This is a genomic window from Kribbella sp. NPDC020701, from assembly GCF_055562215.1.
This window is the reverse complement of sequence record NZ_JBVHFT010000011.1, coordinates 164957-219788: the sequence shown is the minus strand read 5'-3', so window position 1 is coordinate 219788 and position 54832 is coordinate 164957. Positions and strand designations below refer to the sequence as shown.

Annotated in this window: 59 protein-coding genes and 1 tRNA gene (1 of these 60 only partly in view); 33 read left to right on the top strand and 27 right to left on the bottom strand. The window is 67.7% G+C overall.

The genetic code is table 11. The features are described 5' to 3' along the window. Positions 1–550 precede the first annotated feature (550 nt). On the bottom strand, positions 551–1303 hold the full coding sequence (locus tag ACZ3HV_RS26540; RefSeq protein WP_465687729.1) for a hypothetical protein: 753 nt from the start codon (positions 1301–1303) through the stop codon (positions 551–553). 43 nt (positions 1304–1346) lie between these two features. Next, a complete protein-coding gene (locus ACZ3HV_RS26535; protein ID WP_465687727.1) occupies positions 1347–2930 on the bottom strand; it encodes a peptidase M16 family protein in 1584 nt (527 codons plus the stop codon). 287 nt (positions 2931–3217) lie between these two features. Here ACZ3HV_RS26535 and ACZ3HV_RS26530 point away from each other — a divergent pair, with 287 nt between their 5' ends. The 8 genes from ACZ3HV_RS26530 (at position 3218) to ACZ3HV_RS26495 (ending at position 14251) form a co-directional block, all read left to right on the top strand. Further along, positions 3218–3523, top strand: coding sequence for a hypothetical protein (locus tag ACZ3HV_RS26530; RefSeq protein ID WP_465687725.1), 306 nt, complete (start codon positions 3218–3220; stop codon positions 3521–3523). Positions 3524–3917: 394 nt separating this feature from the next. Further along, positions 3918–4598 carry a hypothetical protein gene (locus ACZ3HV_RS26525; RefSeq protein ID WP_465687723.1) on the top strand — a complete coding sequence of 227 codons (681 nt, stop codon included), beginning with the start codon at positions 3918–3920 and terminating at the stop codon, positions 4596–4598. A 657-nt stretch (positions 4599–5255) separates the two neighbouring features. Beyond that, positions 5256–6527 (top strand): IS110 family RNA-guided transposase, encoded by a 1272-nt coding sequence (locus tag ACZ3HV_RS26520; RefSeq protein WP_465687721.1) that lies wholly within the window; start codon positions 5256–5258, stop codon positions 6525–6527. 1354 nt (positions 6528–7881) lie between these two features. After that, positions 7882–9813: a glycosyltransferase gene (locus ACZ3HV_RS26515; RefSeq protein ID WP_465687719.1), complete on the top strand. Its 1932-nt coding sequence runs from the start codon at positions 7882–7884 to the stop codon at positions 9811–9813. Then, positions 9810–11444 (top strand): ArnT family glycosyltransferase, encoded by a 1635-nt coding sequence (locus tag ACZ3HV_RS26510; RefSeq protein WP_465687717.1) that lies wholly within the window; start codon positions 9810–9812, stop codon positions 11442–11444. Before ACZ3HV_RS26515 ends, ACZ3HV_RS26510 begins: the two co-directional genes overlap by 4 nt. Beyond that, positions 11441–12394 (top strand): glycoside hydrolase family 6 protein, encoded by a 954-nt coding sequence (locus ACZ3HV_RS26505; protein WP_465687715.1) that lies wholly within the window; start codon positions 11441–11443, stop codon positions 12392–12394. The genes ACZ3HV_RS26510 and ACZ3HV_RS26505 overlap by 4 nt, the downstream gene beginning before the upstream one ends. Before the next feature lie 282 nt (positions 12395–12676). Next, positions 12677–13042, top strand: coding sequence for a PRC-barrel domain-containing protein (locus ACZ3HV_RS26500; protein WP_465687713.1), 366 nt, complete (start codon positions 12677–12679; stop codon positions 13040–13042). Between the two features lie 993 nt (positions 13043–14035). Then, a complete protein-coding gene (locus ACZ3HV_RS26495) occupies positions 14036–14251 on the top strand; it encodes a hypothetical protein (protein ID WP_465687711.1) in 216 nt (71 codons plus the stop codon). A 1052-nt stretch (positions 14252–15303) separates the two neighbouring features. On the opposite strand, the gene ACZ3HV_RS26490 is transcribed toward ACZ3HV_RS26495, so the two are convergent. Both ACZ3HV_RS26490 and ACZ3HV_RS26485 read right to left on the bottom strand, forming a co-directional pair. Continuing rightward, positions 15304–15969 (bottom strand): fasciclin domain-containing protein, encoded by a 666-nt coding sequence (locus ACZ3HV_RS26490; protein ID WP_465687709.1) that lies wholly within the window; start codon positions 15967–15969, stop codon positions 15304–15306. Between the two features lie 56 nt (positions 15970–16025). Next, positions 16026–18095: an MMPL family transporter gene (locus ACZ3HV_RS26485; protein WP_465687707.1), complete on the bottom strand. Its 2070-nt coding sequence runs from the start codon at positions 18093–18095 to the stop codon at positions 16026–16028. Between the two features lie 71 nt (positions 18096–18166). Here ACZ3HV_RS26485 and ACZ3HV_RS26480 point away from each other — a divergent pair, with 71 nt between their 5' ends. Further along, positions 18167–18655: a MarR family winged helix-turn-helix transcriptional regulator gene (locus ACZ3HV_RS26480; protein ID WP_465687705.1), complete on the top strand. Its 489-nt coding sequence runs from the start codon at positions 18167–18169 to the stop codon at positions 18653–18655. A gap of 16 nt (positions 18656–18671) precedes the next feature. Here the strand turns inward: ACZ3HV_RS26480 and ACZ3HV_RS26475 are convergent, their stop codons facing one another. The 4 genes from ACZ3HV_RS26475 to ACZ3HV_RS26460 form a co-directional block, all read right to left on the bottom strand. Continuing rightward, the gene (locus ACZ3HV_RS26475; RefSeq protein ID WP_465687857.1) at positions 18672–19412 is read right to left on the bottom strand and encodes an anti-sigma factor; all 741 of its coding nucleotides are present in this window, start codon (positions 19410–19412) and stop codon (positions 18672–18674) included. Then, positions 19399–19977, bottom strand: coding sequence for an RNA polymerase sigma factor (locus tag ACZ3HV_RS26470; RefSeq protein WP_465687703.1), 579 nt, complete (start codon positions 19975–19977; stop codon positions 19399–19401). The genes ACZ3HV_RS26475 and ACZ3HV_RS26470 overlap by 14 nt, the downstream gene beginning before the upstream one ends. Before the next feature lie 171 nt (positions 19978–20148). Next, the gene (locus tag ACZ3HV_RS26465; protein ID WP_465687701.1) at positions 20149–20823 is read right to left on the bottom strand and encodes a class F sortase; all 675 of its coding nucleotides are present in this window, start codon (positions 20821–20823) and stop codon (positions 20149–20151) included. Further along, positions 20820–21659: a DUF4397 domain-containing protein gene (locus ACZ3HV_RS26460; protein ID WP_465687700.1), complete on the bottom strand. Its 840-nt coding sequence runs from the start codon at positions 21657–21659 to the stop codon at positions 20820–20822. Before ACZ3HV_RS26460 ends, ACZ3HV_RS26465 begins: the two co-directional genes overlap by 4 nt. A 98-nt stretch (positions 21660–21757) precedes the next feature. Here ACZ3HV_RS26460 and ACZ3HV_RS26455 point away from each other — a divergent pair, with 98 nt between their 5' ends. From ACZ3HV_RS26455 to ACZ3HV_RS26430, 6 genes are all read left to right on the top strand, one after another. Next, a complete protein-coding gene (locus ACZ3HV_RS26455; RefSeq protein WP_465687698.1) occupies positions 21758–22480 on the top strand; it encodes an ImmA/IrrE family metallo-endopeptidase in 723 nt (240 codons plus the stop codon). Positions 22481–22617: 137 nt separating this feature from the next. Beyond that, complete coding sequence (locus ACZ3HV_RS26450; protein ID WP_465687696.1) at positions 22618–23076, top strand: helix-turn-helix domain-containing protein; 459 nt, start codon at positions 22618–22620, stop codon at positions 23074–23076. Between the two features lies 1 nt (position 23077). Next, the gene (locus tag ACZ3HV_RS26445; protein WP_465687694.1) at positions 23078–23269 is read left to right on the top strand and encodes a hypothetical protein; all 192 of its coding nucleotides are present in this window, start codon (positions 23078–23080) and stop codon (positions 23267–23269) included. Beyond that, positions 23269–23628, top strand: a complete 360-nt coding sequence (locus ACZ3HV_RS26440) for a VapC50 family PIN domain-containing toxin (protein ID WP_465687692.1) — start codon at positions 23269–23271, stop codon at positions 23626–23628. The genes ACZ3HV_RS26445 and ACZ3HV_RS26440 overlap by 1 nt, the downstream gene beginning before the upstream one ends. Positions 23629–24193: 565 nt before the next feature. Beyond that, positions 24194–24571 (top strand): hypothetical protein, encoded by a 378-nt coding sequence (locus ACZ3HV_RS26435; protein ID WP_465687690.1) that lies wholly within the window; start codon positions 24194–24196, stop codon positions 24569–24571. Beyond that, positions 24534–25358 (top strand): hypothetical protein, encoded by an 825-nt coding sequence (locus tag ACZ3HV_RS26430; protein WP_465687688.1) that lies wholly within the window; start codon positions 24534–24536, stop codon positions 25356–25358. The genes ACZ3HV_RS26435 and ACZ3HV_RS26430 overlap by 38 nt, the downstream gene beginning before the upstream one ends. Before the next feature lie 270 nt (positions 25359–25628). Here the strand turns inward: ACZ3HV_RS26430 and ACZ3HV_RS26425 are convergent, their stop codons facing one another. Continuing rightward, on the bottom strand, positions 25629–26981 hold the full coding sequence (locus ACZ3HV_RS26425; RefSeq protein ID WP_465687686.1) for a tyrosine-type recombinase/integrase: 1353 nt from the start codon (positions 26979–26981) through the stop codon (positions 25629–25631). 88 nt (positions 26982–27069) lie between these two features. Next, a tRNA-Lys gene (locus ACZ3HV_RS26420) sits at positions 27070–27142 on the bottom strand. Between the two features lie 134 nt (positions 27143–27276). On the opposite strand from ACZ3HV_RS26420, the gene ACZ3HV_RS26415 reads away from it, so the two are divergent. From ACZ3HV_RS26415 to ACZ3HV_RS26405, 3 genes are all read left to right on the top strand, one after another. Beyond that, complete coding sequence (locus ACZ3HV_RS26415) at positions 27277–27939, top strand: hypothetical protein (protein ID WP_465687684.1); 663 nt, start codon at positions 27277–27279, stop codon at positions 27937–27939. Between the two features lie 128 nt (positions 27940–28067). Further along, entirely contained in the window at positions 28068–29054 is a 987-nt protein-coding gene (locus ACZ3HV_RS26410; protein WP_465687682.1) for an ArsR/SmtB family transcription factor, read from the top strand. A 198-nt stretch (positions 29055–29252) separates the two neighbouring features. Continuing rightward, the gene (locus ACZ3HV_RS26405; RefSeq protein WP_465687680.1) at positions 29253–29894 is read left to right on the top strand and encodes a G5 domain-containing protein; all 642 of its coding nucleotides are present in this window, start codon (positions 29253–29255) and stop codon (positions 29892–29894) included. Here ACZ3HV_RS26405 and ACZ3HV_RS26400 read toward each other — a convergent pair. After that, positions 29889–30407, bottom strand: a complete 519-nt coding sequence (locus ACZ3HV_RS26400) for a YceI family protein (RefSeq protein ID WP_465687678.1) — start codon at positions 30405–30407, stop codon at positions 29889–29891. The two genes, ACZ3HV_RS26405 and ACZ3HV_RS26400, sit on opposite strands and share 6 nt — an antisense overlap. A gap of 84 nt (positions 30408–30491) precedes the next feature. Next, entirely contained in the window at positions 30492–31076 is a 585-nt protein-coding gene (locus ACZ3HV_RS26395) for a TIGR03086 family metal-binding protein (RefSeq protein ID WP_465687676.1), read from the bottom strand. A gap of 51 nt (positions 31077–31127) precedes the next feature. On the opposite strand from ACZ3HV_RS26395, the gene ACZ3HV_RS26390 reads away from it, so the two are divergent. From ACZ3HV_RS26390 to ACZ3HV_RS26375, 4 genes are all read left to right on the top strand, one after another. Then, positions 31128–31547 carry a MarR family winged helix-turn-helix transcriptional regulator gene (locus ACZ3HV_RS26390; protein WP_465687674.1) on the top strand — a complete coding sequence of 140 codons (420 nt, stop codon included), beginning with the start codon at positions 31128–31130 and terminating at the stop codon, positions 31545–31547. Positions 31548–31623: 76 nt separating this feature from the next. Next, a complete protein-coding gene (locus tag ACZ3HV_RS26385; RefSeq protein WP_465687672.1) occupies positions 31624–32514 on the top strand; it encodes a hypothetical protein in 891 nt (296 codons plus the stop codon). A 55-nt stretch (positions 32515–32569) separates the two neighbouring features. Then, positions 32570–33079 carry a sigma-70 family RNA polymerase sigma factor gene (locus ACZ3HV_RS26380; protein ID WP_393153744.1) on the top strand — a complete coding sequence of 170 codons (510 nt, stop codon included), beginning with the start codon at positions 32570–32572 and terminating at the stop codon, positions 33077–33079. Beyond that, on the top strand, positions 33076–33738 hold the full coding sequence (locus ACZ3HV_RS26375) for an anti-sigma factor family protein (RefSeq protein WP_465687669.1): 663 nt from the start codon (positions 33076–33078) through the stop codon (positions 33736–33738). The genes ACZ3HV_RS26380 and ACZ3HV_RS26375 overlap by 4 nt, the downstream gene beginning before the upstream one ends. A 372-nt stretch (positions 33739–34110) precedes the next feature. Here ACZ3HV_RS26375 and ACZ3HV_RS26370 read toward each other — a convergent pair whose 3' ends face one another. Both ACZ3HV_RS26370 and ACZ3HV_RS26365 read right to left on the bottom strand, forming a co-directional pair. Continuing rightward, positions 34111–34350 carry a hypothetical protein gene (locus ACZ3HV_RS26370; RefSeq protein WP_360366541.1) on the bottom strand — a complete coding sequence of 80 codons (240 nt, stop codon included), beginning with the start codon at positions 34348–34350 and terminating at the stop codon, positions 34111–34113. Between the two features lie 98 nt (positions 34351–34448). Continuing rightward, positions 34449–35150: an ArsR/SmtB family transcription factor gene (locus ACZ3HV_RS26365; protein WP_360366539.1), complete on the bottom strand. Its 702-nt coding sequence runs from the start codon at positions 35148–35150 to the stop codon at positions 34449–34451. A 66-nt stretch (positions 35151–35216) separates the two neighbouring features. Here ACZ3HV_RS26365 and ACZ3HV_RS26360 point away from each other — a divergent pair, with 66 nt between their 5' ends. Continuing rightward, positions 35217–35849: a flavin reductase family protein gene (locus ACZ3HV_RS26360; protein WP_465687666.1), complete on the top strand. Its 633-nt coding sequence runs from the start codon at positions 35217–35219 to the stop codon at positions 35847–35849. On the opposite strand, the gene ACZ3HV_RS26355 is transcribed toward ACZ3HV_RS26360, so the two are convergent. The 5 genes from ACZ3HV_RS26355 to ACZ3HV_RS26335 are packed head-to-tail and all read right to left on the bottom strand — an operon-like array spanning position 35812 to position 39201. Further along, positions 35812–36597, bottom strand: coding sequence for an arylamine N-acetyltransferase family protein (locus ACZ3HV_RS26355; RefSeq protein ID WP_465687664.1), 786 nt, complete (start codon positions 36595–36597; stop codon positions 35812–35814). The genes ACZ3HV_RS26360 and ACZ3HV_RS26355 overlap by 38 nt on opposite strands. Positions 36598–36615: 18 nt before the next feature. After that, positions 36616–37017 (bottom strand): VOC family protein, encoded by a 402-nt coding sequence (locus ACZ3HV_RS26350; protein ID WP_465687662.1) that lies wholly within the window; start codon positions 37015–37017, stop codon positions 36616–36618. Between the two features lie 16 nt (positions 37018–37033). Beyond that, positions 37034–37393, bottom strand: coding sequence for a YybH family protein (locus tag ACZ3HV_RS26345; protein ID WP_465687660.1), 360 nt, complete (start codon positions 37391–37393; stop codon positions 37034–37036). 9 nt (positions 37394–37402) lie between these two features. After that, positions 37403–38494: a YbfB/YjiJ family MFS transporter gene (locus ACZ3HV_RS26340; protein ID WP_465687659.1), complete on the bottom strand. Its 1092-nt coding sequence runs from the start codon at positions 38492–38494 to the stop codon at positions 37403–37405. Then, complete coding sequence (locus ACZ3HV_RS26335) at positions 38494–39201, bottom strand: SDR family NAD(P)-dependent oxidoreductase (protein WP_465687657.1); 708 nt, start codon at positions 39199–39201, stop codon at positions 38494–38496. The genes ACZ3HV_RS26340 and ACZ3HV_RS26335 overlap by 1 nt, the downstream gene beginning before the upstream one ends. 108 nt (positions 39202–39309) lie before the next feature. Between ACZ3HV_RS26335 and ACZ3HV_RS26330 the strand changes: the two genes are divergently transcribed. Continuing rightward, the gene (locus ACZ3HV_RS26330; protein ID WP_465687655.1) at positions 39310–40236 is read left to right on the top strand and encodes a LysR family transcriptional regulator; all 927 of its coding nucleotides are present in this window, start codon (positions 39310–39312) and stop codon (positions 40234–40236) included. Here ACZ3HV_RS26330 and ACZ3HV_RS26325 read toward each other — a convergent pair. Beyond that, positions 40224–41009 carry a GntR family transcriptional regulator gene (locus ACZ3HV_RS26325; RefSeq protein WP_465687653.1) on the bottom strand — a complete coding sequence of 262 codons (786 nt, stop codon included), beginning with the start codon at positions 41007–41009 and terminating at the stop codon, positions 40224–40226. The genes ACZ3HV_RS26330 and ACZ3HV_RS26325 overlap by 13 nt on opposite strands. Before the next feature lie 201 nt (positions 41010–41210). Between ACZ3HV_RS26325 and ACZ3HV_RS26320 the strand changes: the two genes are divergently transcribed. After that, positions 41211–42194, top strand: coding sequence for a YeiH family protein (locus ACZ3HV_RS26320; RefSeq protein ID WP_465687651.1), 984 nt, complete (start codon positions 41211–41213; stop codon positions 42192–42194). On the opposite strand, the gene ACZ3HV_RS26315 is transcribed toward ACZ3HV_RS26320, so the two are convergent. Continuing rightward, positions 42179–43984: a glycoside hydrolase family 2 protein gene (locus ACZ3HV_RS26315; RefSeq protein WP_465687649.1), complete on the bottom strand. Its 1806-nt coding sequence runs from the start codon at positions 43982–43984 to the stop codon at positions 42179–42181. The genes ACZ3HV_RS26320 and ACZ3HV_RS26315 overlap by 16 nt on opposite strands. A gap of 453 nt (positions 43985–44437) precedes the next feature. Here ACZ3HV_RS26315 and ACZ3HV_RS26310 point away from each other — a divergent pair, with 453 nt between their 5' ends. From ACZ3HV_RS26310 to ACZ3HV_RS26300, 3 genes are all read left to right on the top strand, one after another. Beyond that, entirely contained in the window at positions 44438–45124 is a 687-nt protein-coding gene (locus tag ACZ3HV_RS26310) for an alpha/beta fold hydrolase (protein ID WP_465687647.1), read from the top strand. A gap of 82 nt (positions 45125–45206) precedes the next feature. Then, positions 45207–45563, top strand: coding sequence for a hypothetical protein (locus ACZ3HV_RS26305; RefSeq protein ID WP_465687645.1), 357 nt, complete (start codon positions 45207–45209; stop codon positions 45561–45563). Continuing rightward, on the top strand, positions 45524–45895 hold the full coding sequence (locus ACZ3HV_RS26300; protein ID WP_465687643.1) for a methyltransferase domain-containing protein: 372 nt from the start codon (positions 45524–45526) through the stop codon (positions 45893–45895). The genes ACZ3HV_RS26305 and ACZ3HV_RS26300 overlap by 40 nt, the downstream gene beginning before the upstream one ends. Here ACZ3HV_RS26300 and ACZ3HV_RS26295 read toward each other — a convergent pair. Then, a complete protein-coding gene (locus ACZ3HV_RS26295) occupies positions 45892–46758 on the bottom strand; it encodes an amidohydrolase family protein (protein WP_465687641.1) in 867 nt (288 codons plus the stop codon). The two genes, ACZ3HV_RS26300 and ACZ3HV_RS26295, sit on opposite strands and share 4 nt — an antisense overlap. Positions 46759–46842: 84 nt before the next feature. Here ACZ3HV_RS26295 and ACZ3HV_RS26290 point away from each other — a divergent pair, with 84 nt between their 5' ends. From ACZ3HV_RS26290 to ACZ3HV_RS26280, 3 genes are read left to right on the top strand one after another with little or no spacing between them, the layout of a single operon-like run. After that, positions 46843–47388, top strand: a complete 546-nt coding sequence (locus tag ACZ3HV_RS26290; RefSeq protein WP_465687639.1) for a CGNR zinc finger domain-containing protein — start codon at positions 46843–46845, stop codon at positions 47386–47388. Next, entirely contained in the window at positions 47385–48077 is a 693-nt protein-coding gene (locus tag ACZ3HV_RS26285) for an AzlC family ABC transporter permease (protein WP_465687637.1), read from the top strand. The genes ACZ3HV_RS26290 and ACZ3HV_RS26285 overlap by 4 nt, the downstream gene beginning before the upstream one ends. Continuing rightward, a complete protein-coding gene (locus ACZ3HV_RS26280) occupies positions 48074–48370 on the top strand; it encodes an AzlD domain-containing protein (RefSeq protein WP_465687635.1) in 297 nt (98 codons plus the stop codon). The genes ACZ3HV_RS26285 and ACZ3HV_RS26280 overlap by 4 nt, the downstream gene beginning before the upstream one ends. Here ACZ3HV_RS26280 and ACZ3HV_RS26275 read toward each other — a convergent pair. Genes ACZ3HV_RS26275 through ACZ3HV_RS26265 form a run of 3 tightly spaced genes read right to left on the bottom strand, consistent with a single transcriptional unit; the run spans position 48367 to position 51398 of the window. Next, positions 48367–49605, bottom strand: a complete 1239-nt coding sequence (locus tag ACZ3HV_RS26275; protein WP_465687633.1) for an ATP-grasp domain-containing protein — start codon at positions 49603–49605, stop codon at positions 48367–48369. The two genes, ACZ3HV_RS26280 and ACZ3HV_RS26275, sit on opposite strands and share 4 nt — an antisense overlap. Before the next feature lie 10 nt (positions 49606–49615). Further along, positions 49616–50362, bottom strand: coding sequence for an esterase family protein (locus ACZ3HV_RS26270; protein ID WP_360366505.1), 747 nt, complete (start codon positions 50360–50362; stop codon positions 49616–49618). Further along, the gene (locus ACZ3HV_RS26265; protein ID WP_465687631.1) at positions 50322–51398 is read right to left on the bottom strand and encodes an alpha/beta hydrolase; all 1077 of its coding nucleotides are present in this window, start codon (positions 51396–51398) and stop codon (positions 50322–50324) included. Before ACZ3HV_RS26265 ends, ACZ3HV_RS26270 begins: the two co-directional genes overlap by 41 nt. 64 nt (positions 51399–51462) lie before the next feature. On the opposite strand from ACZ3HV_RS26265, the gene ACZ3HV_RS26260 reads away from it, so the two are divergent. Then, positions 51463–51807 (top strand): MmcQ/YjbR family DNA-binding protein, encoded by a 345-nt coding sequence (locus ACZ3HV_RS26260; RefSeq protein WP_465687629.1) that lies wholly within the window; start codon positions 51463–51465, stop codon positions 51805–51807. 204 nt (positions 51808–52011) lie between these two features. Here ACZ3HV_RS26260 and ACZ3HV_RS26255 read toward each other — a convergent pair whose 3' ends face one another. Continuing rightward, positions 52012–52752, bottom strand: coding sequence for a response regulator (locus tag ACZ3HV_RS26255; RefSeq protein WP_465687855.1), 741 nt, complete (start codon positions 52750–52752; stop codon positions 52012–52014). Beyond that, positions 52749–54110 carry a sensor histidine kinase gene (locus ACZ3HV_RS26250; RefSeq protein WP_465687627.1) on the bottom strand — a complete coding sequence of 454 codons (1362 nt, stop codon included), beginning with the start codon at positions 54108–54110 and terminating at the stop codon, positions 52749–52751. Before ACZ3HV_RS26250 ends, ACZ3HV_RS26255 begins: the two co-directional genes overlap by 4 nt. A 233-nt stretch (positions 54111–54343) precedes the next feature. Between ACZ3HV_RS26250 and ACZ3HV_RS26245 the strand changes: the two genes are divergently transcribed. Next, positions 54344–54832 carry the 5' portion of a M15 family metallopeptidase gene (locus tag ACZ3HV_RS26245; protein WP_465687625.1) on the top strand. Its footprint extends 168 nt past the window's final position, so only the first 489 of its 657 coding nucleotides appear in the window; the start codon lies at positions 54344–54346; its stop codon lies beyond the right edge, outside the window.

Here is a 54832-nt window from a genome sequence, read left to right as displayed (position 1 = left end):
CCAGCTGCTCTGCGCGGTCCGCCTGCTCGATGAGTTCGACGGCGAGTGCCCTGGCCACCGTGACCGGGAGGCGGAGCCAAAGCGACACGTCAGCAGCGTCCGGGGTTGGCCGGCCCTCGATCTCAAGAGCTACTAGAGGTACGGCGGGGCCAACATTGCTGCCCAGCCCTGCGTGGCGGACTCCAGCCTGGACGTCAAACCCGGTCACGTGCAGATCAGGCACGCTTTCGTTGGCCATTGGCAGAGACTAGCGCTACGTCCGGTGCGGCCTGGCCTGGGTGAGCTCGAGCGAATTCTCCACGCTCTCGGGATTGGTGATGCCAGCGATCTGCTCAGACCTGCTGGCGGGCCTTGCGCCGTCACTTGGCGTTACCTCTTCGGTCATCACATCGGCCTCGAAGGGGAAACGTTACAGTCACCAACCGTGGTGCTGACTGTGCCATGCGCTCGAGTCAGGTGACGCGTCTGCCCGAACCTGCGAGGTCCCGATGTACGAAGTGGACACTGCCGAGGCAATGGGGACGCATATTCTCGCGCGGGTCGTCGGCGACTAGCTCGCGCTCAGGAGTCGCCTCCGGTGACGCCAGGCGAGAGTAAGGCATGCAGCGCTGGTTTGCCCGAGGGGTTCACGGGTGGTCAGCTGCTTCATCGTCGCTTCGTCGAACGACAGTCCGCGGATCGACTTGTTGTTGCCCAGCGAGAACACCACCTCGCCTTCGGGGTTCGTGGCAACCAGGTCGCGGAACAGATCGTCGAAAACCGTGTCGTCAATGACCGTGGCTGTGGCTATGAAGGAGTTGAGGCTGAGGGCGTCGAGGATTACGCCGAGCACGTAAGGTTTCACTGTGCCGGCTTCGCGCGCTGCGGTCATGTCGCGGTAGAACGGCCAGATCTCGTAGTCGACGGGGACGCCGCTGCTGCCGTCGTGTTCTGGCTGTCCGAGCAGTTCCTCGGCGTACTCGCGGACCATGTTGCGCCAGATATCGAGGTCGGTCTCGATGCTCTGGGGCGAGATGCTGGCAGGCTGGAATTCGCCCGCCGGCAGCAGGCTGTAGTGCCGACCGTTCGTGACCTGTGTCGGGTCGCGCCTGAGCAGGAAGAATGTTCCGGTGCCGTCGGCCGTATTTCGGCGGATCGTGAGTGTGCTGATGCCCGGGTTGACGATCCGGGTCGACAAATCGAACGGATCTGAGACCATGCCTCTGGACGGCAGGTGCGCCCAGTCGAGGTGGCCGGCCATCTCGGCTGCAGCGGCTTCGTGTCCGAGCGGCTCGGAGACGTCAAGCTGTACGCCGTCAAACACAGACGAAGCTGAAGCTCATCACCTCAAGGGAGACCGGGGGACCTCACTTCTTGACTGCATTGCGGAACGCCACGATGCTGCCGACGACGATCACCGCGACCGCGCCGCGAGGCGCGATGTCCGACATCGAGATGCCGCTCACTACCCCCAGCACGACCACGATGATCAGGATCACCGCGACCCAAAGCTCCGGCTTCTTGAGCAGGTACTCCGCCTTGCGCTGCCACGTCACAGAGCTCCGCGGGATCTCGTCGGGCTCGCGGGCCGGCATCGTGACACACAGCTCCGGCGGGACCGCCGCGTCGACCACCGCCACCGCCTGATGGCCGTTCCTCCAGTGCGCCGGTTCGATCTGCACCTGGTAGCCGTCCCGCCGGATGAGTTGCCGTCCGCCGTCCGGATAGGCGACGACGGCCGCGAGTTCGTCGTACGACGCCGAGGTCTCACCGGATGGGGTTTCGATCTGGGCAGCCTTGCGGCCGACGGTCAGCTCCGCCTTGGTAACCGGCCAGCCCGCCGGCTTGAAGCGCTGCCCGGTTGTCACGGAGTTGGTCCGCGGCGGACCGGCGAGCCACGTCAGCTGCGGATCGGTGGTGGCGTCAGGATCGACTGAAAGGAGCAGGCTGCTCCACATCGCTCGCGCCGCCTGCGCGACGTCATGGACCGTAGTGGCGTCGGCCTCGGCGGCCAGCTGGTCACGGTCCTTCACCGGGCGTCCGAACAAGACGTCGCGGGCGGCCAGATACGGCATCCAGTTCTCGGCTGGCTCCGTCTTGATCCGGCGAATCTCCTGGTCCAGGTCGTCGCGCAGGTCGGCCGGGTCGGGACCTCGGTCCCGCAGCCGACGGAGTACCGCCAAGCTCTGCGCGACCACCGTTGGCCGCGCCTCGGGCAGGATGTCGATCCCCGCGGTGAGCATCGCGTTCGCCGCGTCCACCAGCTCGTACGACGACCAGCCGCTGTACCCAACCCCGGCGCCGTGCCGGAATCCGCGTTCCAGCCCGCGCCGCAGGGCCCGCATCAGCGACGGGCCGGCATACGACCGCGACATCACACCCGAGAGTGCGACCGAGCCTGTTGGCCCGGCGAATCCGGCCGGCAAGGGCTGATCGCACGGCATCGCAGGCTTGACAGGCCACCGCGAGCCGTCAGCAAGCGGGAGCCGCAAGCCAGCCGGCGGCGGGCCGGTCAGCGCGAGTACGGCGTTCCCGCGGGCGAACGCCTGCGCGGCGAGCGACTGCAGGTGATCCGGATCGGCGGTGTGCAGCCCGTACTCGTCGTAAGCGGGCAGACCCGGACCTTGCGCGCCGTACCGCCACAACAGGTGCAGGGCGATCGGCCCGGCGTGCCGCGTGGCGCTCTCAGCACGAAGGACCCGGCGCTCGTGCTCGAGGTCAGTGAAGTTCGGAGTGCTCAACCAGCGACAAGTCTGCTGCAGAAACTCCGCGACGTCATCGGGCTCGCCTTCGACGTCGAAGGTGGTGTGCAGCATGCTGACGGATCCGTTGACAGGTGCACGGATCGAATCCCGGTCATGCAGGGCAAGGTGCTCGAGCAGGTGCAGCCAGCCGTTAGTAGGCAACGACGCGTCCGCCATGCCGACCCGGAACCACAGACTTGCCCGCATGCGGCGCTCACCAGGCACCCAGTAGACGGGAACCCCGTCCACCTCCGTCGCCCGCAACTCCCCTACCATTTCCCAACCCCCCACGCGCCAGAAGACGTGCCGGACCATCTTGCCGGACCGGCGCCGCTCTGGCTCCCCATTTCCGCTCGTTTTGCCACTTTTGACATCCGTGGCGGACCGCTGTCAGCTGCCGAGAGCGGAGAGGGCGTCGTTGGTGAGGCAGTTGATGGTCCATTCGTCTTGGGGTTTGGCCCCTAGAGACTTGTAGAAGTCGATGGCGGGGCGGTGTGGAAAGTGCGACGGCGGAGACCTGCCTGTCCACCACCGGTTCTGCCCGCTGCGCAACCCTGACGTCCTCGACCAGGTCGTCGTGGTGGTGTGGCCGCCGTTCGGGCAGCCAGCCGATCCGCGAGCGGCGAGGCGAGACGATGCCCCGGGTACGGCGGACTGACCCCGATGCGGTCCGGCTGCCGCCGGATCTGGTCGGGCCGGTCGACGTCGAGCTGACCCATGCGGTCGAGGAGATCCCCGGCCCGAACGCGCTGCCCGGCGGCAGCCGGTACGAACCGAAGTTTGACGGATTTCTTCACTGAACATGTCAACCGGTCGGCCTCGCTGTCTTGCTAGCCGCGGAACAGCGGCAATGCCTCAGCCGCTTTCAGCCTGCTTCAGTGCATGCGACGGATCCCGACGGTGAGGTTTGGGTTGCCCCGTTCGACTTGCCTGATGCGGCGACGCAGACGGGCCAGGTCCAGTAATCCCATATGCGGTCACTTAAGGGCACGGTCGTGTCGGTGACCGCACTTCGGGAGTCGGGTCCCGGCATCAAGCCGGCCACTTCGAGCGGATCGCCCGGGCGGCGGTCGCCCGGTTGTCCTGACCGAATGTCACGGAGTGATCGCTTCGCAAATTCCCGGCAACCACGTGGGGCAGAACGCTGTCTCACGGTGCAGAGAGCGAAGCAAACACAATGGGGGAATCGAGACGATGAAGAATCTGCGCAAGGGCTGGAAGGCGGCAGCGGCGGGACTCACCACCATCGGACTGGCGGCAGTTGCTTACGGCAATCTTCCGGCCGCGAACGCCGAGCAGACTTCAGGGCAGGTGGCCACGGCGGCGAGCGGAACGGTTCTCAGCCGGGCGAAGCACATGGTCACCGTTGCCGAGGTCAGGAAGGCCGACCCAAAGGTGCCGTGGTCAGTGCAGATCGACAGGGGCCTGCTGCAGCGCACGTACTGCGGCGTCTACTCGACCGAGGGCAAGAATGTGGCGTCCCGGCTGGCCCGCGCGTACACCGGCGACAACATAGCGAGCTACGGCCGCCAGCACGTGACGGCGTACCGGACCCCTGCCGCGGCCAAGGCAGCGTACTACTCGATCGTGAGGACCGTACTGAGCTGCACTGCGAGCAAGCCGGCGCCGACGCATGCCCGGAAGATCACCGAGAACCGGGTGGTCAAGGGCGCTGCCGGCCCGACCCGGGTGATCCGCTGGTACGACTACCCGCTGCCGAATGACCCGGGCAGCGAGGCCGGTGGATTCCCGTACGCGATCACGCTCCGGGGCACCACCGTCTCGGTCCTGGCCTTCAGCGGCTACGGTCCGGGCATGTCGGCGCCAAGTTTCGACAGGCTGGCCCGTACGGCAGCGGCGAAGCTGCCGCGCTGAATTGGCGCAAGTGACTGTCGCCGCGTCCGCGGCGAGCCGGGCGGAGGCGACGGTCCCGGCGAGTTTCTCGGAGGAACCGCTACCTCGACCGTTGTCAGAGACTGGTCACAGGGCGCGGGCGGCCTTGGTCAGCGCGGTGACGGTGGCGACGATCAGCGGGTGGCCCGACCGGCCGGCCGGGCGGCGGCATACACCGGGCAGGGTCAGCCGCGGCACGAGCGAGACGCCACCGCCGGCTATCAACGCGTTCGCCGCATAGCCGATCCTGCGCTGAAGCCCGACGCAGCCGGCGCTCCAAGTCCGGGACCAACACCCGCCGCCCCAGATCCGACTAGAACTTGACCACACGACCCGGCTCAGCGACTGGCACGCCACACCCTCTCCCGACACCCGCCGTAGCACCAACTGATGCTTAAAAGAGTTCAGTCAACTAGTCCCTGTGTCCCTGCGGGGCGCCCGTCGGGCGTGAAAATGGGGGTGGTTGCTCGCTGACGTCGTGCTCGCTTGGCGCCGGGAGGCCGTCGACTAGTCTGATCGCTGGGAGCGTGTGTTAGGGGCCCGGCATTGATGCCTTGAGCTCGAGAGTTCGCCTCTGGTTTCCCCCGTTTCGCTCCCGCGGGCAGCCACCTGTTCGATCTGTGAAGGGTGGTGATGGTGATGGAGGAGATCACCGAGGAGCCGGAGCGGGTGGTTCAGCGGGTGTGTGCGCTGGATCTGGGCAAGGCGGGACTGGTGGCGTGTGTGCGGGTGCCGCACGAGACCAGGCCGGAGCGCCGGTTGCAGGAGGTCCGGGAGTATTCGACGGTGACGGGTGAGTTGCTGGAGCTGGCGGACTGGCTGCGGGTGCAGCGGGTGGAGCTGGTGGCGATGGAGTCGACCTCGGATTACTGGAAGCCGGTGTATTACCTGCTGGAGGCGGAGGGGTTCACCTGCTGGCTGCTGAACGCCACGCATGTCAAGCATCTGCCGGGGCGACCGAAGACCGATCGGCTGGACGCGGTGTGGCTGGCCAAGGTGCTGGAGCGGGGGATGTGCCGGCCGTCGCTGGTGCACCCCAAGCCGATCCGGCAACTGCGGGACGTGACCCGCTACCGGCGCAGCCTGATCCGGGACCAGACCCGGGAGAAGCAGCGGCTGGAGAAGTTCCTGGAGGACGCCCAGATCAAGCTCACCTCCGTGATCAGCGACCTGCACGGGGTGTCGGGCCGCCAGATGCTGCAGGCGATGATCGACGGCGAACACGACCCCAAGGTGCTGGCGCAGATGTCCCACGGCGTCATGCGCGGCAAGATCCCGATCCTGGAACAGGCCCTGACAGGGTTCTTCGAAGACCACCACGCCGACTTGTGCCGCCGGATGCTGCGGCGCATCGACGACCTGTCGGCCGACATCGCCTCACTCGATCACCGGGTCGAGGAGCTGATCGCCCCTTTCGCCCCGGCAGTGGCCCGCCTCGATGAGATCCCCGGCATCGGAGTCCGGGCCGCCCAGGAGATCATCGCCGAGACCGGGATCGACATGAGCGTCTTCCCCACCGCCGCACATCTCGCGTCCTGGGCCAAGTTCACCCCGATCGACCACAACAGCGCCGGCCGCAAGAAAGGCGGCGGCACCGGCAAGGGCAACCCGTGGCTGGCTGGCACCCTCGGCGAGGTCGTCGCCGCAGCGGCCCGCACCGACACCTTCCTCGGCGAACGCTACCGGCGCCTGGCCCGACGCCGCGGCAAGAAACGCGCCATCGTCGCGGTCGGCAACTCCGTCCTCACCATCGTCTGGCACCTGCTCAACGACCCCGACCAGCACTACCAAGACCTCGGATCCGACTTCTACGAATCCCGCATCAACAAACGACGCCGCGAACGCGACCTCATCCGCCAACTCGAACACCTCACAGTTAGCAAAGTCACCCTCACCCCAACCGCCGCCTGACCCACCCCGCCAGCACAGCCCGAACCCAGATCACCGACCGGGCCCTGACGCCACGCCCTGGCTGAGCACCATTTTCGAGTTAGCCGCGATCCGCGCGCTCAGGCGATGTGCGGATGCTACTAATGACCTACGCGTGAGGTTGATACGAGTCGTGCTCCCCATAGAAGATGACCACCTGCGTCGCTTCCTCCGAAGTCGGCACTGCACCGTCTCGCCACTCGCTCCAGACCCTTATGACCTCCACGGACATGCCACCACCAGCGTGCTGATCACGAGGTCTTGTGTGACTGGCTCGCCGCCGATCACCTCGGCGGCCATGACTGGTGTCCCACCGCTGTCGAACCCGGCGACGAGTACACCCCTCGTTCTGCTCCTGGATCCGGCCGGCAACTACGACAACGACCGGGTGGTCGGCTGCTCCTGCATCGGCTGTGGCTACCACCCGTTCGTCACGCCCGAACTCGAACCCGCCCCCACACCCACGTCTGGCCGTTCGTCAAGACCGACCCCGGCCGGGGATGGCGGGGTCAGTCTGACTGGCTTGCGCCGGGGTGGACACGCAACCAGCTCCATCCAACGCTACCGGACCCCGCAATCACTGCCTGACACCAAACCATCAACCGCAAATCCTCCCGGCCAACTCCCCCGTAGGCCCCAGAACTACTTGGCCGGCCGGAAGGATCTGCGGCCCGACGCTGGTCCATCCACGCCAGCGCGAGCTGGATCCCGCTCGAGAAGGGAGCCAGCTGACCTCTCCCAGGTGCCCCAGGCCAAACGTCTCGAAAGGAGGCCGCGCATGAGGTGGCCGGCGCGGTCGCCTCCGGTCCCTCGTGCGCCCAGACGCGGTAGTGGTCAGGGTTGACGCCGACGGCGGTGCAGACCGCCCCTGATCGTGGGTCGGAGTGGGCCAGCGACGAAGGGAGTTGTAGCGGCGGCTGCGGGAGGTCGAAGCCGACAACAAAGATGCCGAAACGCGCAGAGCCGCAGGGTCCGAGCTGGACGCCAATGACGACCACATCACCACCATGCAGACCGCGATCCAACGTCTGACTGAGGAATTGCATCAGTCACGGCGTGAACTGCGCGCAGCTGAGAGCAGGACGCGGAGGCAGGGCCTGGCGTTGACGAAAGGCTCGCACCCGTTACCAGTCCACGGTGCCGATCGGTCTGCTGACCGGTGCGGCCGAGGTAGCGGTGGAGCAGCGCTGGGCGATCGCCGTGGCCGGCGCGGTCGTGACTGTCTGCGAGCGCGGACTGGTGGCTTCGTGATTGTTCTTCGTTCGTCGAATGCGCTCGGAACTCGGGGGTACCGAAATGGCTCACGGGGCAACAAGGGAATCTTGGAAGGAGCCCCGTGCGATCTGTCGATGTGCTTGTGCGCAAGCGCGAAGTCACACTCTTCCTCCTGATCGGTGGGAGCATCGCTGTGCTCGGCCACGCGTTGCTGATGATGCTGATCGGTCTAGGCATGGTGCCCGGGGTGGCGAACGCGATTCAGATCGTGGTGACGCTGCAGCTCAGCTTCGTGGCCCACGACGCCCTGACTTGGCGGTGGCGTGTGGGCCAGCGGCGGGTTCGGTGGCTGAGCCGGTGGTGGCGGTTTCTGGCCGCCCGCAGCGCCAGCGCGGTCCTGAGCCTGGCTTTGTTTCCGGTGTTGTCGCCTGTGGTCGGAACGGCCGCGGCGTACTGGGGTCTGCTCGCCTGCGGAACGGTCGCCAACTTCTGCACCGACCGGTTCTGGTCGTTCACCCACAGAACTGGAGGCGACCAGGGTGGACGGGTGGACGTTCCTGCCGCCGATCGCGGCGCACGTAGGCGTCCTGTCGTCCGGGTGGCGGCCGGCCTGGCGGTCTTGATCGTCGTGGTCGGGACGGCTGCGGTTTTCGTCGACGCGTTCCTTGTTGTGGTGTCGCTGTTCATGCTGCTCGTTGCTGTGACCACGCTGGCGTTCCAGCTCTACAAGTGGTGGCGGCCGCAGAACAACGATCCTGGACAGTATGGCGAACCGGACGCTCCCGAGCTGCCGGGGGTGATCCTGGTGCCGATGCGCGACGAGGAGGCGGTCGCGGGCCGGACGCTGGAGCGACTGGCCAATCTGGACCATCCCGACTACCGGGTGATGCCGATCATCGACCACCCGGACGACCCTGGCACTGCGGCGATCGCACATGCCAAGGCAGCCGAGTACCCGGGTCGGGTGCTGGTGGCGCGGTATCCGGAGGACACCGATGTCCACAACAAACCGATCGGCTTGAACGCCGCGGTTCGGCTGCTCGAGGAAATGGAGATCGACTACGAGTGGATCGGTATCGCCGACGCCGAAGACCTGTTCCACCCCGGGTTGCTGCGCATGGTCGACTACCGGTTCCGCCGCACCGGCGCTGGCATCGTGCAGTGCGGGGTGCAGCTGATGAACTTCAGCGCCCACCCGAGCCAGGTGCCGATGCCTGCTGGTCGGTTGCCGCGGCTGCGGCGCTGGCTGCGGGCCAACGCGTCGGGCTGGTGGCGGGCTGCGAACGTGCTGGAGTACTACAAGTGGTTCCAGTCCCGGCTGAAGCTGCAGGCCGTCGTCAAGGTGATGCCGTTGGGCGGAAACACCGTGTTCTTCCGGCGTCAGTTCCTCGACGCGCTGCGTGCGCGCCACGGTGCCTCTTGGGACGAGGACTGCCTGACTGAGGACTGCAAGATCGGCATCGCCGCGTCCGTGCTCGGGTTCGCCGTCGACGTGGTCTACGTCGACGACCTGGTCACCCGCGAGGAGACTCCGGACACCCTCGGCGGGCTGCTGCGGCAGCGGGTGCGCTGGATGCAGGGCTTCACCCAGGTCTTCACCGAGCGCGAGTGGCTCGAGCTGCCCCGCCTGTGGCAGCGGGTGCTGGCCGTCTACGTCTTGGGTTTCCAGTACTTCCAGGCCTTCGCGATCGTCTTTGCGCCGTTCGCCCTGGCCCTCGCGCTGGCCCACAAGTCGCCGGTCGCGGTGGCGTTGCTGGCCAGCGTGCCGCTGGGGATCAGCCTGCTCACGACCGCCCTGGACCTGCTGATGCTGCACCAGTTCGGCCGGACCTTCGAGCAGAAGGTGCGGTTACGCGACTACGCCGGCGTGGCTGTCGGCGCCTACCCGTACCAGGTAGTGCTGTCGGTGGCTGGGCTGTGGGCGCTGCTGCGGCACCTGCGGGGACGCACCAATTGGGTGAAGACCGCCCACTCCGGCGCGCACCTGAGCGCGGTGCCCGGCGCCACGCACGGCGGCAAGGCGACGACGGCGATGCCGGAGGAGGCCGCATGACCGGCGCAACCACGCTGGACGTCCCCGGTCTGACCCCCGACGGCAGCGGAGACGCGCGGGCGCCGTCGTTGCGGCGCCGGAGCCGGCGCGACGCTCAGGCGTGGATCGGGCGGCATCTGATCAGTCTGGTGATCGTGCTACCGCTCCTGTCGGTCGTCGGGGCGGTGCACGGCATCGGCATGGCCACGTTCCCGCGGTTCGTCGATGACCCCGGGACCTACCTGTCGCAGGCATGGTCGCTGCAGTACGAGCACCGGCTGTCGCCGTACTCCTATTTCTATGACCACGCTCCGGCGGGGTGGATCCAGATCGCGGCCTGGTCGGCGCTGACCAACGGCTTCAACCGGTACGACTCGGCGATCGGGTTCGGCAACGAGTGCATGCTGATCGCCAAGGTGGTCAGCACCGCGTTGCTGTTCGTACTCGGCCGCCGGCTAGGTTTCGGCCGGGTCGCGGCCACCGGCGCCGCGCTGCTGTTCGGGCTGTGCCCCTTGGCCCTGGTCTACGGCAGGTGGACGTTCCTGGACAACCTGGTCACTCCGTGGCTGTTGCTGGCGTTCGTGCTGGCCTACTCGCCACGGCGCAGCATCGCCGCCGCGGTCGGCGCCACGCTGGCGTTCGGCATGGCCGCGCTGACCAAGGAAACCGCCCTGGTGGTGCTGCCGGCCTTCGCCTGGGCGCTGCTGCAGAACCTGGACCGGCGAAACCGGGCTCACCTGCTGGTCACCTCGACCTTCGCCGGCGTCCTGCTGATGGCGCTGTATCCCTTGATGGCCCTGTTCAAGGGCGAACTGTTACCCGGACCGGGACACAACAGTCTCGTCGGCACGGCGGTGTGGCAGCTGGCCGACCGGGCCGCCAGCGGTTCGGTCCTGAACCCGCACAGCGCCACCGCCGACCAACTGCACGGCTGGCTGCAATACGACCGGTGGCTGCTGCTGCTCGGCCTGGCCGCGATCCCTGTCGCGTTGCTGGTACGCCGGCTGCGGCCCGTGGCGCTGGTCCTGGTCATCCAATGGCTGGTCATGGTCCGCGGTGGATACGTACCGTTCATGCACGTCATCAACCTCCTGCCGTGGAGCGCGCTACTGGTCGCCGGCGCCGTCAGCACCGTCGCCGCAACCCCGGCCCTGGTGCCGACCGGGTGGCTGCGGGCACGGGCATCGAGCGGCGCTGCTCACGGCGTACGAATCGGTGCCGCCGCGCTGCTGGCACTCGGCCTGGTCGGTGTCACGACCGCGTCCTGGGCGCCGCGACTGCACCAGATGATGACCGTCAGCCAGGAACAGCCTCTGCGCTCGGCCACCAGCTGGCTGGCCGACAACGTCGCGCGCAACAAAGTCGTCGTGGTGCACGACAGCATCTGGACCGATCTCGTCCACCGCTACGGCTTCAACCCCCACCCGATCATGATCTACAAGCTCGACAGCGACCCCGCGGTACGCGACAACCTCACGCGCATCGACTACCTGGTCCTGCCCGACTGGTACTACACCATCGGCGACGCGCCGCAGAAGTACCCCACCCTGATGGAGGCTCGCAAGCACGCCGTCGTGGTGGCGTCCTTCGGCAGCGGTCCCGACCGAGTCCGGATCTACCGAGTCAGCGATCACTGGAGGCCGCCGACATGACCGGCCGATACCGCCGACTGGTCACCGGCCCGGTCACCGCGGCGGTCACTGTCGCCATGGTCGCCGCCGGGTGCGGCCACCAGCCCGACACCTCACTACACCCCGACCCGCCGAGCACCCGCTACGCACCGCTCCGCCACCCCTTCAAGAACGCGACGCTGTACGTCGACACCAAGACCGCCGCCGCACGCTGGCAAGCCGCGCACGGCGCGGACTGGCTCGACCCGATCACCAGCCAGCCGCAAGCCCGCTGGCTCAACGGGCCGCAGGACCTGGCCGCAGTGCCACGCCTGGTCACCCGCGCCCGGAATCGCGGCGAACTGCCGGTCTTCGTCGCCTACTACATCCCCAACCGCGGCTGCACCGACTTCAAGCAGGGCGCACCGGACACTACGGCGTACAACGCGTATATCCGCGACCTGGTCGACGCCCTCGGCCCAGTCCACTCCGTGATTGTGCTCGAACCCGACGCGACCGCCGCCGATTGCTACAACCCCGCCCGGGGCAAGCTACTGACACATGCTGTCCAGGCGCTGTCCAAGGCCGGGCACTCGGTCTACCTCGACGCCGGGCACGCCCGCTGGCGCTCCACTGGCGAGATGGCTACCCGGCTCCTGCAATCCGGGATCGCCCACGCCGAGGGCTTCGCAGTCAACGTCGCCAACCGCCAGACCACCAACGAGAGCTACCGATGGGGCCTGGAACTGTCCGACCTGACCGGCGACCGCGACTTCGTCATCGACACCTCCCGCAACGGCACCGGACCGCCACCCGACGACCCAAAGCGTGACGACGAATGGTGTAACCCGGCCCGGCAGGCACTCGGCGCCGCGCCGCAAACCACCCACACCTCGCCGCGTTCCTCTGGATCAAGGCCCCAGGCGAATCCGACGGGGAATGTGGCGGCGAACAGACCTACCTGTTCTCGCCCACACAGGCACGCAACCTGATCGCCGCCACCCGACGGCTGACACCGGCGCAACGCGCCGCCGCCGCCGCGTCCGTAGCAGCTCCCTAGCCGCCACCACCCATCCTTGATCGGTTCGCCGCGGCCGTTGTCCTTCCGCGATTGGTGGACTCGCACCGGCTGAGTGTTGCTTGATCCGTATGGGTGGTGGGTACCGGCGCGCTACCAAATGCTCGAGACACCGGGTGCGGGTCTCGAGCCCGCACGCGTTGTCGCGGGCTCCCTGCTGGGCCACGGCCCACCTGCACCCGAAAGGCAGACCACGATGTCGATGCACGCATTCGACCCCTGGACCTACCGAGCGACAGCCGGCTACACCGAGGGCACCGACCTGACCGGATACAAGATCGCCGCCACCGACGGCGATATCGGCAAGGTCGACGGTGTCACCGACCGGACCGGCATCGCCGGGCTGGTGGTCGACACCGGGCCGTGGATCTTCGGCCGCAAGGTGCTGCTCCCGGCCGGCGTGGTCGAGCGGGTCGACCACGCCGACGAGAAAGTCTACGTCGACCGCACCAAGGACCAGATCAAGGCCTCCCCCGAGTACGACCCCGACACCGGCGCCGATGACGACTACCGCACCCGACTCGGCGGCTACTACGACGACACCTACCGCACCGGCCTCTAGCGGGCTCCGCGTAACCCGGCCGTTCGGCGGCCAATGCCGCGGCCCGCCCAACAAGGGTCCCCCCGGCCACGGCCGCCGAACGCGCGACCGCCGATCACACCGCAGGGCGCTCGACCGACGCGACGACCCGACCCGCACCGAAGCACTCACACCGGAGGCACGCATTGACCGACCAGACGTCGATCCGCGCCAACACCGACTCGTGAGCGGCGACGAGATCACCCAACTGCGCGAACTCGCCGGATGCTCCACAACCGCACACATCATCGCGCTCAACCTAGGTCGCAGCGGAGACGCCGTGCGATCCAAAGCGCACGAGCTCGGGCTATCGCTATACCCCTGACCGAAACCGCGCCACGGCGCTCGCGCTTGAGGATTCCGCGTTTGGGCTCGGGCACCGAGCAGAGGTCGGCTGGCTCCTTTCTCGAGCAGGAACCAGCGTCGGGCCGCAGATCCTTCCGGCCAGCCAAGTAGTTCTGGGGCCCACGGGGGAGCTGGCCGGGAGGATTTTGCGGTTGACGGTTAATCAGTCTTTATGGGGCGCAGCGTTGGATGCAGCTGGTTGCGTGTCCACCCCGGCGCAAGCCAGTCAGGCTAACCCCGCGCCATCCCCCCGGCCGGGGTCATTCATGACCAACGATCAGACGTTGGTGTGGGTCGGGTTCGAGTTCGGGCGTGACGAACAGGTGGTAGCCACCGCCGAAGGAACGACGACGACAGACGCGGCGCTTCACCGTGCGCACGGACGCGGACAACTTCTAACCGATAGGAGTGTTGGCGAGGCTCTACCGAAGCCTCGCACTGGTGTCCTCGCCGCCTCCGTAACCGTGCCGCGGCTCCGGGCAGTATCCCCCACCCTTCCCCTAACGGACAGCTGCCCGAGCCGCCGCTAACACCGGATTTCGTTCCGTTGCTCCTCATGGGCCGGGCACTGGTAGGACACAAGGGTCGATCAGTGGCGCTTGATCGCGCCGAGCCGGAAGGGGACGGCGGATGAAGGTCAAACGGAATGTCTTCGCACTGGTCGGGTGGGTGGCCTGGAACCTGGCCGGGGCGCTCGGCGTCAAGTACGCCATCAACAAGCTCACCGGCCGCCATCATCACGCGCCCCTGGCAGGCGACCGGCCGGCGCCGAGGCTCGGCCGCCTGGCGAAGTTCGCGGCGCGTGGCCGGCGCAGAGGACGCCGAGGCCGCGACACCGCGGGTTGAGGAAACAGGCGACGTTCAGACTGGGGTGTGCTGGGAACCTGGCACTACAAGGCGTCTGGTCGCTCGAGTGCCCAGAACTGCCCAGATCCCGGCGTTGAGACAGCTAGCGCCGGGATCGCCTTTTCATCTCACGGCGCTGCAGACCTTCGTCCTGCCTGCATGCCGTCGGCAACGTTCAGCTGCCCGGCCGGAGATGCTGGTAGCCCGACGTGTCGGGCGGAGGGCATGGGTCGCCTCCGCTGGCGGGTACCAGGAGGGATCCTTCGTGGAGGGCTGTAGGTGGCGGTGTCGTGATCCTCGCGACCGGGATCCGCCGCCCTCGCCGCCGTACGCGACTACGCCGCATCTCCACCAACTCAGCAAAGACGGACAACTCGTCCGGCTCCTGATGCGGCGAGCCGACGAACAGGCCCAATGATCCGATGCAGAGTTCCGGTCCGTGCAGAGCAGGTCGGCTCGGCCGAGCTCAGGACGCTGGTGCACGCGACTTCGGTACACCGCGATGACTCGCACTCGCCTGCAAACCGGCCACTTCAGAGCGTGGAATCTGTGCAGACGACTTCGGACATCGACAACCGGGTTGCCTGTGGGGGTGTGCGAGAAAGGATCGATTCTCAACAGGTCGACACCTATTCCAGGATCTGCTCGCGGCCACTGGCGCGCCGCCAGACTCGCTTGCGCCACGGCGCCAGCGGGCCGGCCGAAACGCGGTCGCGGGGCGACCGGTCAGCTGTCCGCGAGATCGGGCCGTGCGGAAACTCCCGCTCCACGCTAACGCTTGCTGCTGCAGTCGAACCCGGGCGCATCGATCATCATGTGCACGGCCGGACTAGCTGGCAGTGCGGTCACGTCCCTGAACTCTCTGCTCAAGGTGATCGACGCACGTGATCAGGCCGCTCGATGAGGCGGCAATACCAGTCCGGTCAGGTAGGTCACCACCGGCGAGCCACATATGGTCGGTGCGGCTGGCGTTGGTGCCCGCAACGCAGTTGCCCGGACTAGGGGGACTCGGTCCAGGCAACTGCGTCCCCGTTTGCGGGGCCGGGGCGGGGTCAGATGTCCAGCGGCCGCAGAACGAGCCAGATGCCGTGGGCGATCTGCTTGTTGCCCTTGTTGATGTCGAGTGCCCGCCGGTTGAGCAGAGGGTTCGCATCGTTGCGGTCGGCATCGATCAGGCGGATCAAGCGGCACCGCTTGCTCAGGACGTCCACCGTGATCGTTCCGCCCGGCAGGGCAGTGGTGAGCTTCGCGCCATCGGACCTCAGTGCGGTCCGGCTGTCGATCGTGACGCCCGGGATGACGTGGTAGAGCAGGACTGCCTCGATCGTGTCCACGCCGAGGAGACTGGCGAGGCCGCTGAAGAGCGCGCTCTCCGAGCGGAACCACTTGCCGGTCAGATCCTTGGCCAGGATCCGGAACGCGCGATCGCTCGGAAGAAAGGCCGTCAACGGGACGTTGCCGTCAGCAAGGACCTTCACCGGGCTGTTCGGTTTGGCCGCGAGAACCGCTCCGACGGCCTGCGTCAGTACGTCGTAGTCGTTCCAGTTGCGATCGAATGTGTCGCCGTCGGCGGCGAGGACGCTGGCCAGGCTGCGGCTTCCCAAGTGCGAGTGGGCGCTCGCCTGGGTTGTCGTCGCGACCGCGCTGGTGACCAGCATTCCCAGAGCGACCGCTGCCGCGGTCAGCCGATGGGTCAATCGTCCTGAGATCGTGCGCATCGGAACCATCCTCTCGAGCGGGGATCGGTCGCACCGTTCGCGGCCGCTGTCACTCTCTACTTCCGGTGTGCGGCCGCTACCGGATGCACGGCAATGCGCTCGGACTCGGCTGACGTGCGTCGTGGTGCTGCCGGCCACCAGAACCGTTCGCCGAGCAGGAACGCCAGGGCGGGCACGATGACGGTACGGACCAGTAAGGTGTCGAGGAGCACTCCGACACACACGATGATCCCGACCTGGGTGAGGGTGATCAGCGGAAGCACACCCAGGACCGCGAAGACAGCCGCGAGGAGCAGGCCGGCGCTGGTGATCACGCCGCCGGTGACCCGCAAGGCCGTGGCCATGCCCTTCCTTGTTCCCGCAGTGCGCGCCTCCTCCAGGGCACGGGTGCTGAGGAAGATGTTGTAGTCGACTCCGAGCGCCACCAGGAACAGGAATGCCAGCAGGATCACCGAGCCGTCGAGTGCCGGGAATCCGAGCACGTGGTCGAACACGAGCCAGCTCCCCCCGAAACTGGCGAAGAAGGACGCGATCACGGTCAGCAGCAGCAGCGCGGGCGCCAGCAGGGAGCGGAGGACGGCGACGAGTACGGCGCCGACGAGGAGAAGGATGAGCGGGATGATCAGCAGGCGGTCACGCTGGTCTGCTTCCTGGACGTCGAGGCTTTCGGCGGGGCCGCCCCCGACGAGCACCTGCTCGCCGACCTGATCGAGGCTCTGCCGCAGCTCCCGGACAACGGTGAACGAGGCCTCGCTACCAGGCTCTGCGGACAGGATGACGTCGTACTCGGCCAGCTGGCCATCGCCCTGGCCGGGCCTGATCTCGGCGACTCCGTCAACGCCCTTGATGATCTTGGCGATCGCGGCCGAGTCCTGTGCAGGGCCGATCACTAGCACGGGTTCCGTGGCGCCGGCCGGAAAGGCTTCGGCGAGGATCTTCGCGCCGCGGACGGCTTCGGGTTCCACCCGGAACTGCTCATTCTGAGCCAGCCCTGTTCGGACTCCGAAGGTTCCAACTGCCAGGCCGGCCAGCAGCAGGGTGGCGATCGTCAGCACGATCGCCGGCCGTCGAGCGACCAGGGCGCCGAGGCGGCCCCAGATCTTGCCCTCGGTAGGGGCGTCGCCTACTCGTGGTACGAACGGCCAGAAGATGCGGCGCCCGAACAGGACCACGGCTGCGGGAAGGATGAGGAGTCCCGACACGACGGCGAGCACGATCCCGATGATGCAGCCGATGCCGATGCCGCGCAGCGTCTCGGTGCTGGCCAGCAGCAAGAGGGCCAGCGCGCCGACGACCGTTCCGCCGCTGGCCAGGATCGGCTCGGCCACGCGTCGTACGGCGATCCGCATCGCCACCAGGGGCTCGGTCTCGGAGCGCAGTGTCTCGCGATAGCGCGCGATGAGAAGGAGCGCGTAGTCGGTGGCCGCGCCGAACACCAGCACGCTGACGATGCCCGACACGGCGCCGCCTCCCGGGATACCGAGGCGCGACAAGACCTGCTCGGACACGCTCGTGGTCACCTGTTCGGTCAGTCCCACAACGACCAGCGGGATCAACACCAAGCCTGGGCTGCGGTAGGTGAGCAGCAGCAGTACGGCGACCACGCACGCCGTGACCACGATCAGCCGGGTGTCCGCCCCGTCGAATACGCGGGTCAGGTCGGTGGTGAACGCGGCCGGGCCGGTCACGGATGCCTGGAGTCCAGCGGGTAGGTCTTTGAGGTCCTCGCGCAGCGTGTCAACCGTACGCGCGGTTTGTTCATCGTCGCCGGCGGGCAGTGTCAAGATCGCCAGCCCCACCGTGCCGTTCTCGGAGAACTGCACCGGAGCGTTGACGCCGACCGCCGCGGCTGCGTCCCGGGCGGCGGCCTGATCCGCGGGGCTCAAGGCCGTCTCGCCGGATCGGCTGAAGACGATCAGCGCGGACGGCTGGTCCGCGCCGGGGAACTGCTTGCGGAGCTCTTCGACCTGCGCCGACTCCGCGGACGTCGACAGGCCGGTGGACGACCGAGGCTCAGCCTGCTTCGCGGCCGGAGCCAGCAGTGCAGCCGCCGCGAGGGCCAACCCGATGAGGATGAAGATGAAGGCGACGAGCCGGGTCCGAAGGAACCAGCCTGAACCTGGCACAGTGACTCCTCAGCAGTAGCCGTAAGTTTCGATGAACAAGTATCTTGATAATCAAGACATTAGGAGGTGGAGTGAGCGAGCGCAAGCCTGAGCGGCCGGCACGAGACCGGGGCGAACTCGTCCGTCTGATCCAGCTCCTGGTCGCGGAGGGCCAACGGATCGGGCATGTCTTTGCTCAACGGCAGGGAGTGAACGGCACCGATGTCGAGGCACTGATCAGAATCCTGGTGGCCGGTGACGATCAGCCGATGACGGCCGGCCGGCTCGCCGCCGAGCTCGGACTCACCACCGGAGCCGTGACCACCCTGATCGACAGGCTCGAGCGTGACGGCCACGTGCGCCGGGAGCGAGACACCGCGGATCGGCGGCGGGTTATCGTCCACTACGACCAGTCCGGCCTCGAACTCGCCGGCCGCTTCTTCAGGCCGCTGGGTCTGCACCACGACGCGGCGACCTCGAGCTTCACGCCGGAGGAACTCGAAATCGTGAAGCGCTACCTGGCGGCCACGATCGAATCGTTCCGCTCCTACCGGGAGCAGTTGGCCTCGGAGGACAGCTGACCCGCGGTACCGACGCTCAGCTCGGCAGAGTTCCGCGGATGATGCTGTCGTGGGAGTGTTCGGGGTTGCCGTCGTCGGGTTCGAGGGAGATGTCGATGATCCGGTAGCCCTGCGCGGTGACATCGGCGGGGATCTGGAACGTTCCGCCTGCCTTCGGGTCGAGGACGCCGAGGGAGACCATGCGCTTGCCGTCCACGTTGATCAGCCAAACTTCGTAGAATCCCTGGTTGGCGGTCAGGCCGTCGGCGGTGACCTTCAGCTGGCTGCCGGCGGCGGCGCGGATCAGGTCGGCGGTGCCATCGCCGGACTTGCCGGCGAGCGGCTCGAGCTGGACGACCGCGGCCGGTGGCGGGGGAGTGTCGTCGTTCGAGGTGACCAGCAGGGTGCCGATCACGCCGGCGCCGATGCCGAGGACTGCCGCGATGCTTGCGGCCAGGGCGAGGCCAGGGAAGCGCCCCTTCGGCTGCACTGGTGTGACGGTCTCGCGCGGCGGCTGCGAATCGTGGTCCGCTGGCACCGGAGGTTGCTCGGTGCTCGTCTGGCGGGTTCCGAGACCGAGCTCGTCGCTGACGCGCTGCCACACGTCAGGTGGTGGGAGCTCCAGGCGAGGCAACTGTCCTCTCGCCCCGGCGATCGCCCGCAGTTCGGCCAGGCTGTCGCGGCACTGCTGGCAGCGCTGGAGGTGATCGGACGCGGCCGCGTCGGGGGCGGCGTCGTCGAGCGCCCACTGGGCCAGCAGTTCGTCATCGAGATGCATCGTCACCGTTCACCTCCCTGAGTCGATCCCGCAGTTGCAGGAGACCGCGCCGTACGTGGCTCTTCACCGTGCCCAGCGGCAGGGTCAGCTGTTCCGCGATCTGCGGATACGTCCGGTCTTCGTAGAAGGCGAGCCGGAGAATGGTTCGCCGAGGGTCGTCGAGTTTGGCGAGTTCATCAGCGAGCAGGACCCGGTCGACGACGTCGTCGTCGACCTGTTCGGGCGCCGTGGCGGGCTGTACGAGCCCGGCGGCCGCTTCGGCGTTGCGGTGATCGCGGCTACGGGCCGCGAGTCGATCGACGATCCGGTGCCGGGTGATCCCGGTCAGCCAAGCGCCGAGCTCACCGGTGGCGGGGTCGAAGGTTGCTCGCCCCCGCCAGGCGGAGACGAACACTTGCTGAGTCACGTCCTCGGCGTCAGCCCGATCTCCCAGCGACCTCAAGGCAAGGGTGAAGACGAGGCCGGACCAGTGCCGGAAGGCATCCGCGAGGCTCTCCTCGCGGCCTTCCGCGAAGCCTTTCGCGATATCGGCCGGCGACGGTAAGCCGGCCTCGACACTGGGCACGGCCCGCACTCTAGCGAATTCATCGCCACGGCCGTCCATAGTGCGAGCGGGCTGTGGAGGCTCAGGTCTTCTGCGCAACGACATCACGCTACCGTTCGTCACCGCCTTCCATCGAAGAGTCGGAGGTCCCATGGTGGTTGCACTCACCCCCGGTCGAGCGCCATCCGGTCATCACGCCGGTAGCGCAGTGACGACGAGGTTGTCACGGTAGCCGCCGCCGTTGTGGTCATACGGCCCGCCACAGGTGACGATCCGCAGTTGCCGGGCGCCGTCGCGGTCGAACACCTCTCCGAGGACAAGGCCCGACTTGGGGATGTCTTCGACTGTTCGCACCCGGTACTTCGCGACCGAGCCGTCGGTAGAGCGCAGGGTCACCTGATCGCCGGCACGCACTTTTCGCAACCGCACCAGCGGCCCGGCGCCGAACTCCTTGCTGTCTACGTGACCACCGAGTACGACGGAGCCCTGGTCGTCGTTGGGACCGGGCCCGAACTGGTACCAGCCGATCGTTGCCGGGTTGGGCGGCAACGCCATCTGGCCGTCGGTGGCGACACCCACGGCGAGCACGGGGATGTCGAGGTCCGCGGCGTCGATCTGCAGTCTGTTCGGCTGTGGACCGTGCGTCGCGGTGGGTAGATCAGCCGCCCGGGTGTGGATCTCCGTGGCGGGTTGGGAGGCGTTGGGAGCGGACGGATGGCTGGACGGGGCCGTAGTGGGGGTCGCGACCGTTCGTCCCGCGGCCTCGGTCCGCTCGTCTGAGGTGGTGTCCTGCCGGCAGCCGTAGAGCAGGACCTGGACGGTGAGTGCGGCCATCACGGGGATGGCCGCACCGCGGATCCGGATCACGACCGGGCACGCCGCCGGACGGCTGCCGTTCCGAAGCCCACCATGCCGAGCGCCGTCACCCCGAGGACGCCGATCAGCCACAGCGGGGTGTCCGCTCCGCTTTGCTCGGCAGCCTGACCGCCGGTTCCGCCCGGGATGCCGGACGGGTTGCCGTGGAGGCCGGATATCGTCTGCACGGCCAGCTTGAGGGTCTTGCCGGACGCGCTGCCCCACGCGTACACGATCGTATTCGTGCCCTCCTTCAGGTTCACGTCCGCCGGGCCGATCGCGACCGTCGACGTTCCTGCGAGGACAACGTCGGCCGACACAGTGCCGGCCGGCAGATCGGCCTTCGCCTCGTTGGGGTTGATCAGGGATTTGAAGACGGGCTTGCCGCCGGCGCGGACGTCGACCGCGGGAGCCGCGGCGTCATGCCGAACCGTGAGCCGGGCCTGGCCGGCGCTGAGCTTCGAGACGTCGTTGACATACGGCGTCAGCACCGGCTTGCCCGCGGCACTCAGGTGCGCGACGACCGTGATGTTGGCGCCACCCGGGACCTTGACGTCGTTCGCTTGAATGACCGCAGCGCCGTTCGCTCCGGCGCCGGCCGCGGTCACCTTCAGGTCGTACGCACCCTCAGGCAGCTTGACCGGGTCGGTGAGCGTCCCCGGCTTGAAGTTGGTCAGCAGCGCCTTGCCGTTGGCGTAGACATCGACGGTCGGACCGGGCACCGCATGCAACACCGACACGGTCGCAGTGGCAGTCGGCTTGGCCTGCGCAGAGGCTGCGACAGCCGCGGGCAGGCCGGCAGCCAACAGGCCGACCGCGGCCAGGACTGTGATTCGACGGACAGACATGGAAACCCTCCTAGGGGATCGGGCCTTCTTGACCTGTCTTCCGTCCGAACTGCCGCTTCGGATGCGACCATCGGCGCAAACTTGTGGAAAGGTGATGCGTGGGGCGAGTCTCGAAGGCGGAGGGCCACTGTGTCCCCGACGCGACGTCCGCCGGGGACACAGTCAACCCTGGCCATCTGCCGAACGGCCTAGAGGCTATCGGGTACCGGCGATCACGTACCGGAACGGGCGGATTCGCTGGATCCGCGACCAAGAACGTCGACGCGTTCTCAACCTCTCATCTCCCCCGCCCGGTTGTCGTGCTTACACCGGACCGGGCCAACGACGTAAACCGGCACCGCTTCACCGCCGCACACGAGCTGGGCCACTTGCTGTTGCACCCTGACGCCGCGCCCGGCGACCCGCTGCAGGAGCAGGAGGCCGATGCCTTCGCCGCCGAACTGTTGACCCCCGCCGCGGTCATCACTCCCCTACTGCCGACGCGGATGGACCTTCACGTGCTGGCTCGGCTCAGCAAGGAGTGGGGCGTTGCTGTCGAGTCCCTGATCTACCGATGCAGAGAAGTCGGCGCCATCTCCGAGCCGGCCTACAGACGCGCGTTCCAGCGCCTAAACCAGCTTCGGCAACTCAACCTCTTCGGCGCGGAGCCAATCTCCGGGTATCCAGGCGAGATCCCCACGCTGCTGCGGCGAGCTTTCGAACTCGCCGAATCCAACGGATTGAGCCTGCGAGACCTGGCCGACGAACTGAAGATCAAACTGCCGCGCCTGCGGCTGCTGCTCGGACAGGAAGACCCGCGTCCGCACCTCCAGCTCGTCTAACCGGACCACGCCGAGGCTATGGGCGGCAAGTCGAGCGGCGGAGTAACCCTACCCTGCGGTTGCGTTTGCTGCGTTTATTGCGGATACTTCAGTTGTCGATCGCTGATGAGCGCCAGCGATCCACAGGAGGAGTAGCTATGAGTACCGCAGAACTTGCCCCCGTACGCCCGGACGCCGCTGAGGTCAAGGCGGCCGACGTCGCTGTGCGCCGTGTGAAGCGCTACCTGTCAACCCACGCGGACGAGCGCGATATCCGCGTGGTGGTCGGCGGGGACCCAGACGACACTCTGTCTCTACCGCGGGGTGCTGTAGAGCTCCTGGCGCGGATCCTTGCACACATGGCGGCCGGCCAAGGAGTGTCGGTGGTCCCTGCCCACGCCGAACTCACGACTCAGCAGGCGGCCGATCTGCTGAACGTCTCCAGGCCCTACCTCATCGGCCTGCTGGATGCGGGTGAGATCGAATACCGGAAGGTGGGGAAACATCGCCGCGTGCGTGCAGCCTCTCTGATGGACTACAAGCGCAAGGACGACCAACAGCGCCGCGAAGTCGCCGACGAACTGACAGAACTCAACCAGGACATGGGCCTGTACTGACGTGCCGTTCATCGTCATCTACGACGCCAACGTTCTCTACCCAAACAGCCTGCGCGACCTGCTCATCCGGGTCGCGCAGGCCGGTTTAGTCCAGGCCAAGTGGACCGACCGGATCCTCGATGAGACCTTCCGTCATCTCAAGGAGAATCTCCCGACCTCGACCCAGCCAAACTCGATCGCACCCGGGATCTGATGAACAAGGCGGTCCGGGATGCGCTCGTCACCGGGTACGAACCACTGATCGAGGTTCTCGACCTGCCGGACGTCGACGACAGGCACGTACTTGCCGCCGCGATCAAGGCTAACGCGCAAGTGATCGTCACCGAGAACACGAAGGACTTCCCGCCTGAGAAGTTGGCATCGTGGAACATCGAGGCTCAGGCCGCAGACGACTTCGTGCTCGACCTCATCGATCTCAACCAGCAGGCGGTCTACGCCCAAGTCCAACGCATGGCCGACGCCTGGAGAAACCCGCCCGGCACAATCGAGGACGTACTCAGCTCCCTTGAGCACATCGGCCTGATCGGAAGCGTCGCCGCTCTGCGAGGCTGACAGCGGAGGGTCATACTCTTTGCTTCTGTCGGAGTGGGCCAGCGGACGGGGGAGTTGTAGCGGCGGCGTGGAGCCATTCGTGAAGCGAACTGCTCGATCCGGATGAGAAATTCGGGCACCAGAGATAGGTTCCTTGCAACGAATCACGCCTGAAGACGGCAGATGTGACGGTGACCTTCCTCCTCGTAATGAGAAGGTCGTCGGTCCGATTCCTACAGACGAGTCCACCCAAGCCCCAAGGGCAGGACCATTCCCCAGCGCTGGGGGTTCCGTGATCGCCGGCCGCGTTGATCGTCGGTCGAGCCACTGCTGATGATCCGCGCCGCCGCCGACCATTGCTTCGAGGTGCGAGGTGGCCTTTCAATGCCGAGACTCTTAGGCATGGTGCATAGCAGTGCGTGACGCCGTCGGGATTGCAGGGCTTGCTGTTGTGAGGTTCGCACGAGAAGGCATACGCCGACTCGTTCACCGGAACGCCCAGCTGCACCATGCGCACGATGAAGGCGCACTTGGCGCATCGGCGGCTACGGTGCTGATGGGCACATAGTCGTAGGGAGGCTTCGCCTTGACCATTTACGCCATCGACACCGACCGCCACGCTCTCGTCGCGGTCTGGGGGACTGGTTCCGGTGACGTCGCGGCGACTGTCGCACCCGTTCCACGGAATGTTCAGCTCACGCAGGCGCTCGACCTCGCCAACCGACTGACGGCGCTATCGAAGACGCTTTGGCGCACCTACACCGATCCGGGAACGACCGCCGATGGCCTTGACGAGAACAGTGAGGGCTGGCGCCGCGATCACGAGCGCCAAGCGTTCGATGCAGTGCACGCGGCACTCACCGAGCCGAACTTGCCGACGGGCGAGATGCTCATGCGGTCCTACATCCTCGTGGAGGAGACGGCACATGACGCGGGGCCGCGCGTTGCATGCCATCGGGGATAAAGAGTTCACGGCTGCTGTTACCGCCGATGTGGATGCGGAGCTGCGGGCGATCGAACGTGCCGAGCTCGGCGACCTGACGGACCGGGCGCGTCAGGCGGTGTTGCTTGACCGCGCAGATGCATCACCGTCTCAAGTTGCGGCCGCGACCGCCCTGTTCGAGGACAACCCGTTCGGTGCTGACCAGCTGTTCACCGACTTCGACCCGACCGCCGCGGCCGTCGTCGCAGCGCACTGGCTTGCTGCGGCCGCGGACGTGGTGGGCGAGCGGATCGGAATCGACCCGACACAAGTCGTGGAGGAGGCCGACAACATCGAGGCGTTGCCGGTGACGACCCCAACCCTGGTCCTAGAGCGGGTCGCCAGCGGCGAGAGGGTGCACGATGTTGACGTCTCGCTGGTGCGCGGCGCGATGGCGGCTCGCGCCGGCGAATTGCCTGACCTCGACGCTCTGCTTGCGCAGGTCACGGATGCCGAAGCTCGCGCCGCGCAGGGCGGTGATCGTGCGGATGAGATCCGCGAGGCGCTGATGCCGCGCCGAACGACACCACTGGACCCCACCCGGCCGGCTCGAGACCTCCTTGAGGACCTGCTCGCGGGAATTCATGGCTGCTGGCTCCTGTGGCTAGAGCACGGTGACCAAGACGATGGCGACGAGCCGGATGATGTCGACATGGAGGGCGTGGCTGACCAAGAGCAGGATTACGAGGCCGAGGACGAGCGGCTCACTGACGCGTTTCTCGACGCCGTGCGTGAGCAAGCTGCGCGGGACGCGAGCAGGCTCGGGTAGCTATTCGTCACGCAGCAAGCGTCAGCTCTGCGTCGGACGTGCCTGTCAAAGCTGCTACCCGAGAACGGAGTCGTCGATCCGGGTGACGAGCGTCCGGGGCTAGGTCGGGCAGCGAAGTGCTCCAGGGCGACCGCCTTGGACGATCACGAGCACCTGCGGAATCCGACAGCAGGCGGCCAGGGCGGTCTCGCCAGACGGCCACCTGTTACGAAGCGATGTCCGGTAAGGACAGCACTGGACAGGGAGGCTGAGTTCGAACTGCGCGCGGCGTCATTTCGCGCCGCGAGCGCCAGGCCGGGGCACACGGCTCGCTAGCAGGCCGGCGGCGCGTTTGTCTGACTCTGGGACGAATGCGGCGTAGACGCGGAGGGTGGTTGTTCCGCCGCCACCGTGGCCGAGGCGGCCCGCCACGGTGCGGATGTCCACGCCTGCTGCGATGAGTTCGGTGGCCGAGTAGTGGCGAAGGGCATGGAGGTGGGAGTTGATGTCGAGGCGCTCACAGAGTCGCCGGAATCGGTGGGTGATTCCGTCCGGGTTGCATGGGGCGCTGTGGTCCGGCTTGTACGAGAAGATGAATGCCGATCTGACCGGCTTCACGCCGAGCTGGCGCATCCTCGTTGAATACTCGTCCCAGAGTTGGGTCATTCCAGCCAGCGTGTAAGCGTCCAACGCGATCCGCCGTTGCTGATGGTCCTTGGTGTCCTTCAGCATCTTCTTGCCGTTGCGGACGACGTAGTTGTCATCGACAACCAGGGTTCCGATGCGCTGTTCAGCGTCCTCAGTTCGTTCGTCGAAGTCGATGTCTTCGAATCGCCTAGCGAGGATCTCGCCGCGCCGCGGCCCGGTGATCATGGTTAGCCAGACCAGCATCCCCCACGCGAAGTCTTCTTCGAACGCCCCCTCGACCAACTCAGCTGCCTCCTGTGGCGTGGGTGGTTTCGGTTTCGGTGGCTTCTGCTTCGGCTTCCTGGCCACATTCGCGGGATTGGTGTCGATCCACTCCCACCTGACGGCAAGGTCCAGCGACCCACTGATCACTGCGTGAATCTGTCGGATGCTCGATGCCGCCATCGGCTTACATGTGTGCGGCTTGAATTCGATCACTGCGCAGCCTGCCGACGCGCAGTCGTGCTCAGCCGCCGCCTTCGCCGAGGGGCGGCCCGGCTTGCGGCGATGCTTCACGACTCGACACTCGTGAGGACGCGTCGTTCGGTGGTCAACCAACGACTTACCTTGGCAGATCACCGAGCATTTGCGGAGCTGTGCGTAGAACTTCTCCAGGATCTGGGCGCTGACCCGACCGGCCGGCACATCGCCGAGATGCGGTCTGATGCTGCGCGCGAAGTAGCCACGGTATCGATCGATCGTCGTGTCGTCGCCATCGTGCTGGTCGAGCCAGGTCTCGATGACGTAGCCAAGTGTGGCCTTGGTTGCCGCGTTCCGCTGGCGGTCGACCTGGGCTTGGAGCCGGGTCTTGATCTCGTCGACCTGCTTCTCGTCCCTGGTCGACTCTGTCAGGTACGTATCTCTGCCCGTGACCGGGTCTCCGCCGGCGTAGACCATCACCTGGAAGGAGTTGCCGCGCTTGCGCACGTGGCCGCGCTGGCGCTTCTTCGGAGGCATGGGCTTAGTCTCGTCATTGACAGAACCATTGACAGAGGCTCCATCTAGAAGCCTCTGACCTGAGGTGAACCTGCAGGTCAGAGGCTAGTAGGCCCCGTGGGACTCGAACCCACAACCCGCGGATTAAAAGTCCGCTGCTCTGCCAGTTGAGCTAGAGGCCCTCTCACGAGGGTGAGGGGAACAGTGTGTCAGGTTTGTCGAGGGGATTGGGCGGCGGGGGGCTGACGGGTGATCACTGTTCGGAGCGGGGTGGTCGGCGTACTCTCGGGCTCAGGGGGGAACAGGGGGCACGAACATGGGGGTTGTGGAGCGGGCGGCGATCCTCGGGGTGCATCGCGAGGTGCTGGATGCCTGGCGGGAGATCGTGGGGCAGGCGGGCACGATGGGGCTGGCCGATCGGATCGTGATCGGGGTCAAGCTGAAGGCGCGGGCCGACGCGTTGGCAGCGTACGAGGGGCTGGTTCGGGACGCGGGGGACCTGGCCGGTGATGCGGGGGCGTTCGCGAAGGCGGTACGGACGCAGAACCCGCTGACTGCCGTGTGTTGCGGGGTCGGGGTGGCTGCCGGGGGGCTGGGGTTCTTCGGGTGGTGGTCGTTCCAGGCGCTGCAGCACGCGTTCACCTCGGACGCGGAGGCTCCGGGGATGGCACAGACGACTGTGGCGCTAATCGGCGTTCTGACGGTGGCGGCGGGTGCGGTGATCATCGGGGTCGTGCGAGCTGCGGTGGTTGCTGCTCAGGCCGGGCTGCAGGCGCTCGAGATCTTCGGTGTCAACGAACACCCGTCCGCGGTGATGCTGCGCGAGGTGCGGCCGGCGGAGGAGCGGCTGTTCGCGGTGTTTCAGCAGCGGGTTCCGGATCCACCGATCAGCGCTGTGCTGTTGATTGTGCTGGCGGTCGGCGGTCTGGTCGCCGGGATCGTCGTTGCGGCGCTGGCTGGAGTGGGCGCAACGAGCTGAGCGGCGGCGCGCGCCGGTTCAAGCTGTCGTTTGACCCTTAGGGTGCCTACGCTGTGTATGCACACAGTTCAAAGCGGTCACGCTGGGGGTGTCGACTGGCGTGCTGCTTCCTCGGGGGAGGAATGACGATGGGTTTCCGGATCCATTTCGGCTGCGCCGATCTGGCGCGTACGACGATCGGTCGCGAGCCGGATCCGTTGTGGGAAGTGCTGCTCGGCATGCACATGTTGCAAACCGACGACGAGCCGGCGGTGTTCGGTCCGTGGCGTCAGCGGACCCGGGCCCGGCTCACCCCGATGGAGCGCGAACTCCTGGTACTCGCGCCACCCGTCGGCTACTCGCCCGACTTCCTCACCCCGGCCGAGTCCGCCGACGGCCTCGACGCCGGGCTGGCCGCGGTCGCGGCGACACCGAAGCGCCGGCTGCACGAGGAGCTCAGCCAGCTGGCCGAGCAGGTCCGGCTGCCGCGCTGGACCCGCCGCCTCGCCGTCGGCGATCCCGACGTACTGGCGAAGGTCTGTCAGGGCCTCAAGCACTTCCACCGCACCAAGATCGCGCCGCAGATGCCGACGATCGCCGGCATGGTCGACCGCGATGTCAGGCTGCACAGCAACACCGTGACGACCGGCGGCTTCGAGACGCTCGCGAAGACATTGCATCCGGCCCTGCAGTGGGGTCCGCCCGTACTGCACGTCGACATGCGACACATCGAACGCGACCTGTACCTCCGCGGCCGCGGCATCCGCCTGGTCCCGTCGTTCTTCTGCTGGCGGCACCCGATCATGCCCGCCGACTCCGACCTCCCGCCGGTCCTCGTCTATCCGGTTCAACACGACCCGGCCGGCGCCGAGCCGACCGAGCAGTGCGCCGATCCGGAGCGCGCTTTGGCTGACCTGCTTGGGCGTACGCGCGCCGCCGTACTGCGGACCATCTCCGCCGGAGCCTGCTCCACCAGCGAACTGGCCGCGCGGGCCGGCATCTCGCTCGCCTCAGCCAGCGAGCATGCCCGCGTCCTGCACCGCACCGGGCTCGTCACCACGCGCCGCGCGGGCAACGCCGTACGGCACACCATCAGCCCGATCGGCACCCACATCCTCACCGGGACACACGGCTGACTCACCGGGACACGGCTGACTCACCGGTACGCACGGCTGATTGAGCAGTAGGTCACGAAACCACTGCGGTTCGTCGCGGATCCGCGCCGACCCCTCGCGGCAGATTGCATCAGGATGATATGGATCTGACTTCGTCCGGGACGTCCGGGCGCTGACAATCCCGCCGCGGGGGGAACCGACGGCGGGTTGGGGGGAATCGTGCATTTCATTCGTGCTGCGCTGGCACCGGTCGCTCTGGTGGCCGTCGGCGCACTCGCCACCGGCTGCGGATCACCATCGGGTACGTCGAACGCCGGCGAACCGGCCGCGATCGCGAGCATCCGGGTCACCACCACACCGGCATCGACGCCGGCCGCCACCCCGACGCCGACCACGAAGGACACCCCGACAACGACCGCGACCGCGAAGAAGCCGACGACGACCACGAAACGGGTCGTGGAGTTCCGCACCATCCCGTTCAAGAAGAAGACGGTGACGGACGACTCGATGCCGAAGGGCGACAAGACCATCCGGACCACCGGGGTCAACGGGACGCGGCGGCTGACCTATGAGGTCACGTACGTGGACGGCGTACAGACCACCAAGGAGTTGCTGAAACAAGAGGTGGCCAAGCAGCCGCGGACGCAGGTGACCGCGGTCGGCACGAAGGTCGAGGAGGAGAGCGGGTCGTCGGGCTGCGATCCCAACTACAGCGGGGCTTGCGTCCCGATCGCGAGCGATGTCGACTGCTCGGGCGGCAGTGGCAACGGACCGGCGTACGTTCGCGGCCCGGTCACTGTTGTCGGCGTAGACATCTATGACCTCGATCGCGACGGGGACGGGACCGGCTGCGACTCATAGCCGGCGGATGGCGGTGAGCTGGAGGTCGAGGGTCACGTCCGGGCTGACCAGGATCGTGGTCACGGCGTTCCAGTTCGCCCGCCAATCCCTGCGGTTGATCGTCTGTGTCGCCTCGAAGGTGACGTCGCCCGTCAGCTTGAACGGGATGGTGATCGAGTGCGTGACGCCCCGGATGCTCAGGTCGCCCTTGACGTTGAAGGTCGTCTCCGTCACCTGCTCGACTCTCGTCGACGTGAAGGTGATGGTCGGGTACGCCGCGGCGCCGAGGAAATCCTTGCTGAGTTGAGCATCCCGCCGCTTGTCGCCGGTCTCGATGCTGTCCGTCCGGATCGACAGCCAAGCACTCGACCTCGCCGGGTCATCGCCCTCCAGGTGCGCGCCGCCGTCGAACGTACCGAACTGTCCGCGCACCCTGGTACCGAACCGGTGCCGGGCAACAAACCCAATCCGCGTCTGCTCCGCGTCGAGCACGTAGTCGCCGGTTAGTTGACTGAGTCTCGTCGTCGTTGTCATGCCAGTACGACGAGATACCGCCACCGACTGTCAGGCGGTTGCGCGCTCTTTCTCGGACCGCACCGGCGCCTCCGGACCGGATGGCTAGGCGGGCCAGTGGGGGGAGCGGCCGAGGTGGGCGACGATCTGGTCGAGGCGGTCGTTGCCGGGCCAGGGGATGTCCGGGGCGAAGGCGGCGCCGGGGGTGAGGCGGGGTTCACCGGTCGGAACGATTTGCGCGACGGTGTGGGCGGCTTCGAGGAGGTCCGGGGTGAAGGTGACCGTGGTGTCGAGGGACTTGGCGACGTCCCAGCTGTGGACGACGTAGTCGATGAAGTGGAAGCTGATCGCCTGGTGGCCGGGGAAGGAGGCGCCGAACTCGTGGAGCGGGAACTGGCGCTCGGTGACGCCGTCTTCGGCGAAGGCGGCCAGGACGTGTTCGGCGGAGGTGATGTAGGCCTTCACCGGGTCGTCGCCGAGGTCGCGGAGCTTCCAGATCTCCGCATTGTCTTCGCCGCGGGAGGCGGCCGCGAAGCCGTAGTGCTGGGTGGCCATGTGGGCGAGCAGGCCGTAGAGGGTCCAGGCCCGGCACGGCGTCGGCTTGGACAGGTCGTCGGAGGTGGCGCGTGCCACCAGGTCGATGCTGGCCCGTACGGCGTCGGCGTCAAGGGATACGTAATCAGTAGGCATGCGCTTATCGTATGCGCGAACATATGATTGCGCCAGTGTTATCTTCCGCTTGTGACCGATGAGCGCCCCGACCTCGCAGCGATGCTGTATCCGCTGGTGCGCGCGCTCATCGCGGAGGAGATGCCTGTACTCGCGACGCACGACGTCTCGATGTGGGGTTACTCGGTGCTCACCGCGCTGGACGAGACCCCCGTGCGTACGCAGGCCGCCCTCGCCGAGGCGATCGGTGCGGACAAGTCACGTATCATCGGCACCCTCGACGAGCTCCAGGACGCCGGCCTGATCGAGCGCACCCCGGACCCGGACGACCGCCGGGTCCGCCTGCTCTCGATCACCACGCAAGGCCGTCGCGTACGCCGTGCCGTCCGCAGGGACATCCGCGTCCGCGAGGACCGCCTCCTCGCCAAGCTCACACCCAAGGACCGCGAAGCCTTCCTCCGAGCCCTCCGCCACCTCCACGACACCCGCTGACGTTCAACCCCGCGATGGAGCCGGTTCCCCCGCGGGAGGGATCCGTACGGCGACCGCACCCAAACAAACTGTCCGCATGGCAACCATCGTGGAGACACGCACCTCGGTGCCGACCGCAGCCCTCATCTGGGCAGCGTCGTACGGATGCCTGCGCGTCTGGTTCGCCACCGGCCACGCGCCAACCTGGAAGCTCCCGGGTCGCGACCTCCTGATTCCGGACTGGATCGCAGTAGCGGGTTGCCTGCTCAGCGCCGCCGCCGTGATCGCCCTCCGTCGACAGCCGAAGTCCCGACTGCTCATCGCGACGTTGTGGGCCCTCGCAGCCGGCTGGGTGGCAGTGGCCGGATTCGCCTTGCTCGACGTGGTCGGTGGCCTGCTTCCCGGCCTCGGGATCCCGTTCGATCTGCCCGGGATGCTCAGCCGATTCACCGCACTCGGAGGCGCGGCCCTCCTCGGGAGCACAGCCCTGGCTTACCAGCGACGACTCGACCCGACATGCATCCGCTGCACAGGCCAGCCGCGTCCCACCACAACTCCGCACTGGCCGGCGTGGCTCGCCGTAGCAGGCTGTCTGACCCGCCTCGCTGCCCAAGCGGCGGTCGGATTCGACATCACCCCGTACCAAGGCGGCCTCTCGATGATTATCTTCGAAGGTGGCTTCCTCCTGGCCGGAACCGCCTTGCCCCTGTTGCTCGTCTACCGCCTCGGCCGGATCTTCCCGCGCTGGATGCTGCTCCTTCCCGGTGCCGGACTGGGCGCGGGCATCACGGCGTACTTCGGGGTCGGACTGCTCCAGATGATCGTCGCCGCACTCCAAGGCAAACCTGTGTACGGCGACGTCGGCCTACCGGACGCCTTCTTCTGGGTCGCGGTGCCGGCCTATCTCGTCTGGGGCCTCGGCCTCAGCATCGCCGCCTACGGCTACCACCTCCGCACCCGCAAACCCTGCACGGGCTGTGGACTGTGATTTGATCCTGTACAGAATGGTGGCGAGAACAGTAGCCAAGTGAGCAGGAGCGCCGATGGCCGATGACCGGGCGGCGCTGTTGCGTGAGCTGCATGATGTGCATGCGCCCGCGCTGTGGCGGTTCGTCGTCCGGTTGACGGGTGACGATCGGCTCGCGGAGGACGTCGTCCAGGAGACTCTGCTCCGGGCGTGGCGCCGGCCGCAGATCCTGACCGAGGACGAAGCGGGGGCCCGGGCCTGGCTGTTCACGGTGGCGCGCAATCTCGTCATCGACGACCGGCGCAGTGCCCGGGTCAGCCGCGAGGTGGCCAGCGGCGACCTGCCGGAGAACCCGAGCGCCGACCACGCGAACGCCGTACTGGACGCGTGGCTGGTGGCGGAGTCGCTGGCTCAGCTGTCCGAGGAACATCGGCAAGTGATCGTTCGTGCGTACTACGGACGCCGCACCGTCACCGACATCGCCGAAGAGCTGGACATCCCGTCGGGCACCGTGAAGTCGCGGCTGCATTACGGGCTGCGGGCGTTGAAGCTCGCGCTGCAGGAGAAGGGGGTGACGAGCCAGTGAGCGACCCGTACCGCGAATGGGACGCGGCGTACCTGCTCGGAGCGTTGTCGGCGAAGGACCGACGCGCGTACGAGGAGCATTTGCAGACGTGTGACGAGTGTTCGGCCGGCGTGGGATCGCTGGCCGGGGTGCCCGGAACGCTGGCCGCGCTGCCGGCCGACCGGGCCCTCGCGACCATCAACGACGCCCCGCCGAACCTGTTGCCCGACCTGGTCCGCACAGTGCAGCGCGACGTACGCCGCCGCCGCGTGCGGCTCGGCGTAGTGATGACCGGAGTCGCCGTGGCCGCGGCCGTGATCGGCGCGGTGATCGCGATCCCGCTCACCCGCGAGCAGCCGCAGGGGGACTACGTCGTACTCGCGCAGACCGTGGCCAGCAAGCTGTCCGCGGATGCCCGGCTGGTCCCGGAGCGCTGGGGTACGACGATCGAGATCAGCTGCCGGTACGACGAACTCGCAACGCCGAGCGAACGGGCCCGAGGCTACGAGTTGTACGTCACCGACACGTCCGGGAAGTCCCAGCTGCTCGCGAGCTGGACAGCGTCACCGGGGACGACGGTGAAACCCGCGGCGACCACGAAGTTGCAGCGCAACGAGATCCAGGCGCTGGACATCCGCAGTTCCGAGACCGGCCGGGTCCTGCTCGCCGTGCACTTCTGATCACTGTCGGCGTGATTGCCGGTCGGCGCGTGGGGCACTTGGAAGTCACGAGTGACGGTCGCTCGAGAGGCCGCCGATCGAGACCCCGGTGTTCAGGGACGTGCACCGGGGTCGCCCCTGCCCGGGCACCAGGACGCCGTACGCAAAGAATTTCCGTCGATCCTGTAACACTCGGCCCGTCACCGGCGATACACCGTGTGTAACGCCACTGAGGATCCTGTCCCAGGTCAACCGCCCGAAGGGCCTGGGGCGGGGTTCTCGTTCGCCGCCCAGGCGCCCCGGCCGCGTTACGCACGAAGGCCCCCGGAGGATTCCTCCGGGGGCCTTCGTGCTGTTATCCCCTCCTCAATTCAACGCACCGACCTCGGCGCGCTACGACGCTCGTTCGGTCGGGCCGTCCGACTCCGGCAGAGCGATCCGGTCCGCCGGCAGGCGTTCCGTCCGCTCGTTTCCGTCGTCGCCCTCGTACTGCACCAGACCGGTCCATCCCGTCTCCTCGTGCTCGCGGCCGATCAGCCAGCCGCGACGCCACTGGCCGTCCGCATGGACGACCACATGGCTGGGCAGAGGGAGGCGGGACACCAGATCGGTGCCGGGCTCGAACTCAGTCATGGCCGAAGGCTAGGTGGTTTCCGCGCTGCGCGCCTCCCCCCGGCGCGTCATTCTCACGGCATTCATACCTTCCCCGCCCCACCGCCCCAGTCGGCTTCTCAGGGCTGCAACTCCCGGACAACGCCTACCGGCAAGCCAAACTCACGCACCGAGCCGCTCACCTTCAACGCCCGCCCGCCAGGGATGTGACGAACCCAACCCTGATCCAACGCATGCGCACACAAAGCAGCACCGACAGCGCCGGCGAGGTGCGGCCTTCGCTCGGTCACGTCCAGACATGACCGTACGGCGGGCCGTCCGCGCCGCGGCTCGACCACGATGCCGAGCTCGTCCAGCCACGCCGTACCCGACGGTGTCAGCGCGATCCCCTCCGACCAGTCGAGCAGCCCGCGCTCCGTCATCGCGTCCGCGAGCGCGACGCCGAGTTTCCCGGCCAGGTGGTCGTAGCAGGTCCGGGCCCGGGCGAACGCGTCCCGCTTGCTGACCGCGGCCAGACTGTGCGCAACCTCGGTACGCCGTGGTGCGAGCGCCGAGAGTCCTTCGATCAGCTCGGCCGTGTCCGGACCGGCGAGTTTCACGTACCGATGCCGGCCCTGCCGCACCTCGGTCAGCAGACCGCCGTCGACGAGCAGGTTGAGATGCTCGCTGATCGTCGGCCGCGACACCTTCGCCACCCGGGCCAGCTCGGTCGCCGTCCACGCCCGTCCGTCGAGCAACGCCACGCACACCGTCGCCCGCGTCCCATCGGCCAGCATCCGGGCCCAAGCAGCCAGCTCCTGTCCCTCGGTCCGCGTGCTCATGCATCCCATCATGCCGTCCCGACAGTTCGGTCCGGGCCGAAGCGACCGCCGCCTAGCGTCGAACGCATGACCCACCTGACGATCGAACCGTCCATCCTGTACGTCGGTACACCGGTCGCACTGCTGTCCACCGCGAACGACGACGGCACGATCAATCTCGCCCCGATGTCGTCCGCCTGGGCACTCGGTGACGTCGTCGTCCTCGGCGTGGGCGAATCCGGTCAGACCGCCCGCAACCTGCAGCACCGGCCCGAGCTCGTGATCAACTACCCGTCACCCGCGCAGTGGGAGGCGGTCGAGCGGATCGCCGGCCTCACCGGCCGGCATCCGGTGCCGGCCGCGAAGAAGGCCCGCTTCCGGTTCGAACGGGAGAAGTTCAAGGCAGCTGGGCTGACCCCGGTCGCTTCCGAGCTAGTCGGCCCGCCGCGGGTCGCCGAGTGTCCACTGCAGTTCGAGGCGACCACGGTCCAGGTCGATTTCGATGCCGGTGGCACCTTTCTGATCATCCAGGCGAAGGTGCTACGGGTCCACGCCGACGAGCGGATCGTCATACCGGGGACGTCGTACGTCGATCCGGCCGCCTGGTCGCCGTTGCTCTACAACTTCCGCCACTACTTCGGTCTTGGCCCAGAGCTAGGCGAGTCCTTCCGGACCGAGACGCCTAGAGAAGCCGCAGGCGATCGACTTCCTCGTCGCTGAGGACGACGTCCAGACTCGCCAGTGCCTCGGGCAGATCCTGCGCTGGTACGACGCGCTCCGTCGTCCGGCCGTCGGCGTACTCGACGGTGAGCTTGTCCCCGACCAGACGACGTACGACGCCGTCGGCGACCCGCATCACCACCGGACGGCCGGTGAAGGGCGAGTTCGGGTGGGTCGAGACGTAGTGGTGGTAAACCTCGTAGTCGATCGGGCGGACCGGTTCGTCGTTGGACGCGTGCTGGGGAACCCAGCCATCCGCTGTCTGCTTCGACAGCGTCCACACGTCGTCGTCGAGGGTGAGCCGGTGATCCCAACCGCCTTGGTCGATGACGACGCCGTCCTTCATCGGCGTCGGGTACAGCTGGCCGGCGCCGAAGCCGACGTCGGCCAGGAAGTCCTGCCCGTCCACGCCGACTTTGAGGAGGGCGTGCGTACGCGGTCCGGCCTTGTGGGGCTGGACTCGCGCGACCCGGCGGGTCACCTCGAAGCCGAGACGTTCGAGTGCCGCGCCGAAGAGCAGCGCGTGCTCGTAGCAGTAGCCGCCTCTCTGCCGGCGGACGAGCTTGGCCTGGATCGCGTCCAGGCCGATGCCGGGGTGCGTACCGAGGATCACGTCGATGTTCTCGAACGGGATCGCCAGCACATGCGCCCGGTGCAGACTGCGCAGGCTGTCGGCCGACGGGGATACCCGGGTGTGCCCGATCCGGTCGAGGTAAGCGTCCAGGTCGAGGTCTTCGGTCTGCCACATGACGCTTACCTCAACACTTCAAGATGACTTGAGGTCAAGCTCGGTGAAGAGGGTCAGCTGAATCCCGCCTGGTGTCTCCAGGCGGGCGTTCAGCGAGTTCCACGGCGTCCGGGTCGGCTCGGCGATCACGGTGGCACCGGCCTCGGCCAGCGTCCGTGTCGTCGCCGCGGAGTCGTCGACCTCAAGCGCGACCCGGTACTTCCCGGCCACCCGGCGGCCGACCTCGACCTCGTCGATGTAGTCGGCCTGTGCCGGATTCGCGATCTCTAGTGTCGCCCGCCCGACCTCGAGGATCATCACTCGCGCATCTTCCGTGGTGTACGACTCCCGCTCGGGCAGCCCGAGCACGTCCCGGTAGAACGCCACCGCCTCGTCGTAGTCGTCCGCCGTCACGACCAACCGCAGTTCCTTGACCGTCATACCCCCAGTATCAGTCCTACGGAAGCCGGGAAACCTGGTAGTGCGAGATCAGCCAGTCGGCACCGACCCGCCGCAGGATCACGCTCAGGTAGACCGGCAGCGTCGGGCGGTCGGTGAAACCGAAGTCGACCGCGAGGTAGCCGAGGATCAGATCGTCGGCCAGCCGCCGGTGCTCCAGGATCCGGTACGCCGCGGTCAGTCCGATCGGCTGCGAGTCGTAGTACTCGGCGACGGCGTCCGGGCCCACGCCGTACGGATGAAGGCCCTGGAAGATCGCGTCGTCGGTGAAGTACGACGCCACCCGCTTCGGGTCGTGCGCGTCGACGCCCGCCTTCCACTCGTCGAGGACGGTGCGCAGAATGTCGTTGTCGGTCATGGAAATCTCCTAGTTCGGTTGGTGGCGGACAAGAGCAGCGGCGGTGGCGGCGAGTGCCACCACGCCGGCGCTGATCAGGAGCGCCTGGTGGTATCCGTTGTGTAGCAGGGGTCCGACCGCCAGCGGGCCGACGATCTGGCCGAGGCTGTAGCCGGTGGTGAGGATCGCGACGGCGCGGGGGACGTGGAGGTCCGCGCCGATCGCGAGCACGATGTTGGCGACGCCGAGGAACGTCGCGCCAAAGAGCGCCGCTGAGATCAAGGTCGCCGCGACTCCGCCGATCAGGACGGGTAACGCGATCCCGACAGCTTGGAGGAGCAGTGCCACGAGGAGCAGGAGCGGACGCGGCCAGCTCCGGCCGAGCCAGGCCCACAGGGCTGACGAGGGCAGGGCAGCCAGGCCGACGATGATCCAGGCGCCGCTGCCGACCCGACCGGAGGAGGCGGTTTCGTTGATCGCGGCAACGAGGAACGTGCCCGCGATGATGTAGCCGACTCCTTCCAGTGAATAGCTGGTCAGCAACGCGGTGAAGCGCCGCGATCCGTTGCCCCGCGCAACCTTCACCTGAGCGGGCGCGGGGCCGGTCAGGTGCCAGGCGGGCACCGTGCAGGCGACGGTCAGTACGGCCGTCAGCCACCAAGCCTGGCGCCAACTACCGCCGATCAAGACCGCGCCGGACAATGCGATGCCCGCGCCGACTCCACCGAAGATCCAGCCCACGTGGTGACTGTGCAGCCGGGGGAGTACGGCGCTGACGGCGATCACGAAGACCAGTGCGCTGGCGACTCCGGCGATCAACCGCAAGCTGAGCCAGAAGATCCCACTGTGGCTCAACGGCATCAGGGCCAAAGTCGCGGACAGGAGCAGCAACGACAGTCGCAGTGCCCAGCGGGAGTGGGTCAGTCTCGGTACGACGATCGCGGCCAGCGCCCCGGCGAGATAGCCGGTGTAGTTGGCTGTTGCGAGCGCCGCTCCGAGTCGTGGGGTCAGTCCGGCCTGCGCGTGCATGATCGGGAGGATCGGGGTGTAGGCGAAACGCCCGATCCCCATCCCGCCGGCCAGCGCCGCCGCCCCTTGACCCACCACCCGCCAGGGGTTCATCAGCGGCCGGCCTGCTGGCCGCCGTCGACGTGCAGGATCTCGCCGGTGACGAAGTTCGCGCCTTCGAGGTACGTGACGGCCTCGACGATCTCGTCGATCTCGCCCATCCGGCCGACCGGGTGCAGCGCCGCCAGGAACTCGTGCGTCTCCTCCGGGTGCATCGGCGTACGGATGACGCCGGGGGCGACCGCGTTGACCCGGATGCCGCGGGCGGCGTACTCGGTGGCCAGCGACTTGGTGACCGAGTTCAGGCCGCCCTTGGTCAGCGACGCGAGCGCGGACGGCACCTTGCTGTCGGCGTGCTCGGCCAAGGTGGTGGTGATGCTGACGATGTGCCCGCCCTCGTTCTCGAGCATCGCGGACACCGCGCGGCGGGTGATCTCGAAGAAGCCGCGCAGGTTCACGCCGTCGACCAGGTCGAAGTCTTCGTCGGTGTACTCGGTGAACGGCTTCGCGATGAACACACCGGCGTTGTTGACCAGGGTGTCGATCCGGCCGAAGGTGTCCAGCCCCTGCTCGATCACCCGGATGCCCACGCCCGGCTGGGCGATGTCACCGGGGACCGCCAGGATGAGCGGGTCGTCGGAGCGCTCGATCGTGCGCGAGTTCGCGACGACGGCGTACCCGAGCTTGCGGTACGCCGTGACGAGTCCGGCACCGATGCCCTGGGAGGCTCCGGTGATCACGGCGACTTTCTGGGTATTCATGGTTCTCGCTTTCTCGAGTGGATGTACTTCGATACTCGTCGAACCATCGGTGGGTTTCCACGACCGCTTTGCTCCCAGCTAGGAGGCTCCGCCTACTACGATCAGCGCGTGGAGCTTCGGCAGTTGCGGTACTTCGTGGCGGTCGCCGAGGAGCTGAACTTCGGCCGGGCCGCGGCCCGGTTGCACATCGCCGGGCCGTCGCTGTCGCAGCAGATCAAGTCGCTCGAGCGTGATCTCGGCGTGCGGTTGTTCGAGCGGGACCGGCGGACGGTCGCGCTGACCACGTTCGGAGAGACGTTGCTCCCGCCGACCCGGGCGTTGCTCGAGCAGGCCGACGCATTACGGCGTACGGCGGCCGGCTTCGCGGCGAGCGAACCGGTGCGGCTCGGCTACGTCAGTTGGCGTCCGCCCGATCTGGTCGAGCGCGCGTCCGCGGTGGCGCAGTTGCGGGTGGACGCCTGGGTGATGCCGTCACACACCCAGGCCGGCCGGGTCGCCGACGGCAGCATCGACCTGGCGATCTGCTGGGTGCGGGCCACCGACCTCGCCGAGCAGGAACTGACCGGCCGCCTCCTCGGTGCGGACCGCCTGTACGCCGTTTCACCCGGGCGCGACGAGTCCGCCGTACGCGCGAAGGACACCGCCGTACTGCTCGACGCCGACACCGCGACCTGGGCGTCGTGGAACATCTATGCGGCCGAGTTCGCCCGCTCGACCGGCGCCGAGTTGGTCCGGATCGACGATCACGGGATCACCGGGCCGGCCTTCTTCGATCACGTCCGGCGGTTGCGGAAGCCGGTGGTCAGTTCACCCAAGCGCGATGACACGCCGCTGCCCCGGGACTTCGTCCGCCGCCCGGTGGCCGACCCGATCCCGGTCTGGACCTGGGCCCTGGTGTCGCGTCGCGACGAGATCCGTCCGGCAGTGCTCGCCGCGATCGAGGCGCTGACTCGGGACATCGCGGTCGACCTGGATCCGGCGACCTCCTGGCTGCCTGCCGACGATCCGTTCCGCGACGGTGCTTACCAGCCCTGAGCGAGCGCGGTCGTCCGCGGCGCCGGGGTGAGGCGGTAGCCGGTGTTCGCCGAGAACTCGGCCGACAGCGCGAAGCGGTCCCCGCGGACCACGGTGTGGCGCCATTCGACCGGTCTGTTCTGGACGGTGCCCTGGCGGATGATCGAGAAGGCCGCAGCCTCGGGCGGGCAGTGCAGCAACGCCCGCTCGGCCGGGGTCGGGTTGATCGCGCGGATGTCCTCGCGGCCGTGGTCGAGACTCAACCCGGTCCGGACTGCGAGCTCGTTGTAGAGGCTGGTGTGGGTGAAATCGGCCTCGAGCAGCGCTTCGGCGAGTGACGCGGGCAGCCAGACCCGGTCCAGGGCGAGCGGCTCGTCACCGGCGTACCGGAGGCGCTCGAGGTAGAGCAGTGGGCTCGACCCCTCCAGGTCGAGCCGGGCTGCGATGACACCGTCGGCTCTGATGTCGAGCGCCCGTACGACGCTGTGCTGAGGCAGACCGGAGGCCTCGACGGAGGAGAACAGGCTGTAGAGCGCGCCCATCGGCTGGCGGATCTCCGGCGCGGTGGCGACTCTCGGCTGGCGGCCGCGTTCGGCCACAATCAGGCCGTCCGAGCGGAGCTGAACGAGTGCCTGGCGGACCGTGTGCCGGCTCACCGCGTACTCCTCGACCAGCGCGAGCTCGCCGGGGAAGGCGTCGTCGAACTCTCCGGAGCGCAGCCGCCGGACCAGGTCCTGCTGCAACTGCTTCCAGAGCGGCTGGCCGCCGGTGCGGTCGAGCCTGCGCACGGTCATCCGATTCCTGCCTCCCGGCTTGCCAAATGTCCGGTCATCTCCTAGCTTAAATGTGCGTACATTTCTGCGGGAGGAGCCGGTCCTATGGTGCAGGTCGAGGTTAGGCCACCCAGCCGCTCGATCGGTCCTGTCTCACCTCGCACCCGGTTCACCAGTGTTCTCCTGGGGACCGACCGTCGCCTCGGCTCAGCGTTGGCGCGGTTGCCTGGGTTGCTCGTTGTGCTGGCTATCGCCGCCGTCGCCGTACCTCTCGGTCGGCTGGTTCCTGTGGTTGGCGGGCCGGTGTTCGGGATCGTGCTTGGTGTGCTCGGCGGCCTACTGATCCCGGCGCTGCGGGCTGAGCGGTGTCGTCCGGGCTACGACTTCGCCGCGAAGAACCTGCTGCAGGTCTCGATCGTCGTGCTCGGCACCGGCCTGTCCCTCCAGCAAGTAGCGCGCGTCGGGGCGTCCTCGCTCCCGGTCATGCTCGGCACGCTGGCGATCGCCCTCGGTGGCGCCTGGTTGTTCGGCCGCCTGCTCGGCGTCCGCGGCGACACCCAGACGCTGATCGGCGTCGGTACGGCGATCTGCGGTGGCTCGGCAATCGCCGCGGCAACAGCAGCGATCGGCGCCAAGCGCTCATCAGTCGCCTACGCCCTGGCGACGATCTTCACCTTCAACGTGGTCGCCGTCCTCACGTTCCCGCCCCTCGGCCACCTGCTCGGCCTCAGCCCGGAAGCCTTCGGACTGTGGGCCGGTACGGCGATCAACGACACGTCATCCGTGGTCGCCGCCGGGTACGCCTACAGCCAGAGCGCCGGCGACCAGGCCCTCGTGGTGAAGCTCACCCGCTCCCTCACCCTGGTCCCGATCGTCCTCACCCTGGTCCTTCTCAAGTCCCGCCGTGAGGCCCGCACGAACGGTGCATCCGACAACCGCCGGCTGCCCTGGCGGAAGCTGGTCCCGCTGTTCCTGATCGGCTTCATCGCAGCTGCGGGTCTTCGCAGTGCGGGCGCCGTACCCGAGTCCTGGCTGCCGGCCCTGAGCCAGACTGGAACGTTCCTGATCACGTCCGCCCTCGTCGCGATCGGCCTGTCCCTCCGCCCGAAGGAGCTCCGCGACGCAGGACCCAGGCCACTCCTCCTCGGAGCGATCCTCTGGATCCTGGTCGCGGTCGGCAGCCTCGGACTTCAATCCTTCTCGTAGGCGGCCTGGCGGGTTTGGACCGCCTGGACGCGCGGTACGTCGAGTTTGTTGCTGCGGTCGAAGCGGTAGATGCCGTTCTCTTCTTGGAAGACGTCGGTCAGCTGCGTGTAGCAGTAGCCGAACATCAGCGGGTTGTCGAGCAGCGCGTCGACCAGCCCGGCGAACCGGGTGTAGAACGCCTCCTCGTCCGCGACCCGCTGGCCGTAGCCCCACGAGTCGGCGGAGTTGCCCGAGGCTGCCGCGGCCGCCTCCGGGTTCCACCAGATGCCGCCGAACTCACTGCAGAAGTACGGCTGACCGGCGTACGGCTGGGAGATCGGCCGGCCCTCGCGCCCACCGGTGTTCCCGTACGGCGCTCCGTCCGCGAGGCCGGCCATCTGCTTCGCGAACTCGACCGGGTCCTGCTCGTAGTTGTGCGAGTCCCAGACGTCGGTCTCCGGCACGCGGTGCGAGTAGCCGGACGAGTCCAGTACTGGACGGGTCGTGTCGGCCGCCTTCGTGGCCAGGAACATCGCCCGGGTGACGTCGTCCAGCTGGGTGATCCGGTCGTGCAGGAGCTGGTGGGTCTCGTTCAGCGGGCACCAACCGATGATCGACGGGTGGCTGTAGTCGCGCTCGACGGCTTCCAGCCACTGAGCGACGTACGACGCGGTCGGCTGCTGGTTGTTGTCACCGGTGTCGCCGACGCCCGAACCCCAGTCGCCGAACTCGCCCCACACCAGGTACCCGAGCCGGTCCGCGTGGTAGAGGAACCGCTCCTCGAACACCTTCTGGTGCAGCCGCGCACCGTTGAACCCGGCGGCGATGCTCAGCTCGATGTCTCGGACCAGCGCCTCGTCGGTCGGCGCCGTCATCAGGCTCTCCGGCCAGTACCCCTGGTCCAGCACGAGCCGCTGGAACACGTGCTTGCCGTTGATCAGGATCGCCTGGCCGTTGATCGACACCGACCGCAGTCCGGCGTAGCTGTCCGCGGTGTCCACGATGTTGCCGTCGGCATCGATTAGCTCGAGGCGTACGTCGTACAGGTGCGGATCGGCGGTGTCCCACAGGCGGACCCGGTCCGCCGGGACCTGGAGGGTGAGCCGCGGCGCGAGGTCGAGATCGGCGCGGACCTCGTGCGTTGCGACCTCGCCGTCGGCGTCGCTCAGGGTTGCGCGGACTTTCCAGCCCGGCTTGTTGGCCGAGACCGGTACGGCGAGGTGGAAGCTGGAGCCGGCCACGTCCGGGGTGATCCGCGGGCGGCCGAGGTGCACGGTCGGCACTGCCTCCAGCCAGACGGTCTGCCAGATGCCGGTGGTCCTGGTGTAGAGGCAGGCGTGGTTGGCGTAGAGCTGGCTCTGCTTGCCGCGGGCCTGAGCGCCGTACCGGCTGTCCCGCGCGCGGACCACGATCGTGGCTTCCTCGCCCGGCTTGGCCGTCTGGCTCAGGTTGGCGCTGAACGGCGTGAAGCCGCCGCGGTGCCGGACCACCTCGACGCCGTTCACCCACACGGTCGCGTCGTGATCCACGGCCTGGAAGTGCAGTACGGCGTCCTTGCCGGCCCAGTCGGCCGGGATCGTGACGGTCGTCCGGTACCAGACGGCTTCCATGAAGTCGACGTCCTCGATCCCGGACAACTGCGTCTCCGGAGCGAACGGGACGGTGATCCGCTGCGCCAGCTCGCGCTCGTGGACCTTCCGCTCCCATCCCGAATCGGGCCGATCGATCTCGAACTGCCACTCGCCGTTCAGATTCACCCACTCCGCCCGGACGAACTGCGGACGCGGATACTCGGCACGAGGCTGAGACATGGACTCTCCTGGGGGACTGTCGAAGACGGACACGAAGACACTACAACGTTGGAATACCCCCAGCAACGGCCCGTCCGCGAACCGTGTGTCACCCGGCCAACGCGGTCGACCCCCGCTCGGCCAACGCGGTCGACCCCCGCTCGGTTGACGGAGGACTCGTGGTGGGCGGGGATCGGAGGGCCTGGTGGATCGGGCGCCGGCTCCGGGGCTGAGACCGGGTGCCGGCACACCCTCTGGGGGCGTGGGACAGGTTATTTCAGGTCCCAGGCCCCCGGTTCTTGTCCAAGCCCCCGAGACCACTCCCGATCCGGCGGGCGTGGTCCGACTGATCCGGAGGGAGCTGAGGTTGGCGGCGTACGGGTATTGGTTGGCTTTCTATCGGTAGTGAGCCACGCCTGAACTGGTGAGACTGCTCCATGCGGAGTGGTTTCGGTGCGAGAGAAGGAGAAACGCATGGCGACGTTCGTTCTTGTTCCTGGTGGTTGGCATGGCTCCTGGGCGTTCGAGGCGGTGGTTCCGTTGCTGGAGCGTGCCGGTCATACCGTTCACGCCCTGACCCTGACCGGTCTGCGGCCGGACGACGACGACGTGACGGTCGCGACGGCCAACCTCGACACGCACGCCGACGACGTACTGCGGCTCCTCGACCGCGCTCACATCACCAGCGCGACGCTGGTCGGCCACAGCTACGCCGGGATGGTGATCGCCGCCGCCGCCGATCGCGCCGGCGGCCGGGTCTCGCGACTTGTGCATCTCGACGCCTACGTACCGCGCGACGGCGAGTCGTGCTGGTCTTTGACGTCCGACGAGTACCGGCAAGCATTCGTGGACGGCGCCGCGAACATCGGGTACGCCGTCCGCCCGCCGTTTCGTGCGCCGAACGGTGGCGATCCCCGCCGCCGTCCCCATCCCCTCGCCTCCATCCTGCAAACGATCCATCTCACCGGCGTTGTTGACCGCGTGCCGCGCCGGGAGTTCGTCTACTGCTCCGGATGGGATGCCCGCACGCCCTTCGGCGAGCTCCGAACCCGCCTGCAAGCCGACCCGGAGTGGCAGGTTCACGAACTCCCAACCGCCCACAACGCCATGCGCGAGGCCCCTGAGGCGGTAGCCGCACTACTGCTCGGCGCTGGGCGCTAGGCGGGGCCGGGGCCGGGGCTGGGGTCGGGGTCGGGGTCGGGGGTCGGGACCCCACCTGGGGGCTTTGAACAGGCTATTTGCCGTGCCAGGGCCCCACTTTCTGTTCAAGCCCCCCAGAACAGGCCCGATCCGCGGGGCGGTGGGGCGGCGGGCGACCGGCGTTGCTCACTTCCGGAACCTCACCCACACCCAGCAAGCCTGGTACGCCGAGATCGGACCGCTCTCCTGGACACAGCGATTCGGCCGTCCGGAACGGTTGCCATGGTCAACGACCCCAATCGTCGCCGAGGTGCTCGTGCGACTGGCGAAAATCCGGCCCGGCCAGCGGGCACTCGATCCGTTCTGCGGCACACCGGCACGATTCCCCGAGCGGTACGCCGACGACACCCGACGGCCCTGGTGCTGGGAAGTGACCACGACCTACGTGCACTCGACCTAGCGATCCGCAACAGAGGGATCGACGTTGTCCAGGCCGACGCGGAGGTCCTTCCGCTCCCAACCGACAGCATCGACCGGATCGTCGCGAACCTCCCCTTCGGCAAGCAGGTCGGCACGCACCAGCTCAACCGAACCCTCTACCCGAAGCTTCTCCAAGAGATCGACCGCGTCATGGCCGCCGACGGACGCGCCGTACTCCTCACTGAGGACAAACGCCTGCTCCAGCAAGCGATCGACCACCAGCCAGGCCTCAAGCTAGCCCGTCAACGCCTACTCAAATACAACGGCGCAACCCCAACCGCCTATGTCCTCACGAGGCCGCGGCGCCGCTAAAGCCCAAGCAGTCGGACGCCGTTGTCCCAGCAGACGGCGCGGAGCCAGTCGTCGCCGAGGTTCAGGGACTCCAAAGATGCGAGCTGTACGGCGTACTCGTACGGGATGTTGGGGAAGTCGGACCCCAGCACGATCCGGTCCCGCAGGTCGCCAAGGCGCGAGGTCAGCTCCCGTGGGAACGGCATCAGGGATTCGGTGAACGGCGTCAGCGCCATCGTCGTGTCGAGGTGGACGTTCGGGTACGACGTCAGTCCCAAATGCTCGGCGTACTCCGGCATGCCCAAGTGAGCGATGACCGCGGTCAGCTCCGGGTGCTTCCGCAGTACCTCACCAAAGGGACCCGGTCCGGTATGCGGCCCGCGGATCGGCCCGGATCCGCAGTGCACCACTACCGGTACGCCGGCCTCGGCGAGCTGTCCCCACACGTCGTCGAGCTCGTCGGTGCGTGGATCGTAGTCACCCACCTGCAGGTGGACCTTGAAGATCCGCGTCCCCGACTCCAACGCCTCGCGGACGTAGTCACCCGCACCCGGCTCCGGGAAGAACGTCCCACTCGTCACACATCCCGGCGTCGACGCGGCGAAGTCGCGCGCCCACTCGTTCAGCCACGCGGCCATCCCCGGCTTGTGCGGGTACACCAACGCCGGAAACGCCCGAACCCCCAAAGATTCCAGCGTTTTCAGCCGCTCCTCGACGGACGTCCGATAGGTGATCGGCCACGCGGTCCCGTAGTGCTCCGACGCCTGATCGAAGTACGCCCACACCGCGTTCATCACCTGGTCGGGCAGGAAATGCACATGCACATCCACCAGGCCGTCCAGCCCCAACCGCTGCCACCATCCCGGTACGTCGTCATCGCGCACCCGCCCAGCCTAGACACGCGCAGCGCTTGCCCATCACCTGTCTAACGACTCATGATGCATTTTGGGCGTTAGAGGGGCGGAGTCATGGAGTATCGGCCTGAGCTGGTCGGCGGACATCTTGTGCTCGACCTGGTCAACACCGTGGCGTGGCGGCTGGACGAGCGACGGCGCGTCGACCGGCTCGCGGATCCGGCCAACCTGCGGAGTTGGCTGACGGCCACCGGGCTGGGACCGTCGGAGCCGGGCACCGAAGCCGAGCTCCTGCAGGCCCGCGAGACGGCGTACGCGGTGCTGCAGAAGCTCGCAGTCCGTGAGGAACCCAACGACGCCGATCTCGCCGTACTCCGGGAGCTGATCGAGAACGCCGTACGCAACGCCGAGCTGGTCAGCCCACGACCGCTGGCCTGGCGGGCCGACACCGTCGCCGACCGGGTGCGGTTGTCGGTCTGGCGACTCTTCGAGGACGAGGATCTGGACCGGCTGCGGCAGTGCGACGACGACGATTGCGGCTGGCTGTTCCTGGATCGCAGCAAGAACGGCTCGCGGCGTTGGTGCAGCTCCGCGGACTGCGGCAATCGGGCCCGCGCCCGCCGCCACTACCAACGTCGTCACGCCGAGGCATCGACATGACGGCGATCCACCGGGCCGGCCTTGCAGAAGGAATCCGGCTCGGGCTCGGACCGGCCGGTGCAGCATTCGTCCTCGCCCTCAGCTTCGGCGCCGAGGCCGAGGCCCGCGGCTGGGGAGTCGCGTTGCCGGTCGTCTTCTCGGCCCTGGCGTTCTCCGGCTCGGCGCAGTTCACCCTGCTGACGACACTGTCCGGAGGCACGGTGTTCGCCTCGATCGCCTCGGCGGCGTTGATCAACGGACGTTATCTCGTGATGAGTGTCGCGTTGAACGACAGCCTGAGCGGAAGCCGGCTGAGACGGGCTCTGGAAGCGCAGGCCCTCGTGGACGCCTCGTTCATCTTTGCTCATCGCAACGACGGCCGGTACGACGTCTCCCGCCTGATCGGCGCGAGCCTGCCGCAGTGGGTGCTCTGGGTGCTCGGGACCGCGGTCGGCGCCTTGACCGCACCATCGGCTGATCTGATGTACCGGCTCGGGCTGGATGTCGTGTTCCCGGCGTTCTTCCTGGTACTCGCGCTGGACGAGGTGCGGCGGTCCCGCCGGGCGTTGGCCGCGTCGCTGCTCGGCGCCGCCATCGCCGCCGCGTTGCTGTTGGTCACCGATCCGGGCTACGCGCTGCTCGGCGCCACGGCAGCCGCACTGATCGGGCTGATCCCCGAGCACGCGAACGTACGTGAGGAGACGTCATGAAGCTGTGGCTGGCCGCCATGACCGTTGCCGTCGTCAATTGGCTCATGAAGGCCGGCGGTCCGCTGCTCATCGGCCATCACAAGCTGCCGCCGGCCGCGGTCCGGGTCGTGGGGCTGATCGCCCCGGTGCTGCTGGCGGGCCTGATCGTCACCGAACTCGGCGGCAAGCGGCTGGACTGGACGCAGCTCATCGGAGTCGCTGCCGCTGGAATCCTTTCCCTCGTCAGAGTGCCCTTGCTGCCCGCGGTCGCCGCCGGCATCGCCCTCACCGCCGGAGTGCGGCTGCTCATCTAGCGAGTCTGATCGGCCACCCACAGGTTGGTGAGGCCCTTGAAGTGCGACAGGAACTTCTCCTGCTCGTGCTTCGGGTACGTCGCCACCACGGTTTCGCGCAACAAGCGGTCGAAGTCGCTGCCGGAGACCCAGTCGCGGACGCGCGCGTCGAAGTCACCCAGGTGTTCGGCGCACCACTCGTGGTACCTCGCGGTCTCGAAGTGCTCGTCGGCCAGCGCGAGGTAGGCGTCGAGTTTGGCGTCGTAGTCCATCGACTCGTCGTCGGCGATCGCGAAGTACCGCTCGGTGCGCAGGTCGACCTTGCTGCGCCGGCCGGTCGCGAGCGAGAACACCGACCACTTGACCAGCGCGCTGATCGCCCACGGGAAGTAGTAGTGCAGCGAGGTCACCGCGACGTCCGGGCAGGCGTTGGCGTAGTCGATCGGGTGGACCGAATCGCCCGCGACCAGCATCTCGCAGGAGTTGAACTCCCAGCCGAAGAACGCGTTCACGATCCGGCTGATCGCCACCGCCTGGTGCCCGGCGGACGGGCTGAGGAAGTCGTGCGAGACGGCGTACCGGTTGTGCATCGGCTCGTCCGGGCGGAAATCCATCACCATCGTCTCGGCGCCGATCGACAGGGCCCGGGCGAACTTGTCGTACTCGATCGTGGCCTGCAGGTGCATCAGCATCTCGTCGGATTCGTCGTACGCGCGGTGCAGGTCGTCGGGATTGTTGATCCGCGAGACCCCGCGCCAGCCGCCGCCGTCGAACGGCTTCATGTACAACGGGTAGCCGAGGTCGGCCGCGATCGCGTCGAGATCGAACGGCTTGTTGTACTTCGCCGACGTGTAGGCCCAGCGCACGTTGTCGACCGGGTTCTTGTAGGGCACCAGGACGGTCCGCGGGATCTTCAGCCCGAGCCGGAGCATCGCGCAGTACGCCGAGTGCTTCTCCATCGACTGGAACGTGAACGGCGAGTTCAGCAGATAGGTGCCGTTCATCAGCGCGGCCTTCTTCAGCCACTCGCGCGGGTGGTAGTACCAGTACGCGAGCCGGTCGATCACCAGCCCGACCCGGACCGGGTCGTTCAGATCGAACGGCTCGATCGTCAGCCGCCGCGACCCGAACTCGTGCTCGTGTCCGTCCTCGAGGGTGACGGGCCCGACCCGCTGCAGCAGCGCCTCGAACGCCTGCGGCCAGTCCTCCTCGGCGCCCAGCAACAACCCGATCAGATGCCTGGAGCGGTCAGCCACAATCAAACTCCTAACAGAAGCGGGGCAAATGGTGGGCAAGCTGCTGGCGCCACCAGGGCCAGTCGTGAGCTACGTCGTACCCCCAAAGGTCCAGCTCATGCGGGATCCCCTTCGACTCCAGTACGGCGGCAGTCGCGCGAGCGGACGGCAGCGAGCCGGTCGGGTTCGTCTCCCAGTCGCCCTGACCGACCGTGAGCAGGATGAAGAGCCGGCCGCGCAGGTACTCGAGGTGGTCACCGGACAGGTTGGGCAGGTAGTCGGCCGGATTGTTGAAGTACGTCGCGTCGCCGCGCTCACCCCATGCGTGCCAGCTGGCCGCGTCGTAGTTGCCGGACTGGCAGATCGCGACCGGGAACAGATCGGACCGTTTGAACGCGAAGTTCAGCGCGTGGAACGCGCCCAGGCTGCAGCCGGTGGTGATGATGTCGCTGACGCCGGGCGAGTCCGCGCCGATCGTCGGGACCACCTGGTTCACGATCCAGGACTCGTAGAACTCGTGCCGGCGGGCCCGGTCCTCGAGCTGGATGCTCCGGTCCGACCAGCTGACGTGGTCGAAGGAGTCCACGCAGTACAGCTTCACCCGGCCGGCGTCGATCAGGTCCTTGACGGCGGCGACCATGCCGTTGTTCTCGTAGTCCCAGGCCCGGCCCTGTTCGCTCGGGAAGACCAGCACCGGGCGGCCGAAATGCCCGTAGCGGATCACGGTTCCGCGCCGGTCAAGCCCCGGCGCCTCCAACTCGACCTGCTCCCGCTCCATCAGCCCCACCCCAGGTCTGTCGCAGTACATCGGTGAGATCAGGATCCAGCACATTACGCCAGGCTGTGAAGTTGTGCATGTCCGGCGTTTCGCCGAACGTCACGTCGAGCCCGAGCTCGGTCAGCTTGGCCGCCATCACCCGGTTGTTGTGCACGTTCTCCTCGGTGGTCCCGGCGGTCATCCCGACCAGCGGCGTACTCGGCGCCGTGGTTGCCGTCAGCACCTGCCGCACGAAGGCCGTGACCTGGGCGTAGAACTCGAATTTCGACTCCTGCGGGTCGGTGTCCAGCGTGAAGAACGACCCCGACTGCAGGAACAGCCCGTCGAACGTGCCGGGATGGTGCCACTCCGCGTGCAGCGCCGCGAGCGCACCCAGGCTGGCGCCCATCATCACCGGCCGCCTGCTTCGGTACTGCGCCTGGACCGCGGGGAGCACGTGCTGCGTCAGGGCGTCGGCGTACTGCGGGTTCGCGGCGTACCAGAGGTTGCGGGTGGTCGGCCGGATCAGCGCGAGCCGGAACGGCGGCAGCGTGCCCTCGGCGATCATCGCGCCGGCGTAGTGGGTCAGTCCGGCGTACGCGGCGAACTCGGGGCCGTCGTGGGACAGCAGCAGCGGCAGCTCGAAGACCGGCGCGATCCCCTCCGGCGCCCAGAGCTGTACGTCGACCGGCCCGACCGGGGTCTCCACGGTGAGCGGGGTCAGGCTCGACGCGATCGGCGGGACTGTGATCCACGCGGGTTCGACGTACCCGGGCAGCGGCAGCCAGGAGTGGTCGCCGAACGCTCCGCCGACGACCCGCGGGTTGGTCGGATCGGTCCGCATCCCGAGGTCGGCGATGTCGAAGAGGTACTCCATCCGGTGCACGGACGGCCGCGGCAGGCGTAGCTCCCAGCCGTAGCTGACCGGTTTGAACTCCAGCAGCTCGGCCGCCAGCCCGAGCTCCTGCCACAGCCGGACCCCCGTGAAGGCATGCGAGGGGTCGCCGAGGCGGAACACCACCTCGGCCCCTTCGACCGCACTCACGACAGCAGGCATCCGACCAAGGTACAACCGGAATCACTGACAACAGGTGTCAGTGATAGCTGTCTATCGTTGGATCGTGGTCGATCTCACGGACATCAGGGAAGTAACGGCGGACCTCCCGCGCAGCTACGAGGTGCTGGTGCGGGACCAGATCAAGTTCCGGGTCGGGCAGATCGTCTACCTGGCGGTGGCGCCGGACGAGCAGACGATCGGGATCGGGTTCCCGATCGAGGAGCGGGAGGCGGCGCTGGCGGCCGAGCCGGACAAGTTCTTCCGGCCCCGGCCGTCCGACGAGCGGTTCCGGTGGATCCAGGTGCGCCTGGACGCGCTCGAGTACGACGAACTCCGCGAGCTGATCCTGGACGCTTGGTCGATGTGCGTCCCGAAGAAGGTCCGGGCCGCGTACTTCGCCGAGTCGTAAGTCTGGGCCCAGGGCAACCATCTCATCCCCTGGTAGTAGGCCGGAACCATTCCGATGGCCGATGGGTGGCGCGGTTTCGCGAAGCACTCTTGAAGATGTGACCGGAGACTTCCTACCGCGGCGCCGCCAGGCGTCGATCCTCAGCCAAGCCCTGACCGTTCTGATCGTGCTCGCCGTCGTGGGCCTGGCCGCCTATCTGTTCTCCTAAGAGTCCCAGCGGACTTCGGCCTCGCCCGGTCGCACCACGCCGGCCTCGTACGCGACGACGACCGCCTGCACGCGGCTGGACAGGCCCAGCTTCGAGAGCACGCTGCTGACGTGAGTTTTCACCGTCGTCTCGCTGACGAACAGCTTGCCGGCCAGGTCCCGGTTCGACAGGCCGCGAGCCATCCAGACCAGGATCTCCCGCTCCCGCTCGCTCAGGTTGGCCAGCAGTCCGACCCAGCGAGCGTCCGGCTGGGCCGGCGCCGGCGCGGCCGGATCGCCGCCGACCTGGCGCTCCAGTTCCATGCACCGCTCGAGCAGCACCCGGGTCGACGCCGGGTCGACCAGCGAGTCGCCTCGGTGCACCGCGCGTACCGCTGACACCAGCAGGTCCGGATCGGTGTCCTTGAGCAGGAACCCGGACGCGCCGGCCCGGACGGCGCTGAGTACGTACGCCTCGTCGTCGAACGTCGTCAGCACGAGTACGGCGGGACGCGAACGGCCGGCCGCCTGGTTGGCGGCCGTGATCCGCTCGGTCGCGACCAGCCCGTCCATCACCGGCATCCGGATGTCCATCAGGACCACGTCCGGGTCGTACTGCTCGATCAGCCGGAGCGCCTCCTCGCCGTTCTCCGCCTGGGCGATCGTGGTCAGGTCGGGCTCGTGGTCGAGGATCATCGCGAGACCCATCCGGATCACGCCCTGGTCGTCGGCCACGAGCACCTTGATGTCGTCGGTCACTTCTGCGGCGGCAGCCATGCCTGCACCCTCCATCCACCCAGGGGGCCGGCCGCGACGGCCAGTGTGCCGCCGACCGCCGTCGCCCGTTCCCGCATCCCGATCAGTCCGTTCCCGCGGCCGCTCTCGCTCCGCCGGGCGCTCTCCAGCACGTTCACCGGCGGCGGCCCGCCGCTGCCGTTGTCGTCGATCGTCAGGAGCTCGCCCTGCGGTCCACTCTGCCAGGTGACCCGAGCCGCGGTCGCCTTCGCGTGCACCATCACGTTGGTGAGCGCCTCCTGGATGATCCGGACCGCGGTCAGATCGGAGGCCGAGCTCAGCTGCCGCTGCCGCGGCGGCAGGTCCATCGTCACGTCGATGCCGACCGCCTTCAGCCGGTCGCCCATCCGCGCCACGTCGGACAGATCCGGCACCGGCGCGGTCCCGCCGCCCGAGCCCGGTGACGCTCCGACGGCGTCGGGCGAGGCCGTGTTCAGGACCCGGACCGTCTCCCGCATCGCGGTCAGCGCTTCCTTGCCGCTGGCAATGATCCAGCGGATCGCCTCCCGCAGCACCTCGGGTCGCTGGTCGGCCACCCGATCGGCGGCCTGGGCCCGGATCACCACCGCACTGACGTGGTGGGAGATCACATCGTGCAGGTCGCGGGCGATCCGGGTCCGCTCCGCGACCGCGGCGCGCTCCGCCTCGACCGCGCGGAGCCGGACCAGTTCGGCGTTCCGCTGCTCCAGGAGTGCGACGCTCTTCCGCCGGCGCCGGGCGTCTGCTCCGAGCAGCACCATGCCGCAGATCAGCGCCTCGGCGAACACGAACAGCGAGACGTCGATATAGCTGTAGAGGCTCGGTAGGTCCCTGGGGAGCTTCTGATACCGGTCGCCGTACAGGATCGCGCGGTTCGCGTGGCCGAGGACGATCGCGACCACGGTCGGCAGGCCGATCATCAGTCCGGCCAGGCTGCCCATGGTGAAGAACAGGCAGGTGAACCGCCGTACGCCGCTCGATGCCGCCAGGTACCCGACGACGAGCAGCGGGACCAGGTGGATCTCCGACTGCAGGGCCGCGTCGCTGATCTGGGGCTGGCCGAAGACGGTGACCCCGAGCTGGGCGGCCAGGCCGGTGCCGACCGCGGCGTACAGGAACGGGTAGAGCACCGAGACGACCACGAGCATCGTCCGCGGGATCCGCCGTCCGAACGCGACCGTGGCGACCAGGAAGATGCCGGTCACCACCGAGACGGCCGGATTCTGCGGTCGCAGGCCGCTGCCGTTGATCAGGTTCAGCGCCACGAACCAGACCAGCCCGATGACCGCAGCGCGCAGCACATCCTGCTGCGACTGCGACATTCGGCGCCAGACACTGATCACGTTGCCCAGCGTAGTCAGCCGGTGTTCGCCGAAGCTTCATCTGCCCGGAGGGGCGGTCTCTCCAACTTTTGGAGGAGGCTCGGCGTCCGAACTGATACTCAGGGGCTACTGATGGTGCACGAGGACGGTCCCTGGGACCGATGTGCCGACCGTCCCGATCCGAAAGGCTGTACCCCATGAGGAACGACCTGCCGCCGCGCCGGACTGGCGCGGTTTGGACACGGTTGCTGTCCGTGACTGGCGTGGTCCTCGTGGGGGCGGTGATCGGCTCACTGCTGCTGTGGCATGCGCAGCTTGGGGAGATGTTCGGTCTGGCCGCGGACAAGGAACCGGTCGTGTCGAGCGTCAGCGCACCCGCTGTCGGTGCGCCGCCGGCCGAGACGACCCTGGCGACCCCCACGCCGTCCCGCCGACCGACCCACTCGCCGTCCAACCCATCCACGACGCCGACCACGACGAAGCCTCCGAAGAAGAAGACGGTGAAGACGACCCTGTCGCGGGAGGAGAGCATCGATGGACTGTCGCCGAAGCTGAAGGCCAGGCTGACCAAGGCGATCGCGGCCGCGAAGGCCGACGGCGTCACGATCCGGATCACCTCCGGCCGCCGGAGCGCGGCCAAGCAGCAGCGGCTGCTGAACGAGGCGATCAAGAAGTACGGGTCCTACAAGGTGGCGACCCGCTGGGTGCTGCCGCCGAAGTACTCCGCGCACGTGCTGGGCAAG

Excerpts from the sequence above, each read along its gene's own strand:
- ACZ3HV_RS26395 (WP_465687676.1), bottom strand. The coding sequence starts at position 31,076 with ATGCCTACTGATTACGTATCCCTTGACGCCGACGCCGTACGGGCCAGC.
- ACZ3HV_RS26280 (WP_465687635.1), top strand. The coding sequence starts at position 48,074 with ATGAAGCTGTGGCTGGCCGCCATGACCGTTGCCGTCGTCAATTGGCTC.
- ACZ3HV_RS26290 (WP_465687639.1), top strand. The coding sequence starts at position 46,843 with ATGGAGTATCGGCCTGAGCTGGTCGGCGGACATCTTGTGCTCGACCTG.
- ACZ3HV_RS26415 (WP_465687684.1), top strand. The coding sequence starts at position 27,277 with ATGGGGGTTGTGGAGCGGGCGGCGATCCTCGGGGTGCATCGCGAGGTG.
- ACZ3HV_RS26355 (WP_465687664.1), bottom strand. The coding sequence starts at position 36,597 with ATGTGGCAGACCGAAGACCTCGACCTGGACGCTTACCTCGACCGGATC.
- ACZ3HV_RS26360 (WP_465687666.1), top strand. The coding sequence starts at position 35,217 with ATGACCCACCTGACGATCGAACCGTCCATCCTGTACGTCGGTACACCG.
- ACZ3HV_RS26510 (WP_465687717.1), top strand. The coding sequence starts at position 9,810 with ATGACCGGCGCAACCACGCTGGACGTCCCCGGTCTGACCCCCGACGGC.
- ACZ3HV_RS26385 (WP_465687672.1), top strand. The coding sequence starts at position 31,624 with ATGGCAACCATCGTGGAGACACGCACCTCGGTGCCGACCGCAGCCCTC.
- ACZ3HV_RS26495 (WP_465687711.1), top strand. The coding sequence starts at position 14,036 with ATGAAGGTCAAACGGAATGTCTTCGCACTGGTCGGGTGGGTGGCCTGG.
- ACZ3HV_RS26345 (WP_465687660.1), bottom strand. The coding sequence starts at position 37,393 with ATGACCGACAACGACATTCTGCGCACCGTCCTCGACGAGTGGAAGGCG.
- ACZ3HV_RS26315 (WP_465687649.1), bottom strand. The coding sequence starts at position 43,984 with ATGTCTCAGCCTCGTGCCGAGTATCCGCGTCCGCAGTTCGTCCGGGCG.
- ACZ3HV_RS26285 (WP_465687637.1), top strand. The coding sequence starts at position 47,385 with ATGACGGCGATCCACCGGGCCGGCCTTGCAGAAGGAATCCGGCTCGGG.
- ACZ3HV_RS26440 (WP_465687692.1), top strand. The coding sequence starts at position 23,269 with ATGAACAAGGCGGTCCGGGATGCGCTCGTCACCGGGTACGAACCACTG.
- ACZ3HV_RS26270 (WP_360366505.1), bottom strand. The coding sequence starts at position 50,362 with ATGGAGCGGGAGCAGGTCGAGTTGGAGGCGCCGGGGCTTGACCGGCGC.
- ACZ3HV_RS26425 (WP_465687686.1), bottom strand. The coding sequence starts at position 26,981 with ATGCCTCCGAAGAAGCGCCAGCGCGGCCACGTGCGCAAGCGCGGCAAC.
- ACZ3HV_RS26505 (WP_465687715.1), top strand. The coding sequence starts at position 11,441 with ATGACCGGCCGATACCGCCGACTGGTCACCGGCCCGGTCACCGCGGCG.
- ACZ3HV_RS26335 (WP_465687657.1), bottom strand. The coding sequence starts at position 39,201 with ATGAATACCCAGAAAGTCGCCGTGATCACCGGAGCCTCCCAGGGCATC.
- ACZ3HV_RS26340 (WP_465687659.1), bottom strand. The coding sequence starts at position 38,494 with ATGAACCCCTGGCGGGTGGTGGGTCAAGGGGCGGCGGCGCTGGCCGGC.
- ACZ3HV_RS26460 (WP_465687700.1), bottom strand. The coding sequence starts at position 21,659 with ATGTCTGTCCGTCGAATCACAGTCCTGGCCGCGGTCGGCCTGTTGGCT.
- ACZ3HV_RS26380 (WP_393153744.1), top strand. The coding sequence starts at position 32,570 with ATGGCCGATGACCGGGCGGCGCTGTTGCGTGAGCTGCATGATGTGCAT.
- ACZ3HV_RS26450 (WP_465687696.1), top strand. The coding sequence starts at position 22,618 with ATGAGTACCGCAGAACTTGCCCCCGTACGCCCGGACGCCGCTGAGGTC.
- ACZ3HV_RS26525 (WP_465687723.1), top strand. The coding sequence starts at position 3,918 with ATGAAGAATCTGCGCAAGGGCTGGAAGGCGGCAGCGGCGGGACTCACC.
- ACZ3HV_RS26535 (WP_465687727.1), bottom strand. The coding sequence starts at position 2,930 with ATGCGGGCAAGTCTGTGGTTCCGGGTCGGCATGGCGGACGCGTCGTTG.
- ACZ3HV_RS26475 (WP_465687857.1), bottom strand. The coding sequence starts at position 19,412 with ATGCATCTCGATGACGAACTGCTGGCCCAGTGGGCGCTCGACGACGCC.
- ACZ3HV_RS26310 (WP_465687647.1), top strand. The coding sequence starts at position 44,438 with ATGGCGACGTTCGTTCTTGTTCCTGGTGGTTGGCATGGCTCCTGGGCG.
- ACZ3HV_RS26370 (WP_360366541.1), bottom strand. The coding sequence starts at position 34,350 with ATGACTGAGTTCGAGCCCGGCACCGATCTGGTGTCCCGCCTCCCTCTG.
- ACZ3HV_RS26430 (WP_465687688.1), top strand. The coding sequence starts at position 24,534 with ATGACGCGGGGCCGCGCGTTGCATGCCATCGGGGATAAAGAGTTCACG.
- ACZ3HV_RS26520 (WP_465687721.1), top strand. The coding sequence starts at position 5,256 with ATGGAGGAGATCACCGAGGAGCCGGAGCGGGTGGTTCAGCGGGTGTGT.
- ACZ3HV_RS26490 (WP_465687709.1), bottom strand. The coding sequence starts at position 15,969 with ATGCGCACGATCTCAGGACGATTGACCCATCGGCTGACCGCGGCAGCG.
- ACZ3HV_RS26400 (WP_465687678.1), bottom strand. The coding sequence starts at position 30,407 with ATGACAACGACGACGAGACTCAGTCAACTAACCGGCGACTACGTGCTC.
- ACZ3HV_RS26500 (WP_465687713.1), top strand. The coding sequence starts at position 12,677 with ATGTCGATGCACGCATTCGACCCCTGGACCTACCGAGCGACAGCCGGC.
- ACZ3HV_RS26265 (WP_465687631.1), bottom strand. The coding sequence starts at position 51,398 with ATGCCTGCTGTCGTGAGTGCGGTCGAAGGGGCCGAGGTGGTGTTCCGC.
- ACZ3HV_RS26325 (WP_465687653.1), bottom strand. The coding sequence starts at position 41,009 with ATGACCGTGCGCAGGCTCGACCGCACCGGCGGCCAGCCGCTCTGGAAG.
- ACZ3HV_RS26410 (WP_465687682.1), top strand. The coding sequence starts at position 28,068 with ATGGGTTTCCGGATCCATTTCGGCTGCGCCGATCTGGCGCGTACGACG.
- ACZ3HV_RS26350 (WP_465687662.1), bottom strand. The coding sequence starts at position 37,017 with ATGACGGTCAAGGAACTGCGGTTGGTCGTGACGGCGGACGACTACGAC.
- ACZ3HV_RS26365 (WP_360366539.1), bottom strand. The coding sequence starts at position 35,150 with ATGAGCACGCGGACCGAGGGACAGGAGCTGGCTGCTTGGGCCCGGATG.